Origin of the sequence: Paractinoplanes ovalisporus (assembly GCF_016834655.1) — a bacterium.
GTDB classification, from domain to species: Bacteria; Actinomycetota; Actinomycetes; order Mycobacteriales; family Micromonosporaceae; genus Actinoplanes; species Actinoplanes ovalisporus.
In genome coordinates this window covers 1-57013 of the sequence record NZ_JAENHP010000034.1, presented here as the reverse complement: position 1 = coordinate 57013, position 57013 = coordinate 1, and the positions used below count along the sequence as shown (strand labels likewise).

General features: G+C 70.6%; 50 protein-coding genes and 1 pseudogene. 25 read left to right on the top strand and 26 right to left on the bottom strand.

What is annotated here, in order from left to right; translation table 11 throughout:
* Nucleotides 1-262: 262 nt before the first annotated feature.
* The 4 genes from JIG36_RS48340 to JIG36_RS48325 all read right to left on the bottom strand — a co-directional run bounded on the left by JIG36_RS48340 (nt 263) and on the right by JIG36_RS48325 (nt 3302).
* Nucleotides 263-1015 carry an SAM-dependent chlorinase/fluorinase gene (locus JIG36_RS48340; protein WP_203383688.1) on the bottom strand — a complete coding sequence of 251 codons (753 nt, stop codon included), beginning with the start codon at nt 1013-1015 and terminating at the stop codon, nt 263-265.
* A gap of 18 nt (nt 1016-1033) precedes the next feature.
* Nucleotides 1034-1780 (bottom strand): SDR family oxidoreductase, encoded by a 747-nt coding sequence (locus JIG36_RS48335; protein WP_307873215.1) that lies wholly within the window; start codon nt 1778-1780, stop codon nt 1034-1036.
* Between the two features lie 267 nt (nt 1781-2047).
* Nucleotides 2048-2629 carry a hypothetical protein gene (locus JIG36_RS48330; protein ID WP_203383687.1) on the bottom strand — a complete coding sequence of 194 codons (582 nt, stop codon included), beginning with the start codon at nt 2627-2629 and terminating at the stop codon, nt 2048-2050.
* 211 nt (nt 2630-2840) lie between these two features.
* The gene (locus JIG36_RS48325) at nt 2841-3302 is read right to left on the bottom strand and encodes an SRPBCC family protein (protein WP_203383686.1); all 462 of its coding nucleotides are present in this window, start codon (nt 3300-3302) and stop codon (nt 2841-2843) included.
* Nucleotides 3303-3356: 54 nt separating this feature from the next.
* Between JIG36_RS48325 and JIG36_RS48320 the strand changes: the two genes are divergently transcribed.
* The 5 genes from JIG36_RS48320 to JIG36_RS48300 all read left to right on the top strand — a co-directional run bounded on the left by JIG36_RS48320 (nt 3357) and on the right by JIG36_RS48300 (nt 9298).
* Nucleotides 3357-4676, top strand: a complete 1320-nt coding sequence (locus JIG36_RS48320; RefSeq protein ID WP_203383685.1) for an ATP-dependent 6-phosphofructokinase — start codon at nt 3357-3359, stop codon at nt 4674-4676.
* A 24-nt stretch (nt 4677-4700) separates the two neighbouring features.
* Nucleotides 4701-6056 (top strand): M28 family metallopeptidase, encoded by a 1356-nt coding sequence (locus tag JIG36_RS48315; protein WP_203383684.1) that lies wholly within the window; start codon nt 4701-4703, stop codon nt 6054-6056.
* Nucleotides 6057-6114: 58 nt separating this feature from the next.
* Nucleotides 6115-7218: a DUF3616 domain-containing protein gene (locus JIG36_RS48310; protein ID WP_203383683.1), complete on the top strand. Its 1104-nt coding sequence runs from the start codon at nt 6115-6117 to the stop codon at nt 7216-7218.
* 10 nt (nt 7219-7228) lie between these two features.
* The gene (locus JIG36_RS48305) at nt 7229-8188 is read left to right on the top strand and encodes a GNAT family N-acetyltransferase (protein ID WP_203383682.1); all 960 of its coding nucleotides are present in this window, start codon (nt 7229-7231) and stop codon (nt 8186-8188) included.
* Nucleotides 8189-8323: 135 nt separating this feature from the next.
* Entirely contained in the window at nt 8324-9298 is a 975-nt protein-coding gene (locus JIG36_RS48300; protein ID WP_236049916.1) for a TIR domain-containing protein, read from the top strand.
* A gap of 98 nt (nt 9299-9396) precedes the next feature.
* Here JIG36_RS48300 and JIG36_RS48295 read toward each other — a convergent pair whose 3' ends face one another.
* Together JIG36_RS48295 and JIG36_RS48290 are read right to left on the bottom strand one after the other, a co-directional pair.
* Entirely contained in the window at nt 9397-11268 is a 1872-nt protein-coding gene (locus JIG36_RS48295) for an FtsX-like permease family protein (RefSeq protein WP_236049889.1), read from the bottom strand.
* Nucleotides 11269-11278: 10 nt separating this feature from the next.
* Nucleotides 11279-11998, bottom strand: coding sequence for an ABC transporter ATP-binding protein (locus JIG36_RS48290; RefSeq protein ID WP_203383679.1), 720 nt, complete (start codon nt 11996-11998; stop codon nt 11279-11281).
* Nucleotides 11999-12139: 141 nt separating this feature from the next.
* On the opposite strand from JIG36_RS48290, the gene JIG36_RS48285 reads away from it, so the two are divergent.
* Nucleotides 12140-12592, top strand: coding sequence for a hypothetical protein (locus JIG36_RS48285; RefSeq protein WP_203383678.1), 453 nt, complete (start codon nt 12140-12142; stop codon nt 12590-12592).
* Here JIG36_RS48285 and JIG36_RS48280 read toward each other — a convergent pair.
* The 5 genes from JIG36_RS48280 to JIG36_RS48260 form a co-directional block, all read right to left on the bottom strand.
* Nucleotides 12585-13598 carry an LLM class flavin-dependent oxidoreductase gene (locus tag JIG36_RS48280; RefSeq protein WP_307873214.1) on the bottom strand — a complete coding sequence of 338 codons (1014 nt, stop codon included), beginning with the start codon at nt 13596-13598 and terminating at the stop codon, nt 12585-12587. The genes JIG36_RS48285 and JIG36_RS48280 overlap by 8 nt on opposite strands.
* Nucleotides 13599-13799: 201 nt before the next feature.
* A complete protein-coding gene (locus JIG36_RS48275) occupies nt 13800-14405 on the bottom strand; it encodes a SanA/YdcF family protein (RefSeq protein ID WP_307873213.1) in 606 nt (201 codons plus the stop codon).
* Nucleotides 14406-14556: 151 nt separating this feature from the next.
* Nucleotides 14557-16803, bottom strand: a complete 2247-nt coding sequence (locus JIG36_RS48270; protein ID WP_203383677.1) for an exo-beta-d-1,3/1,6-glucosidase — start codon at nt 16801-16803, stop codon at nt 14557-14559.
* Between the two features lie 114 nt (nt 16804-16917).
* A complete protein-coding gene (locus JIG36_RS48265) occupies nt 16918-17151 on the bottom strand; it encodes a hypothetical protein (RefSeq protein ID WP_236049887.1) in 234 nt (77 codons plus the stop codon).
* Between the two features lie 13 nt (nt 17152-17164).
* Nucleotides 17165-17848: an SDR family NAD(P)-dependent oxidoreductase gene (locus JIG36_RS48260; protein ID WP_203383675.1), complete on the bottom strand. Its 684-nt coding sequence runs from the start codon at nt 17846-17848 to the stop codon at nt 17165-17167.
* Between the two features lie 85 nt (nt 17849-17933).
* On the opposite strand from JIG36_RS48260, the gene JIG36_RS48255 reads away from it, so the two are divergent.
* Nucleotides 17934-18749 carry a helix-turn-helix transcriptional regulator gene (locus tag JIG36_RS48255; RefSeq protein ID WP_203383674.1) on the top strand — a complete coding sequence of 272 codons (816 nt, stop codon included), beginning with the start codon at nt 17934-17936 and terminating at the stop codon, nt 18747-18749.
* Here the strand turns inward: JIG36_RS48255 and JIG36_RS48250 are convergent.
* Nucleotides 18677-19417: a Crp/Fnr family transcriptional regulator gene (locus JIG36_RS48250; protein WP_203383673.1), complete on the bottom strand. Its 741-nt coding sequence runs from the start codon at nt 19415-19417 to the stop codon at nt 18677-18679. The two genes, JIG36_RS48255 and JIG36_RS48250, sit on opposite strands and share 73 nt — an antisense overlap.
* 152 nt (nt 19418-19569) lie before the next feature.
* On the opposite strand from JIG36_RS48250, the gene argC reads away from it, so the two are divergent.
* The 8 genes and pseudogenes from argC (at nt 19570) to argH (ending at nt 26979) form a co-directional block, all read left to right on the top strand.
* Nucleotides 19570-20571, top strand: coding sequence for an N-acetyl-gamma-glutamyl-phosphate reductase (gene argC / locus JIG36_RS48245; RefSeq protein WP_203383672.1), 1002 nt, complete (start codon nt 19570-19572; stop codon nt 20569-20571).
* Nucleotides 20568-21740: a bifunctional glutamate N-acetyltransferase/amino-acid acetyltransferase ArgJ gene (gene argJ, locus JIG36_RS48240; RefSeq protein WP_203383671.1), complete on the top strand. Its 1173-nt coding sequence runs from the start codon at nt 20568-20570 to the stop codon at nt 21738-21740. Before argC ends, argJ begins: the two co-directional genes overlap by 4 nt.
* Nucleotides 21737-22657: an acetylglutamate kinase gene (gene argB / locus JIG36_RS48235; protein ID WP_203383670.1), complete on the top strand. Its 921-nt coding sequence runs from the start codon at nt 21737-21739 to the stop codon at nt 22655-22657. Before argJ ends, argB begins: the two co-directional genes overlap by 4 nt.
* Nucleotides 22654-23811: an acetylornithine transaminase gene (locus JIG36_RS48230; RefSeq protein WP_203383669.1), complete on the top strand. Its 1158-nt coding sequence runs from the start codon at nt 22654-22656 to the stop codon at nt 23809-23811. The genes argB and JIG36_RS48230 overlap by 4 nt, the downstream gene beginning before the upstream one ends.
* Nucleotides 23808-24746, top strand: a complete 939-nt coding sequence (argF, locus tag JIG36_RS48225) for an ornithine carbamoyltransferase (protein WP_203383668.1) — start codon at nt 23808-23810, stop codon at nt 24744-24746. The genes JIG36_RS48230 and argF overlap by 4 nt, the downstream gene beginning before the upstream one ends.
* A gap of 84 nt (nt 24747-24830) precedes the next feature.
* Nucleotides 24831-25334 (top strand): arginine repressor, encoded by a 504-nt coding sequence (locus tag JIG36_RS48220; RefSeq protein WP_203383667.1) that lies wholly within the window; start codon nt 24831-24833, stop codon nt 25332-25334.
* 26 nt (nt 25335-25360) lie between these two features.
* Nucleotides 25361-25486: pseudogene (locus JIG36_RS48215) on the top strand (argininosuccinate synthase); the annotation flags it as partial.
* Nucleotides 25487-25557: 71 nt separating this feature from the next.
* Nucleotides 25558-26979 carry an argininosuccinate lyase gene (argH, locus tag JIG36_RS48210; protein WP_203383666.1) on the top strand — a complete coding sequence of 474 codons (1422 nt, stop codon included), beginning with the start codon at nt 25558-25560 and terminating at the stop codon, nt 26977-26979.
* Between the two features lie 64 nt (nt 26980-27043).
* Here argH and JIG36_RS48205 read toward each other — a convergent pair whose 3' ends face one another.
* Together JIG36_RS48205 and JIG36_RS48200 are read right to left on the bottom strand one after the other, a co-directional pair.
* Nucleotides 27044-28432, bottom strand: coding sequence for a hypothetical protein (locus tag JIG36_RS48205; protein WP_203383665.1), 1389 nt, complete (start codon nt 28430-28432; stop codon nt 27044-27046).
* Nucleotides 28429-28938 carry a SigE family RNA polymerase sigma factor gene (locus tag JIG36_RS48200; RefSeq protein ID WP_203383664.1) on the bottom strand — a complete coding sequence of 170 codons (510 nt, stop codon included), beginning with the start codon at nt 28936-28938 and terminating at the stop codon, nt 28429-28431. Before JIG36_RS48200 ends, JIG36_RS48205 begins: the two co-directional genes overlap by 4 nt.
* Before the next feature lie 174 nt (nt 28939-29112).
* Here JIG36_RS48200 and JIG36_RS48195 point away from each other — a divergent pair, with 174 nt between their 5' ends.
* From JIG36_RS48195 to JIG36_RS48185, 3 genes are all read left to right on the top strand, one after another.
* A complete protein-coding gene (locus JIG36_RS48195; protein WP_203383663.1) occupies nt 29113-30432 on the top strand; it encodes an FUSC family protein in 1320 nt (439 codons plus the stop codon).
* 510 nt (nt 30433-30942) lie between these two features.
* Nucleotides 30943-31548: a response regulator transcription factor gene (locus JIG36_RS48190; protein WP_203383662.1), complete on the top strand. Its 606-nt coding sequence runs from the start codon at nt 30943-30945 to the stop codon at nt 31546-31548.
* 90 nt (nt 31549-31638) lie between these two features.
* Nucleotides 31639-32202 (top strand): VanZ family protein, encoded by a 564-nt coding sequence (locus JIG36_RS48185; protein WP_203383661.1) that lies wholly within the window; start codon nt 31639-31641, stop codon nt 32200-32202.
* A gap of 45 nt (nt 32203-32247) precedes the next feature.
* Here JIG36_RS48185 and JIG36_RS48180 read toward each other — a convergent pair whose 3' ends face one another.
* Complete coding sequence (locus JIG36_RS48180; protein ID WP_203383660.1) at nt 32248-33324, bottom strand: glycosyltransferase; 1077 nt, start codon at nt 33322-33324, stop codon at nt 32248-32250.
* A gap of 368 nt (nt 33325-33692) precedes the next feature.
* Here JIG36_RS48180 and JIG36_RS48175 point away from each other — a divergent pair, with 368 nt between their 5' ends.
* From JIG36_RS48175 to JIG36_RS48155, 5 genes are read left to right on the top strand one after another with little or no spacing between them, the layout of a single operon-like run.
* Entirely contained in the window at nt 33693-35585 is a 1893-nt protein-coding gene (locus JIG36_RS48175) for a nucleoside-diphosphate sugar epimerase/dehydratase (protein ID WP_203383659.1), read from the top strand.
* Between the two features lie 21 nt (nt 35586-35606).
* On the top strand, nt 35607-36863 hold the full coding sequence (locus tag JIG36_RS48170) for a nucleotide sugar dehydrogenase (RefSeq protein ID WP_203383658.1): 1257 nt from the start codon (nt 35607-35609) through the stop codon (nt 36861-36863).
* Nucleotides 36860-37513 (top strand): sugar transferase, encoded by a 654-nt coding sequence (locus JIG36_RS48165; protein ID WP_203383657.1) that lies wholly within the window; start codon nt 36860-36862, stop codon nt 37511-37513. The genes JIG36_RS48170 and JIG36_RS48165 overlap by 4 nt, the downstream gene beginning before the upstream one ends.
* The gene (locus JIG36_RS48160; RefSeq protein ID WP_307873212.1) at nt 37503-38564 is read left to right on the top strand and encodes a hypothetical protein; all 1062 of its coding nucleotides are present in this window, start codon (nt 37503-37505) and stop codon (nt 38562-38564) included. The genes JIG36_RS48165 and JIG36_RS48160 overlap by 11 nt, the downstream gene beginning before the upstream one ends.
* 5 nt (nt 38565-38569) lie before the next feature.
* On the top strand, nt 38570-39106 hold the full coding sequence (locus JIG36_RS48155) for a GNAT family N-acetyltransferase (protein ID WP_203383656.1): 537 nt from the start codon (nt 38570-38572) through the stop codon (nt 39104-39106).
* A 4-nt stretch (nt 39107-39110) separates the two neighbouring features.
* On the opposite strand, the gene JIG36_RS48150 is transcribed toward JIG36_RS48155, so the two are convergent.
* From JIG36_RS48150 to JIG36_RS48105, 10 genes are read right to left on the bottom strand one after another with little or no spacing between them, the layout of a single operon-like run.
* On the bottom strand, nt 39111-40115 hold the full coding sequence (locus JIG36_RS48150) for a GNAT family N-acetyltransferase (protein WP_203383655.1): 1005 nt from the start codon (nt 40113-40115) through the stop codon (nt 39111-39113).
* Between the two features lie 2 nt (nt 40116-40117).
* Nucleotides 40118-41314, bottom strand: coding sequence for an FAD-dependent monooxygenase (locus JIG36_RS48145; RefSeq protein WP_203383654.1), 1197 nt, complete (start codon nt 41312-41314; stop codon nt 40118-40120).
* Nucleotides 41315-41323: 9 nt separating this feature from the next.
* Nucleotides 41324-42337 carry a GNAT family N-acetyltransferase gene (locus JIG36_RS48140; RefSeq protein ID WP_203383653.1) on the bottom strand — a complete coding sequence of 338 codons (1014 nt, stop codon included), beginning with the start codon at nt 42335-42337 and terminating at the stop codon, nt 41324-41326.
* 34 nt (nt 42338-42371) lie between these two features.
* On the bottom strand, nt 42372-43487 hold the full coding sequence (locus JIG36_RS48135; RefSeq protein WP_203383652.1) for a hypothetical protein: 1116 nt from the start codon (nt 43485-43487) through the stop codon (nt 42372-42374).
* Complete coding sequence (locus JIG36_RS48130) at nt 43484-44698, bottom strand: O-antigen ligase family protein (protein WP_203383651.1); 1215 nt, start codon at nt 44696-44698, stop codon at nt 43484-43486. The genes JIG36_RS48135 and JIG36_RS48130 overlap by 4 nt, the downstream gene beginning before the upstream one ends.
* On the bottom strand, nt 44695-45957 hold the full coding sequence (locus JIG36_RS48125) for a lipopolysaccharide biosynthesis protein (RefSeq protein ID WP_203383650.1): 1263 nt from the start codon (nt 45955-45957) through the stop codon (nt 44695-44697). Before JIG36_RS48125 ends, JIG36_RS48130 begins: the two co-directional genes overlap by 4 nt.
* Nucleotides 45950-47626 (bottom strand): tyrosine-protein kinase domain-containing protein, encoded by a 1677-nt coding sequence (locus JIG36_RS48120; protein WP_203383649.1) that lies wholly within the window; start codon nt 47624-47626, stop codon nt 45950-45952. Before JIG36_RS48120 ends, JIG36_RS48125 begins: the two co-directional genes overlap by 8 nt.
* 34 nt (nt 47627-47660) lie before the next feature.
* The gene (locus tag JIG36_RS48115) at nt 47661-48914 is read right to left on the bottom strand and encodes a glycosyltransferase family 4 protein (RefSeq protein WP_203383648.1); all 1254 of its coding nucleotides are present in this window, start codon (nt 48912-48914) and stop codon (nt 47661-47663) included.
* Nucleotides 48915-48918: 4 nt separating this feature from the next.
* Nucleotides 48919-50061 (bottom strand): aminotransferase class I/II-fold pyridoxal phosphate-dependent enzyme, encoded by a 1143-nt coding sequence (locus JIG36_RS48110; protein ID WP_203383647.1) that lies wholly within the window; start codon nt 50059-50061, stop codon nt 48919-48921.
* Entirely contained in the window at nt 50054-50824 is a 771-nt protein-coding gene (locus JIG36_RS48105; protein WP_203383646.1) for a polysaccharide deacetylase family protein, read from the bottom strand. Before JIG36_RS48105 ends, JIG36_RS48110 begins: the two co-directional genes overlap by 8 nt.
* A gap of 189 nt (nt 50825-51013) precedes the next feature.
* Between JIG36_RS48105 and JIG36_RS48100 the strand changes: the two genes are divergently transcribed.
* A complete protein-coding gene (locus JIG36_RS48100) occupies nt 51014-52024 on the top strand; it encodes a GNAT family N-acetyltransferase (protein ID WP_203383645.1) in 1011 nt (336 codons plus the stop codon).
* 966 nt (nt 52025-52990) lie between these two features.
* On the opposite strand, the gene JIG36_RS48095 is transcribed toward JIG36_RS48100, so the two are convergent.
* Nucleotides 52991-55882, bottom strand: a complete 2892-nt coding sequence (locus JIG36_RS48095) for a DUF4365 domain-containing protein (protein WP_438870814.1) — start codon at nt 55880-55882, stop codon at nt 52991-52993.
* On the opposite strand from JIG36_RS48095, the gene JIG36_RS48090 reads away from it, so the two are divergent.
* Nucleotides 55862-56467, top strand: coding sequence for a dihydrofolate reductase family protein (locus tag JIG36_RS48090; protein ID WP_203383643.1), 606 nt, complete (start codon nt 55862-55864; stop codon nt 56465-56467). The two genes, JIG36_RS48095 and JIG36_RS48090, sit on opposite strands and share 21 nt — an antisense overlap.
* Nucleotides 56468-57013 lie beyond the last annotated feature (546 nt).

Sequence of the window (57013 nt, the reverse complement as noted above, 5' to 3'; positions counted from 1 at the left end):
ATGGGCGGCCTGATCTGCCGCTGTGAACGTCCGGGGTGGGGTCGTCGGCGGTCCGATCCGACGCTGCGGACGCCTGGTGCTGGGTGATGGGCGGCCTGATCTGCCGCTGTGAACGTCCGGCGCGGGGGCGACCGGTGACCCGATCGCCGCTGCGACCACCCGGCACCGGGCGACCTGCGGCACGTCGACGCCGAACATCCCGGACAGCGGCGGCCGGCACCACCCCGGCCGCAACCGGCGAGCGGCCTTCGTCAGGGGCGGGCTACGGGACGATCCGGACGGGGGTGCCGGATCGGGGGTGGCCGAAACGGGCAGCCGCGCTGCCGCCGCGCAGCAGCAGCTCGTAGAACGGCTCGCCCCAGCCCGAACTGCCGGGGGCGAACGACATGGCGCCGGCGGGGACGGTGAATACGCCGTCGGTCACGATCGCCTCGGTTGTGGTTGGGCCGACCTGGACGCGTACGCGGGAACCGGGTTTGGCCGGAGGCTCATGCCACGAGGTTTTTAGGTTGCCGTAGCCGTCGGTGTAGACGACCGCGTTCGCGGGCGGGGGCGGCATCGTCAGCTCGGCCCCCAGCAGATCGTCACCGCGGGCCAGCGCCGCCACGGCTGCGGGGAAGACGTCGCGGGAACGGAACTGAGAACCGGCGTCGGCGGCCTTCACGGCGCGGACGGGGATGCCTGCAGCGGCCAGGAAAGACAGGCTGGAGCCGGACGCTACGCCGACGACCCAGACGCCCGAGTCGAGGTGGGCCGCGGCCAGGGGCTCACCCGCGTTGTCGGCGCGGGGGCTGTCCTCGTCCTCGCGCGGGGCCACGTTCGCGAAGACGATGCGGTCGGCCGGGCCTTCGGTCAGGGCCAGCTGGGCCACGCAGAACCCGGCGCCGACCGTGTCGAACGCCGGCACCGGCACCGCGGTGACCTCGGCCTGCGGCATCAGCTGGGCGAACCGCTGCCGTACCTCGGCGAACGCAAGATCCCCGACGCCGTAGTCGGCCACCACCGTGATCAACATGACCGCAGATTAACCCGGTCAATCGAGGGTGTGGCCCCCGTTCACGGTGATCCGCTCGCCCGTGATGAAGCGGGACGCGTCCGACGCCACGAACGCGACCACGTCGGCGATCTCCTGCGGCGTGCCCAGGCGGCCCAGCGGCACGTCGGCCACGTAGTCGCGGCTGCTCTCCTCGGTGACCACGCCGTGCCGCTCGACCGGGATCCAGCCCGGCGCGACCACGTTGACCGTCACGTTGTCGGCGCCGAGCTCGCGGGCCCAGGTGCGGGCCAGGATCAGCTGGGCGCCCTTGGCCGCGTTGTAGGCCGAGAAGCCCGGCAGCGCCCGCTCCACCATCTCGGAGCCGATGTGGATGAAGCGCCCGCCGCCGAGCCGCCGCATATGGGGAAGTGCGGCCTGAAGCAGCAGGGTCGGGCTCTTCACGAAGAAGACGAGCTGGTCGAGGTGGTCCTGCCACGTCACGTCCTCGGCCTTCACCGAGGGCTGGGGGCCGGTGGCGTTCGCGACCACCACCCGTACGGGACCAAGCCTGTGCTCTGCCTCGGCCACCAGCCGGGTCACGTCGCCCTCGTCGGTCACGTCGGCCCGGAACGCCGCCGCCGTGCCCCCGGCCGCCTCGATGTCCGCCACCACCTGTTGGGCGCCGTCGGCGTCGGAGCGGTAGTTGACCGCCACCGGCCAGCCGTCCGCCGCCAGCCGTCGGCAGATGTGGGCCCCGAGGCCCCGCGACGCGCCGCTGACCAGCGCACTTCCCGAGATCGTCACGGCCCGACGGTAGCGGTCAGCGGGTCGCGGTCACCGCCTGGGTGCGGCCCCACGGCCCGCCGTACCAGAAACGCCGGCCCGGGTCGCTCACCGCGACGTCGGAAATTGCTTCGCGTACGTCGTAACGTGCCGGAAGTCGGCGATGACGAGCCGCCCGCCCGGCCGCAACACCAGGGCCGCCTCGGCGATCGCATCAGCCCGCCCGACGGCGTCCGGGAGCGGCTTCACAATCGTGGCGCTGTTCGACGCCGACAGTCGGCGTCCTGGTCAATCCGGCCGACCGGTCGCCAAGGCCTTTCTCCGCGCGGAGACCTGCATCGTGGAGATGGCTCCGGCCCGGACCGTTCTCAGGAGACGGATGTTGTAGTAGTAGATCTGAGAGTTGAGTTCGAGCAGCTGTTGCTCGAAGCTCGCCTTCTGCTCGTCGTCGTGGGTGCGGGTGCCGTTCCACAAACCCTCGACGATGCCGCCCAGCGCCACGAACTGCCGGCCGATGGTCAGGTCCAGCTCGCGCCGTTCCTCGTCGCCGAAGTATTGCTGGATCAACGCCAGATTGCGGTTGATGCCGTCGTTCCATTCGTAGAGGACCTGGCGGTAGTCCTCCAAGCGCTTCTCGGCCATGTCGGATCGCGTGCCGGTCGAGTTCCCGTCGGGCAGGCTCCAATAGAGAAGCCGAAGGCGGTACAGCCGCTTGTCGAGCTGTCTGCTCACCTCCTCGAAGATCTCGACGGTTCGTTTGTGCTCCGCGGCCAGGAATTGAACTACATGCTGGTGGTTCCAGACCCGGCGCTGAAACAGCGAGCCGAAGTACCCGCCGAGGACGGTGGTGAGCAGAAAACCCAGGAGCACCGGCCAGATCGTTGCTATCAGCCCTCACCTCAGATCGCGCGTCTGTCCGGCAGCCTAGAGGCGGCGGCGAGGACAATTCGAAGCCGGCGTTGCCCCGGAGGGGTGAGCCCGCGCCGGATCATGCACGGTGACCCACCGCGCACTCCTTGAACCCGGGGGCCGCCCGTTCTGCGGTTGGCGCGGTCGTGGACCCGTACGGAATGGGAAGCCGTCACGTCAGACGCATGCGTTGCCAATTTCGGAAGACGAAGCGGTGCACCGACTTCAGGCCCACCCAGAGGGCCGGCGCCAGCACAGGGGCAAAGCCGCGGCGCACTGAGACCGTGGTTGTGCGGGTTATGCGGGTGCCGGTGGGTTCGGGGGTCAGCTCGAAGACGTCGCCCAGGCTGTTGACGAAATGGTGGAAGCAGAGGTTGGTCTCTTCCATGTGGAACGCGAGCCGGGCCGGCGGTTCCCAGACCGTGATGCGCTGGCGCACTGTGCCCTGTTCGGAGACGCACTGACGGGCGGCGCCAACCTCGCCGGGGCCGTCGGGCAAGCGGCACTCGGTGGGGCGTGGGGTGCCGAGGCAGAAGACCGGGCAGCGCGGGGTCAGCTCGACGCGTGAGTCGCACAGCGCCGGCCACAGTTGCTCGGGGGTGTGCGGCACGCTCCACTCGGTGCGGACGATCATTGGCCGACTGTACGGCGGAACACGGGTGTAACGGGGGGCGCCTAGTCTCGCGCCATGGAGGCGGCGGATCTGCGGGTGCGGTCGCTCGGTGCTGGGCGGATCGGGTCGCCGCTGGGTGGGCTTGTCGGGCGGCGCGGCACCACTGAGCACTACGTCGACGAGAACGACCGCGTGCTCTTCGACGACACCCTGGACATGCTCGCCGCCCGGGAGGGGGAACCGCCCTCGTTCGAGCCGGGTGGGCCGCGCCGGCAGATCTTCTTCGACCCGGCCAAGACGCGCGTCGGGATCGTCACCTGCGGTGGGCTCTGCCCCGGGCTCAACGACGTGATCCGGGGGCTCGTGCTCGAGCTGACCTCCCATTACGGCGTACGGAAAATTGTCGGGTTCCGCAACGGCTATCGGGGCCTGGTCGCGCGGCACGGGCACGACGTGGTCGAGCTGACGCCGGCCGGGGTGGAATACATCAACGAGCAGGGCGGCACGATCCTCGGCACCTCGCGCGGCAACCAGGACCCGGCCGAGATCGTCGACTGCCTCGACCAGCTGGGCGTCAACGTGCTGTTCGTGATCGGCGGCGACGGGTCGATGCGCGGCGCCCAGCGGATCGCCCGGGAGATCGCCGAGCGGGACCGGCGGATCGCCGTGGTCGGGGTGCCGAAGACGATCGACAACGACATCCCGTTCATCGGGCACAGCTTCGGGTTCCAGACGGCGTTCGGCAAGGCCACCGAGTCGATCCGGGCCGCGCACACCGAGGCGACCGCGCAACCGGGCGGGATCGGGCTGGTGCAGCTGATGGGGCGGCACAGCGGGTTCATCGCCTGCTATGCCGCGCTGGCCACCAACGACGCCGACTACGTGCTGATCCCCGAGGTGCCGGCCGACGTCGACGGCTTCCTGCCGCACCTGCGGCGCCGGGTCCGCGAGCGGGGGCACGCGCTGGTCGTGGTGGCCGAGGGCGCCGGGCAGGACTACCTGGCCGCCGGCGGCACCGACGCCTCCGGCAACACCCGGCTCGGCGACTTCGGGATCTATCTGCGGCAGCGCATCCTCGACGACTTCGCGGCCGCCGGCGAGGAGGCCAACCTCAAGTACATCGACCCGAGCTATGTGATCCGCAGTGTGCCCGCCAACCCCTACGACAGCGTCTATTGCCTGCGCCTGGCCCAGGCGGCGGTGCACGCGGCGATGGCCGGGCGCACCGAGATGGTCGTCGGCATGTGGCGCAGCCGGTTCGTGCACGTGCCCATCCCGGTCGCGGTGTCGGCCCGCAACCAGGTCGACCCGGCCGGTGACCTGTGGATGTCGGTGCTGGAGGCCACGGGCCAGCCGCCGTCATTCCGCAACATATTGATGAACGTGGACATATGAACGCGTGAGGGCCAGAGTGGACGCATGGCCAACACGAGTCGGCGTGCGTTTCTGACCGTTTCCGCGGCGGCTGCGGCGGCGCCCCTGATGGCGGGCGAGGCGGTCGGCGCGCCGCCGGGGCCGGAGCTCCGGGCGATTCTGCGGGAGATCGACCCGCGGCGGATCGAGGCCATCGTGCGGAAGCTGGTCTCGTTCGGCACCCGGCACACGCTCTCCGGTCAGGACGACCCGGTGCGTGGCATCGGCGCTGCCCGCGACTGGATCCTCGCGGAGATGCGCGGATATGCCGCAATCTCCGGCGGCCGGATGACGGTCGAAGCGCAGGCGTTCGTGCAGCCCGTCTCGCCGCGCGTCCCGGTTCCCACCACCATCACCAACGTGATCGCGACACTCACGGGGAGCGTCACACCGGCCCGCACGTACGTCGTCACGGGTCACTACGACTCGCGGGTGACCGACGTGATGGACGCGGTGTCCGACGCGCCCGGGGCGGACGACGACGCCTCGGGTGTGGCCGTGATCATGGAGCTGGCGCGCGTGATGGCCCGGCGGCAGCCCGAAGCCACGATCGTCTTCGCGGCCGTGGCCGGCGAGGAGCAGGGCCTCTACGGCTCCGACCACATGGCGCAGGTCTACCGCGACGCCGGCGCCGACATCCAGGCCATGTTCAGCAACGACATCGTCGGCACCGGGGACGCCCACGACGGCACCCGCCCCGCCAACCGGACCGTGCGGCTGTTCGTCGAGGGGGTGCCCACTTCGGAGACGGCGGCCGAGGCGAACACCCGCAAGAGCGTCGGCGGCGAGAACGACGGCCCGTCGCGGCAGCTGGGCCGGTTCGTCAAGCAGGTCGAACCGGACGGCACGGACGTGCGGGTGATCTGGCGGCGCGACCGCTACCTGCGCGGCAGCGACCACATCTCGTTCCTGCTGCGGGGCTATCCGGCGGCCCGGTTCACCGAGCCGCGTGAGAACTTCGCCCACGAGCACCAGGACGTCCGGGTCGAGAACGGCGTGCAGTACGGCGACCTGATCGAGTTCTGCGACTTCGACTACATCGCGCGGGTGGCCCGGGTCAACGCGGCCGTGCTGTGGTCGCTGTCCGAGGCGCCGGGCACGCCGCGGGGCGTGGTCATCGACACCACGCAGCTCACCAATTCCACGACGCTGCGCTGGGAACTGGGCACCGAACCCGACCTGGCCGGCTACGAGGTCGTCTGGCGCGAGACCACGGCCCCGGACTGGGAGCATTCGCGCGCGGTCGGCAAGGTGACGACGGTGACGATCGACCTCTCCAAGGACAACGTGTTCTTCGGCGTACGGGCGGTGGACGCCGACGGTCATCGCAGTCCGGTCGCCGCTCCTCGCCCGTCCAGCTGATTTCGCCGTCCCGACAGTGGAGGCCCCTCGGTGGCCTCCCGGTGACACGATGTTGACCATGACGCTCGATCACACGGTCCGCCTGCGCTTCGGGGACAAGTCCCGGGCCATGGCGACCCACACCAACCTTTCCGCCGTACGCCTCGACGGGCCCGTGCTGTGGATCGCGGGTGACGAGACCGCGACCGTGGAGCGTCTGGTCGCCGACAACCCCTCGGCGCCCACCGAGTTCGGTGACGAGACCACGTACCGGCTGGGTGACTTCATCAGCCTGCCCGGCACCGACATCGAGGAGGAGGCCGACGTCGAGGGGCTGGCCCGCACCGGCCACTTCCTGTGGGCGATCGGCTCGCACAGCCTGCGCCGCAAACAGATCAAGGACCGGCACGAGGGTGAGAAGGCGCTCAAGCGGCTGGCGCGGATCGAGGGGCAGGAGAACCGGCAGATTCTCGTACGGCTCCCGATCGCCGACGTGGATGGGCTGCCCACGCCCGTACGGGAAATCGAAGTCGACGGCGAGAGGCACTACGCGGCGGCTCTGGGCGGCAAGGACGACCTGCGTCAGCTGCTGCGCAAGGACGACCACCTGGCGCCGTTCCTGCCGATCCCGGGCAAGGACAACGGGCTCGACATCGAGGGCATCGCGGTCAGTGGCGACCGGGTCTACCTGGGCCTGCGCGGGCCCGTGCTGCGGGGCTGGGCCTTCGTGCTGGAACTGCGCCCCTACATCGACCCGGACGAGCCCGACCGCCTGCGGCTGCACGAGTTCGACGACGGCTTCACCTATCGCAAACACGTGCTCGAGCTCGACGGTCTCGGCGTGCGCGACCTGTGCCCCGACGGCGACGACCTGCTGATCCTGGCCGGCCCGACGATGGACCTGGACGGGCCGGTGCGCGTCTACCGCTGGCACGGCGCGTGCCGCTCCGAGCAGCCGACGATCGTGCGGGGCGACCTGATCACCCGGGACCTCGAACTGACCTTCGGCGAGGGCGACGACCACGCCGAAGGCCTGAGCAACTACGGCGACGGCCGCCTGCTGGTGGTCTACGACAGCCCGGCTGCCGTGCGCCTCACCGAGGACGACGCCGTCATCGCCGACGTGGTGCGGCTGCCTCAAGATCGCGGAATTGAGGCGACAGCCCGGCCATCCGGGAACTAGTCTCCGCCGGATGCACATCACCTGGCGGCCCCTCGCCCGCGGCGACGCGAAGACCTCGGCCGATCTGCTCAACGCCATGGAGGCGGTCGACCAGATCGGGGAGTACTACGACGAGGAGGACACCCTCCAGGAGCTGGTCGACCCCTACACCGATCTGCAACGCGGCAGCCTGGCCGCCTTCGACGGTGACGTGATGGCCGGCTTCATGAAGACCAGGTATCAGCCGACCGGGGAGGACATCCAGCGGGTCGTCATGGACGGCGGGGTGGCCCCCGCCTATCGGCGCCAGGGCCTCGGCGCCACGCTGGTAAAAGCCGGAGTCACGGCGGCGAAGGAGCAGCACGCGCGGCACGGGTCGACGCTGAAGCTGGCCATCGACATCCACAAGCCCGAGAGCATGGCCGGCCTGCCGGAGCTCATGGAGTCTCAGGGTTTTGTGCCGGTCGGCTGTTACCAGCACATGCAGCACCCGCTCGGCGACCAGATCCGGGACGTCCCGGTCCCGGCCGGGCTCCGCGTCGAGCCGTGGTCGGAGCGGAACGACGAGGAGTTCCGCCTGATCCGCAACGAGGCGTTCGCGGACGACCGGCTCCGGTCGCCGATGACGGCGGACTCCTGGAAGAGCAAAATCATCAACCAGACGTTCCGGCCCACGGTCAGCTTCCTGCTCCGCGACGAGGCGAGCGGGGCTCCCGCCGGCATGCTGGTGACGATGTCGTGGGATGCCGACACGGCGGCCACCGGCATCCGCGACGCGCGTTTCATGCTCATCGCGACCCAGCCCGCCTACCGCAAGCGCGGCGTCGCCGGTGCCCTGATCGGGCAGGCGTTGCGAACCGCGGCCGACGAGGGCTACGACCGGGCCCTCGTGGAGGCGGACTCGGAGAACGCCTTCGGCGCGGTCCGGCTCTATGAGAAAGCCGGATTCACGCCGAAGCTTCGCTTCGTGAACTGGACCCTCGAGATCTGACCCCTTCCCTAGCAGTCACGGGCTGACCGACCCTACAGATCCGACTTTTCCCTTGCCGCCCATCTTGCAAAGGGTGGAGATCGCCCGGCGACGAGCCCGCGTGCCTACGTGAGCCGCACGCCTTCATCGGCCACCATGGTCGGGGTGACAAATCCGGCAGACGCAACCTTGGCGCCGCGTGTGTTCGTGTCCTACTCGTGGGATTCCCCCCAGCACAGCGCCTGGGTGCTGAAACTCGCAACTCGGCTACGCCATAACGGTGTGGATGTCATCCTCGACCGCTGGAACGCTCGTCTGGGTACGAACCTCCCGTTGTTCATGGAGGAAGGCATCAGGGACGCCGATCGCATCCTGGTCATCGTGACCGACACCTATACCCGGAAGGCGTACGAGGGCAGAGGTGGTGTCGCCTACGAACGTCGAATGCTTACGGCCGAACTTATGGACAGGCTGGATGAGGACCGTATCCTGCCCGTTCTGCGTGACAACCCGGACCGCCGGATTCCGATGTTCCTGGGCAACCCGGTCTACCTCGATTTCCGACGCGACGAGAACTATGAGGCGGAGTACATCAAGCTGCTGCACAACCTGCACGGTCAGGAGATCCTGCCGGTTCCGCCGATCGGACCGAACCCGCTCCAAGTCGTTTCACCCGACCGCATCGCTCGGACGCTGCGGCACGACCCCGCCCGTTACGTCAGCCCAGACGTCCACGGCACGGAGACGTTCGACTTTTCCAACAACGACGGCGAGTACGAACTCGGCTCCGGTGCCATGACGTTTACGCTCCGCGTCGGCGAAGCCGGTCGAGGCGTCGTACACGTATACAACAATCCGGCCGACATTGAGACGATCGCCTCGGCCTCCGGAGTCACGGATGTAACCGAGGTGAGCGACGCGAGCGCCTATGACGGCTCCTCACGGGTTCGAACGGTTCGCGAGGGCGACGCGGTGGTTTTGTGTAACAGCAACGGCTATTGGGCAGTCGTCTGCATCGACCAAGTCCACACCCGAGGCAGCAGCCCGGACGGACACCCCTCATTGACCTTCCGGTTCGCCATCCAGCCGGATCACACGGCCAACTTCTCCCAGCTCCGGCAGGCGAATTGACGGTCTCATACGGTGATGAGGAATAGCCGGTTCTCGTCCCCCGTTCAGTGCAACCCAGGAGCCGCCGGACCAAGTCAGCTTCGTCGCAGCCCGGGATCTCATTCCTGGGCGGCCAGCAAGGTCACGGGTGGGCGGCGGGTGGCCGACCATGACGTGATCAGGCTGGTCAGGCCGGTGACGGTCAGCGCCACCGCGGCCACCCCGGCGATCAGGGGCCATGACAGGTCGAGGGTCGCGGCGCCGGTCACGGCGCTCGTCGTGGCCAGGGCCGCGATCAGGGCGGCCGACGCCGCGACCACGCCCAGCAGCAGAGCCGCGCCGGTGACGGCGAACGTCTCGAGCAGGGCCACCCGCACGACCTGGCCGCGGGTCAGGCCGGTCACCCGCGCCTCGGCGAACTCGCGACGACGGGTCGCCGCGCCGATGACCGCCGAGTTGACGACGCCGAGGAGCGCGTAGAGCCCGCCCAGGCCCAGCACGATCAGCATGATCTTCTCGTTGGTGGAGTTGCGGGCGTCGGCGTCGGCCCGCAGCCAGTCGTCGAGGCTCGACACCGGGCCGGAGCGGGCCAGCGCGGCTCTCACGGCGGCGGGGTCGGCCCCCGGCTTGAGCGCGACGAACGACCGGGCCTGGGCTCCGGCCAGCTGAGCCTCGGGCACCAGACCCGGTGGCAGCAGCAGGTTGGCGCCGCCGCTCATCGTGGCCGGCACCGAAGCCACCACCGGCAGGTCGCCGAGGTCGCCCTCGGGCAGCCGCAGCCGGACGGTTCCGCTCTTCGGCACGTCACCGCCGGGACCGGCCGCCACCGCCCGCCCGCTCAGGCGCACGGGCGTGCCGTGGATCGCCGAGTACGCGGCCGGGTCGACCACCAGCGCGGACACCGCCTCGGTCTCCCGATCTTCGCCCTGCCCGGTCGTGACCTCGCCGGGCAGCGAGAGCTCGGTCGAGACCGTGGCCACGCCCGGCACGTCCGCGATCGGGCCGCGGCCCTCGACCACGAAGTCGGCGTGGGTCGACCGGGCGACCTCGTCGATCCCGCTGGTCGTGAACGACGACCCGGCGCCGGTGTTGCCGACCACGAGCGCGACCAGCACGATCAGCGGCGCCGCGACCGAGGCCGACCGGCGGCGCGCGTCGCGCAGGTTGGCCCGGGCCAGCGAGCCCAGCACCCCGCCCCCGAACGGCATCAGCCGGGCGAACAGCGGCACCAGCAGCGGCGCGAACGCCACCACGGCCACCGAGGCCGGCATCGCCACGTTCAGCGCCATGGCCTGACCGCCCGCCGGGCCGCCGTGCGGCGCCACGATGACCAGGGCCAGCGCGCCGCCGAAGAACAGCAGCCCGGCGATCCAGCGCCCGGCGGTCATCACTCGGGCCGCCGCCCCGGTCTCGCGCAGCGCTTCCAGCGGCCGCACCCGGGCCGCCCGCCGCGCCGCGACCAGCACGCCGGAGATCGCGAGCAGCAGACCGGTGCCCAGTGAGACACCGAGGATCCACATGCGCCACTGGCCGGTGAACCCGTCGGGCACGAACTCGAAGCGCCGCATCAGCCACGCCTGGAGCTTCATCACTTCGAGCCCGGCCGGGACGCCGAGACCGGCCCCGGCGACGCCCAGCAGCAGCGCCTCGCCCAGCAGCAGGCGCCGGACCTGACCGCGGCTGCCACCGACCAGGCGCAGCAGGGCGAGGTCGCGACGGCGCTGGTCGACGGTGAACGCGAACGTCGAGCTGATGATGAACCCGGCCAGGAAGACCGCCCCGCCGAGCACCACGCCCAGCATCGACACCGCGGCGGTGGTGCCGTCGGAGAACTCCATGCGCTCGGCCGCGCTCAGGCCGGGCGGCGGGTCGAAGGTGGCCGCCGTGATCAGCAGCAGCAGTGAGGACTGCACGAGGGCCACCCCGAGGGCGACCGAGAGCAGCGCGCCCACGAAGAGGGTCCAGCGATCGGCCAGGCCGGCCCGGCTCATCCGCAACATCTCAGCGCTCCCAACTGGCGAGCCGGTCGGCGACCTGACGGGCGTCAGCGCCGGCGACGCGGTCGACCACCCGGCCGTCGCGCAGGAAGACCACGGCGTCGGCGCGGGCGGCGGCGCCCGGGTCGTGCGTGACCATGACGATGCTCTGGCCGGCGTCGGCCATCGCGCGCATCAGGTCGAGGACGGTGCGGGCGGCGGTGGAGTCGAGCGCGCCGGTCGGCTCGTCGGCGAAGAGCACCTCGGGCCGGGTCACCATGGCCCGGGCGATCGCCACCCGCTGCTGCTGGCCGCCGGAGAGCTCACGCGGCCGGTGCCGGGCCCGGTCGGCCAGCCCGACCGCGTCGAGGGTGGCGCGCACGACCCGGCGGGACGGCCGCCGGCCGGCCAGCCGCAGGGGCAGCGCCACGTTCTGCTCGGCGCTCAGCGCGCCGATGAGGTTGAAGTTCTGGAACACGAACCCGATGCGGCTGCGGCGCAGCGCGGTCAGGTCGGCGTCGCCGGCCGCGGTGATGTCGGTGTCGCCGAGCAGCACCCGGCCGGTGTCGACCCGTTCCAGCCCGGCCGCGCAGTGCAGCAGTGTGGACTTGCCGGAACCGGACGGTCCCATCACCGCCGTCCAGCCGCCCCGGGGAAAGGTCAGGGTCACGTCGTCAACGGCGTGAACAGCGGCCGGTCCGCGGCCGAACACCCTGCTCACGCCGGTCATCGTCAGCGTCGTCATACCCTGAAACGCTAGGCAGAACGAGGGGCGAAGTCGCTACGGCCACCCACCGGATCCGAGTAGTGCTAGGCCTACCACCCGCCCCGGTTTGAGCACCGCTACTCAGGTCCGCACCCACCGCCGGTTCATAGGTTGTGGGACATGTCGAAGCGACGGAAATGGGCCTGGACAGCGGGAATTCTGGCGGCGGCGGTGGCCGCGGCGGCCGTCACCACGGCGGTGGTGAGCGACCCGCTGAAGCTGCCGGGCAGCCACAAGGTCGAGGTGTACGCGCAGGACGACGCGATCTCCGGCGAGGCCCCCGAGGAGCCCGGATTCCTGGGCCGCACCCTGGGCATGTGCGACGCCGACACCTACTACGCGCAGGACGGCGACCGGAAGCTGTGCATCGTGCTCAGCGGTCCGCTGGGCGAGGTCGAGGCGTCCCGCAAGGACGGCCGGGTCACGGTCGAGCCCGCCGAGGTGGCCAAGCTCAAGGCGATGACCGGGCCCGGAACCACCACCCTGGTGCTGATGGGCAGCGGCCCGGCGGCCCTGATCCCGGTGGCCGGCCTGGCCGAGGGGCAGGCGGTCAACGTACGGGCGCTCAGTTAGACGTTCCGTCCGAGCGCCGGACCGAGGTGGTTGGCCATGTCGGTGAGGATCTGCACGTAGTCGGCGTGCTCGAGGCTGAACGGCAGCGCGAACGCCACCTCGTCGACCTCACGGAACGCGGCGTGGGCCTGGAGCTGCTCGGCGATCTCGGCCGAGGAGCCGACGTAGTCACGCGAGAAGAGCAGACGGGCCGGGCCCTGCGGTTGGCTGGTTCGGGGGGTGCGCTTCTCGACGTACGCGGAATAGCGGGCCTTCTGCTCCGAGGTCGCGGAGTCGGTGGGATCACGACCAGGCCCTGGGACACCCGGGCCTGGTCGCCCGCCGGGTGATGCTCGCGGAACGTGCGGATGTGCGACAGCTGGATCTCGGCGAAGTCTTCCGACTCCTCGGCCTTGACCACGCTGCTGGTCAGGAAGTTCATGCCGTGCTCGCCGGCCCACTGCGCCGACCGGAGGCTGGCCCCGCCGTACCACATGCGCTCGCCGAGCCCGGCCGCGTGCGGCTCGACCCGGTTGGAGAAGACTTCGACCACACCCTGGGCGCCGCTGAAGTCGGTGGCCTGCTCGCCGCGCACGAACCCGAGCAGCCGCTCGACCCGGCGATAGCTGAAGTCCTCGATGTCGGCGGTGTCGGGGTAGAGCGCCTCCTGGACGGTGTCCCAGTTCATCGGCGGTCCGACGCTGACCCCGGGGTTGAGCCGCCCGCCGGAGAGAATGTCGACGGTCGCCAGATCTTCGGCCAGCCGCAACGGATTCTCCCACCCGAGCGGAATGACGGCGGTGCCGAGTTCGATCCGTTCCGTACGCTGCGAGGCCGCGGCCAGCACGGCAATGGGCGACGAGATGCCGTACTGCAGATGCCGGTGCCGCACCCACGCACTGTCGAAGCCCAGATCCTCGCCCAGCTTGATGATGTCGAGCGTCGACTCGTGCCCGGGCCTCGGGTCGTCCCCGTCGAACAGCCCGATCGTCAGAAAGCCCATCTTGCGCAGCGGTCGCGACGTCACGGGCCCAGCTTTCCATAGATCACCCACCTGCCGGAGGTGACTTGGGTCGCGGCCGCGTCAGATCATTTCGTACGGGTCCACGACCGCGACAACCGCAGAAACGGCGGCCCCCGGGTTCAAGGAGTGCGCGTTTGGTCACCGTGCATGATCCGGCGCGGGCTCACAGCCTGTCCCGGTCGCGGAGGTCGTCGAAGGACGCGATCAGCGCGTCAGCGCCTCCTGCACCGTTGTCTCCTGGCGGCCCAGGAACACCGGGTCGCGGCGGGTGATCACGTCGGCTACGGCCTTGACGACGGCGCCCCGCTCGCGGACCACCGAGTTGCGCCACGGCTCCTTGTAGATCTTCACCGACTCGTCGCCGACGCCGGTGGCGTTGATGCCCAGCGTGCGGCACAGGGCCACCGCGCGGTCGAGGTGGTAGGTCTGGGTGACGACGATGGCCTCGCGCACGCCGAAGATCTGCTTGGCGCGGACGCAGGAGTCGTACGTGTCGAAGCCCGCGTAGTCGAGGGCGATCTGTGCCGCCGGGACGCCGCGGGCGACCAGGTAGACCTCGGAGTTGCCGGGCTCGTCGTACTCCCAGCGGGAATGGTCGCCCGAGATCAGGATGGCCCGCACCTTGCCCGCGTCGAGCAGGCGCTTGGCGATGTCGAGCCGGGCGGCCAGGAACGGCGAGGGCGAGCCGTCGTCGTAGACCTGCGCGCCCAGCACGATCGCGACCGGCGCGGCGGGCACGTCGGCCTCGCTGTACACGTGCCCGTGGGCCGTGCCCCGCGTCCACAACTCCCCGCCTGCCGACGTGAGCACGCCGAGGGCGACAACGAGTGCTCCCGCTGTCAGCCCCCGGCGAACCCATCGCCGCTGAAACAGCCGCCTGGTGATCCCCACGCGCAGAACGATGCCAGCCGGTGTCAACGTGCGGCGCGGGAGGAGACAGAAGGCGGGGAACCGGAAAGGGTCAGACGATCGTGAACCCCGCCCGCAGCAGGTCGCGCTCGCGGGAGCTCGGGCCGACCAGCAGCTCGAACTCGCCCGGCTCGACGACCCGGCGGCCGTCCGCGGTCACCAGTGAGCAGTCCGCCGCCGGCAGCTCGAGGTCGACCGTGACGCTCTCGCCCGGCGGCACCGAGACCTGCTTGTACGCCTTCAGCTCGCGGCCGGCCCACGTCACCGAGGTGACCAGGTCGCTGATGTAGACCTGCACCGTCTCGAGCGCCGGGCGCGAACCGCTGTTGGTCAGCGTGACCGTGGCCCGCACGGTGTCCGACGCCGCGACCTGCGGCGTGGTGACGGTCAGTTCCCCGTACGAAATCGTGGTGTAGGAAAGCCCCTCACCGAACGCGAAGAGCGGGTCCTGCGTCAGGTCGGCGTAGCGGCTGCCGTGCTGGCCGCGGATGGTGTTGTAGTAGACCGGCTGCTGCCCGACGTGCCGCGCCACCGACAAGGGCAGGCGGCCGCTCGGGTCGATGAGGCCCAGCACCAGTTCGGCGATGGCCCGGCCGCCGCGCATGCCCGGGTTGAAGGCCTGGATGATCGCGGCCGCGTTCAGCGCCGACGGGGGCAGGACGGTCGGCTTCGAGTTGACCAGCACCACGATCATCGGGGTCTTGGTGGCGGCGATCGCGTCGAGCAGGGCGATCTGGCCGCCCTGCAGCTCCAGCGTCGCGGTCGACTTGTGCTCGCCGGTCAGGTTCACCGTGTCGCCGATGACCACCACCGCGAAGTCGGCGCGGACCGCCTTGTCGCGGGCCACGTCGATCATGTGGTGGTCGACCGGGGCGCCCTGCGAGATCGGCGGGCGGGGCTGGCCGTCGGGGTAGGTGTCACCCTCGGGGTCGGACACCAGCCGCTCGATCTCGGCGCCGCGGGCGTGTTCGATCACCCAGCCCTCGGGGGCGACCGCCTTGAAGCCGTCGAGCACGGTCTCGGTCAGCTCGCGCGGGTGGCCGTCGGGCAGCCAGTCGACCTGGCCCGAGTCGCCCGCCCAGTCACCGAGCTGGGCCGAGACGTCGTCGGCGTTGGGGCCGACCACCGCGATGCGGCGGAACTTGTGGGCGGGGTCGATCGGCAGCACGCCGTCGTTCTTGAGCAGCACGAGCGAGCGCCGGGCCACCTCGAGGTTGAGCTCCGCGTGCTCCGCCGCCCCGATCACGGTGTCGATCAGCGTGGGCGAGGGTGCGCGCGGGTCTTCGAACAGGCCCAGTTCGAACTTGAGGCGCAGGATCCGGCGTACGGCGTCGTCGATCTCCTCCTCGGCCAGCAGGCCGCGCTCGACCGCCTCCTGGGCGCCCTCGAAGAAGCCCGGGGTGACCATGACCAGGTCGTTGCCGGCCTTGACGGCCACCGCGGCCGCCTCCGCGTAGTCGGCGCAGACCTTCTGCTCCCAGACCATGCGGCCGACGTTGTCCCAGTCGGTCACCAGCGTGCCGGTGAAGCCCCACTCCTGCTTGAGCACGTCGTTGAGCAGCCACTTGTTGGCCGTGATGGGCACGCCGTCCATCGACTGGTAGCCGAGCATGAAGACCCGGCAGCCCTCCTTGGCGACCCGCTCGAACGGCGGGAGGAACCAGGAGCGCAGCTTGCGCGGGCTGATGTCGGCCTCGCTGGCGTCGCGGCCGCCCTGGGTCTCGGAGTAGCCGGCGAAGTGCTTGGCCGTGGCCAGGATCGCGGTCGGGTCGTCGAGGCCGCCACCCTGGTAGCCGCGGATCATCGCCGAGCCCAGCTCGCCGATGAGGAACGGGTCTTCGCCGAACGTCTCGTCGACCCGGCCCCAGCGCAGGTCACGCGTGATGCACAGGACGGGGGAGAAGGTCCAGTGGATGCCGGTGGCGGCCACCTCGACGGCGGTCACCCGGGCGACCCGCTCGAGCAGGTCGGCGTCCCAGCTGGCGGCCATGCCGAGCTGGGTCGGGAAGATCGTGGCGCCCGGCCAGAACGAGTGGCCGTGGATGCAGTCCTCCGCGGTGAGCAGCGGGATCTGCAGCCGCGTCTTGGCGACCAGATCGATCGCCTCGAGCATCTTGGCCGGCGAGGTGTGCAGGATCGAGCCCGCCAGCTTCTCGCTCACGATCTCCTTCACGTCGCCCCGGGCATCGAGCTGGAGCATCTGCCCGACCTTCTCGGGCAGGGTCATCCTGCTCAGCAGGTCGTCGACCCGCTGGTCGACGGGCAGTGAAGGATCCCGGTACGGGACGTCAGCAGGCACGAGCGCCTCCGGTCGTCATGACCGCGGTGGCACGGTCTGCGAAACACGAACAACCGGGAGTCTTCCAGCCCGGAACCGGTTACGGGAGACCGGTACGGTTCCGGAACTTTTCACTTAGTTGTCAGAATCGCTCTCATCGATGCTCGGGACCTCGATGCCGGCCGCCTCCAGAGCGTCCAGCCGGGCCTCCTGGGCCTCCTTCTCGCGCTCGGCGAGGGCGGCGTATTCCACCAGCACGGACGGGTCGTCGGTGTCTTCGAGGCGGTCGAAGAAGCGCTGGGTGGTGCGGACCGCCTCGGCGTACGCCAGGGCGGTCTCTCGGAGGGCAATGATCGTCTTGTCAGCCATGCGTGAAGTCATATCACCACGGCAGGCTCCCGGCGCGGTCGAAGAAGCCGCCGGTCGGGCCGTCGGGGCCGATCTGGGCCAGCCGGACGACGGCCTCGGCGCCCTCCTGCACCGTCTGGGTGCCCTGGTGCCGGTTGAAGTCGGTGGCGGTGAACCCCGGGTCGATGCAGTTGACCCGGAAGCGCGGCAGACCCTTCGCATACTGCACCGTGGCCATGTTCACGCCGGCCTTGGCCGCGCCGTAGGCCAGCGGAATGATCTGCGAGGCGATCGACTCCGGGTCGGTCGCCAGGTGGAGCGACCCGAGGCCGCTGCTCACGTTGACGATGACCGGGCGGTCCGACTTCTCCAGCAGCGGCAGGAACGCGTGCGTGACCCGGATCACGCCGAACAGGTTGGTCTCGAACATCGGCCGGACCAGATCCGGGGTCACCGCCTCGACCGGGTCCAGCGGCCCGGGCACGCCCGCGTTGTTGACGAGCACGTCGAGCGCGCCGACGGTGGCGACGGCGGCCGCCACCGAGGCGTCGTCGGTCACGTCCAGCTGCACAAAACGCCCGCCCAGCTCCCGGGCGGCGGCCTCGCCCCGCTCACGGTCGCGGGCGGCCATCCAGACGTCGTGGCCCGCGGCCAGCAACTGCTTGGCCGTCTCGAAGCCGATTCCCTTGTTGGCGCCGGTGATCAATGTCGTGGTCATGGATCGACTGTGCGGCGGCCCGCGGTGGCGCAGAAGGCACTGCCAGTACCAGGTAAAAGCGGGCGGGGCGGGTCAGAGTGGGGAGATGACAACCGAGTTCGCGCGGGCCGTCCGGCGCTTCCGGGAAAGGCTCACCCCGGCCGAGGCCGGCCTGATGGCGGGCGGCCGCCGCCGCTCGCCCGGCCTGCGCCGCGAGGAGCTGGGGCGCCTGGCCGGCATCTCGGTCGACTATGTCAACCGCCTCGAACAGGGCCGGGCCACCGCGCCGTCGCCGCAGGTGGTGGAGGCCCTGTGCCGGGCCTTGCGGCTCGACGCGGCCGAACGCGAGAACCTGTTCGAGCTGGCCGGCCTGCGGGCGCCCGGCCGCGGCACGGTCCCGGGTCACCTCACGCCCGGGGTGCAACGCCTGCTCGACCGCCTCTCGGGGACGCCGGTGGCCGTCTTCGACGCCGCCTGGAACCTGCTCGTCGCCAACGACCTGTGGCTGGCCCTGGCCGGCGGGCCGCCCGACCGCAACGTCGCCCGGGTGCACTTCCTGGGCGACGTCGCGGTGCGGGTGCACCACACGGCCGAAGACCTCGCCGCCTTCGAGGCGGCCACGGTCGCCGACCTGCGCGCCGCCGCCGCGAGATACCCGGCCGACGCCGGCCTGCGCGACCTGATCGCCGAGCTGCGCGCGGCCAGCCCCACGTTCGCCGCCCTGTGGGACTGCGCCCCCGCCGGCACCCACGCGTCGAGCCGCAAGACGGTCGTGCACCCGCAGGTGGGCGCGATGGAGCTCGACTGCGACGTGCTCACCGTGCCCGGCAGCGACGTGCGGATCGTCGCCTACACGGCCGCTCCCGACTCCGAGGCCGCCTCGCGCCTCGCCCTCCTGGAGGTGCTCGGCGTCTCGGCCTGAGCGCGGAGCGCGGCGAGATCCCAGACGGTGATCCGCCCGTAGCGGGTGGAGACCACCCGTGCGTCGCGCAGCTCGCGCAGAGCCTGGTGGATCGACGCGTCGGCGACCCCGCAGAGCGACGCCAGTTCCGGCTGGGTCAGCCGGACCCCGACCTCGACGGCGCTCTCCCCGAGCCGGCGGCCGTGCACCTCGGCCAGCTCGGTCAGGACGCGGGCGAGACGCGTCCGAACCGGGTAGGCCGAGAAGTCGACGCAGCGCCGGTTCGACCGGTGCAGCCGGTCGCAGGCCACGGCGGCCAGGGCTACCGCGGCGTCGGCGTGGGCGGTCAGGAACGGCGCGAACTCGCGGTTGGCGATGACCCGGACGACGCCCGGGCCGGCCATGGTGACGGTGGCGCAGCGCGGTGACCCGCTCAGCGCCGACATCTCGCCGATCAGGTCGCCCTCGACCCGGATGGACAGGAGCACGGTGGGTCCGCCGGTCACCTTGGCCACCCCGTGCCGGACGATCACCACGTACGACTCGCGGGCGCCCTCCCGCATCAGGACGTGACCCGCCGGCGCCGGCTGCTCGACGCCCAGCGCGAGAAGTGCGGCCGCGGTCGGCCCGTTGAGCCGGGCCAGCAGCGTTCCGGGGGCGGTCAGAGAGGATGCGTCGAAGTTCCCCATGCTTCGAGGACACCGGATCCGCGCCGGAGCGACCAGATGAAAGTGCGGTTTTGTGACGCGGCGGACGCGGAGAGGCAACTCGCGGAGGAAGGGTGTTGTCGGCGGCGAGTGCGGGTTGATACGGTCTTCTGCATAGTCATGCGGAGGTTGGTATGGGAATTCGTGTCGCGGTTGCGGGGGCCAGTGGTTATGCGGGGGGTGAGCTGCTGCGTCTGCTCGCGGGGCATCCCGAGTTCGACCTCGTGGCCGCCACGGCGCATTCGCAGGCCGGGGCGCACGTCACCGCCGTACACCCGCAACTGGCCGGTCTCGACCTCACGCTGAGCGCGACCGACGCGGCGAGCCTGAGCGACGCCGACCTGGTGTTTCTCGCCCTGCCGCACGGGCAGTCGGCGGCCGTGGCGGCCCAGCTCCCCGAGTCGGTGAAGATCGTCGACCTGGGGGCCGACTTCCGCCTGCGCGACGCGGCGCTCTGGGAGCGGTATTACGGGGGTGCCCACGCCGGCACGTGGACCTACGGTCTGCCCGAGCTTCCCGGCCGGCGCGAGCTGATCAAGGCGTCCGACCGGGTCGCGAACACGGGTTGTTATGCGGCCACCATCACCCTCGCGCTGGCGCCTCTGATCGCGGCCGGGCTTGCTGACCCGGCCGACGTGGTCGTGGTGGCCAGCTCCGGCACGTCCGGCGCCGGCCGCAGCGCGAAGGTGAACCTGCTGGCCAGCGAGGTCATGGGTGACCTCTCGCCCTACAAGGTGGGCGCCCACCAGCATGTCCCCGAGATCAAGCAGGCCACCGGGGCGACGTCGCTGTCGATGACCCCGGTGCTGGCGCCGATGCCGCGCGGCATCCTGGCCACCGTCACGGCCCGTCGCCTGACCGGCGGTGACCCGCGCGAGGTTCTGGCCGCCGCCTATGCGGACGAGCCCTTCGTCCATGTCCTCCCGGAGGGCTCCTGGCCGCACACGGCCGCGACCTCGGGGTCCAACTCGTGCCATCTGCAGGCCACGGTCGACGTCGACTCCGGCCGCCTCATCGTCGTCAGCGCGCTCGACAACCTCGGCAAGGGCGCGGCCGGCCAGGCCGTGCAGTGCGCAAATCTCATGTCCGGCCTGCCCGAGACGATGGGCCTGTCCGTGTTCGGAGTCGCACCGTGACCGTTACCCACCCCAAGGGCTTCCGGGCCTCCGGCGTCGCCGCCGGTCTCAAGCCCACCGGCAACCTCGACGTCGCCCTGGTCGTCAACGACGGCCCCGACTTCACCGCCGCGGGCGTCTTCACCGGCAACCGGGTCAAGGCCGCGCCCGTGCTCTGGAGCCAGCAGGTGCTCAAGGGCGGCATCGTGCGGGCCGTCGTGCTCAACTCCGGCGGCGCCAACGCGTGCACCGGCAGCCAGGGCTTCCGCGACACCCACGCCACCGCCGAGCACACCGCAGCCGTGCTCCGCGGCGGCCCCAAGCCCCAGCTGATCGGGGCCGGTGACGTCGCGGTCTGCTCGACCGGCCTGATCGGCGAGCTGCTGCCGATGGACAAGCTGCTGCCCGGCGTCAGCAATGCGGCGAAGGCGCTGGACAACGACGGTGGCGCCAGGGCCGCTGAGGCGATCATGACGACCGACACCGTCGCCAAGAACGCTGTCGTCCAAGGCGAGGGCTGGTCGGTCGGCGGCATGGCCAAGGGCGCCGGCATGCTCGCCCCGGCCCTGGCCACCATGCTCGTCGTGATCACCACCGACGCCAGCGCCGACAACGAGGTGCTCGACGCGGCCCTGCGCGAGGCGACCCGGCTGACCTTCGACCGGATCGACGCCGACGGCTGCATGTCGACCAACGACACCGTGCTGCTGCTGGCCAGCGGCGCCTCCGACGTGCAGCCCACGCCCGAAGAGCTGACCGCGGCGGTCACCGAGGTCTGCCACGACCTGGCCCAGCAGCTGATCGCCGACGCCGAGGGCGCCACCAAACACGTCGCGATCGAGGTCAAGGGCGCGGCCAGCGAGGCCGACGCGGTCGAGGTGGGCCGCACGGTGGCCGGCAACAACCTGGTCAAGACGGCGCTGTTCGGCAACGACCCGAACTGGGGGCGCATCCTGGCCGCGGTCGGGACCACCCAGGCGCGCTTCGAGCCCGACCGGGTCGACGTGGCGATCAACGACGTGTGGATCTGCAAGGGCGGGGCGGCCGCGGAAGACCGGTCCAAGGTCGATCTCTCCGGGCGCGACGTGACGATCACGATCAACCTGCGCGAGGGCGAGATGGAAGCGACGATCTGGACCACCGACCTGTCGCACGCCTACGTGCACGAAAACTCGGCGTACTCCTCGTGAGCACGGAGAAGCTGAGCACGGAGAAAGCGGAAGTTCTCGTCGAAGCCCTCCCGTGGCTGGAGAAGTTCCACGGCGCCACCATCGTGATCAAGTACGGCGGCAACGCCATGATCAATCCCGAGCTGCAGCAGGCCTTTGCGGCCGACATGGCGTTCCTGCGCTACGCGGGAATCAAGCCGGTCGTCGTGCACGGCGGCGGTCCCCAGATCAGCCGGATGCTCGACCGCTTCGGCATCGAGAGCGAGTTCCGCGGCGGCCTGCGGGTCACCACCCCCGAGGCGATGGAGGTCGTCCGGATGGTGCTGACCGGCCAGGTCGGCCGTGAGCTGGTCGGGCTGATCAACCGCCACGGCCCGCTCGCCGTCGGGCTCTCCGGTGAAGACGCCCACCTGTTCACCGCCGTACGGCGCGGGGCCCTGATCGACGGCGAAGAGGTCGACATCGGCCTGGTCGGCGACGTCGACCGCGTCGACACCTCGGCCGTGACCGACCTCATCGCGGCCGGCCGCATCCCGGTCATCGCCAGCGTCGCGCCCGACGCCGAGGGCGTGGTGCACAACGTGAACGCCGACACCGCCGCCGCCGCGCTGGCCGAGGCGCTGGGCGCTCAGAAGCTGGTCGTGCTCACCGACGTGCCCGGCCTCTACACCGACTGGCCCGACACGTCGTCGCTGGTCAGCGAGATCGACGCCGACGCCCTGGCCATGCTGCTGCCCCGGCTCGAGTCGGGCATGGTCCCCAAGATGGAGGCCTGCCTGCGAGCCGTCCGCGGTGGCGTCCCGGCGGCGCACGTCATCGACGGCCGCGTCGCCCACTCGACTCTGCTCGAAGTTTTCACCCCGGAAGGAATAGGAACGATGGTGGTCACCCCCCGTCCAACCACCCCGCCGCCACCCAAGAACGGACTAAAGGCATGAGTCCCTCGCTCATCGAGCGCTGGTCCCACGCGGGCATGAACAACTACGGCGCCCCGCAGGCCGCCTTCGTACGCGGCGAGGGCGCGGTGATCACCGACGAGAACGGCAAGCAGTTCGTCGACTTCCTCGGCGGCATCGCGGTGAACGCGCTCGGCCACGCCCACCCGGCCGTGGTCGCCGCCGTCACCCAGCAGGTGCAGCAGCTGGGGCACGTGTCCAACTTCTACGTCGCCGAGCCGCCGGTCGCGCTGGCCGAGCTGCTGCTCGCGCTGGCCGGGCGGTCCGGGCGGGTCGTCTTCACCAACTCGGGCGCCGAGGCCAACGAGGCCGCCTTCAAGATCTCCCGCCTGACCGGCCGCACGCACGTGGTCGCGACCCACGGCGGGTTCCACGGCCGGACCATGGGCGCCTTGGCGTTGACCGGCCAACCGGCCAAATCGGACCCGTTCCGGCCGCTGCCGGGCGAGGTTACACATACGACATTTGGCGATCTGTCCGAATTGCGAGCGGCGGTGACCGCGGAGACGGCCATGGTCATCTTGGAGCCCATCCAGGGTGAGAACGGTGTCGTGGTCCCGCCCGCGGGCTATCTGGCGGGCGCGCGGGAAATTTGCGACAAAGCGGGCGCGCTGCTGGTGCTCGACGAGGTGCAGACGGGCATCGGCCGTACGGGACACTGGTTCCACCACCAGAGCGAAGGCGTCGAGCCCGACCTCATCACCCTGGCCAAGGGCCTCGGCGGCGGCCTGCCGATCGGCGCGTGCGTCGCGTTCGGCCGGGCCGCCGAGCTGTTCACCCCCGGCTCGCACGGCACCACGTTCGGCGGCAACCCGATCTCGTGCGCGGCCGGCCTCGCCGTGATCCGCACGATCGCCGGCGAGGGCCTGCTCGACCACGTCAAGCGGGTCGGCGAGCAGCTGCGCCACGGCATCGAAGGTCTCAACCACCCGCTGATCAAGAACGTACGCGGCGCCGGTCTGCTGCTCGGGATCGTGCTCACCGAGCCCGAGGCCGCCCGCGTCGCCGCCGCCCTGAAGGAGGCCGGGTTCCTCGTGAACGCCCCCCAGCCCGACGTCATCCGGCTCGCCCCGCCGCTGATCATCAGCACCGGGCAGGCCGACGCCCTCATCGAGGCCCTGGCGGGTGCGCTGTGACCACCCGGCATTTCCTGCGCGACGACGACCTGACCCCCGAGGAGCAGAACGCCGTCCTCGACCTGGCCGCCGAGATGAAGGCCGACCGGTTCCGCCACCGGCCGCTGGAGGGCCCGCGTTCGGTCGCGGTCTTCTTCGACAAGGTCAGCCTGCGGACCCGGCTCTCGTTCGAGGCCGGCATCGCCGAGCTGGGCGGTCAGCCGATGATCGTGGACACCCACGCCACCCACTTCGGGCGGGGCGAGACGCTCAGCGACGCCGGCCGGGTGGTGTCCCGTTACGTCTCGGCCATGGTCTTCCGCACCACCGGCGACGAACGGCTCACCGAGCTGGCGTCCGACGTGAACGTCCCGGTGATCAACGCGCTGACCGACGGGTTCCACCCCTGCCAGCTGCTGGCCGACCTGCTGACCATCCGCGAGCGCCTCGGAACGGCCAAGGGCCGCAAGCTCGCGTACGTGGGAGACGCGGCCAACAACATGGCCCACTCCTACCTCCTCGCGGGGGCGACGGCGGGCATGCACGTACGTGTGGCCGCTCCTTCCGGTTTTGATCCGTCCGCGGTCGTGGTGTCGCGCGCGGCCGAGATCGCGGCCTGGACCGGCGGTTCGGTCGAGGTGCTGCGTGACCCGTTCGAGGCGGCCGACGGCGTCGACGTGATCGCCACCGACACGTGGACCTCGATGGGCCAGGAGGACGACGGGCGCGACCGGCTCACCCCGTTCTGGCCCTACCAGGTCAACGCCAAGCTGCTCGGCGCGGCCGCCGAGGGCGCGATAGTGCTGCACTGCCTGCCCGCGCACCGCGGTGAAGAGATCACCGACGACGTCATGGACGGATCGCAGAGTGCCGTCTTCGACCAGGCCGAAAACAGGCTGCACGCCCAGAAGGCGCTGCTGGCCTGGCTCCTGGCGGTGAACGAGGACGCGTCATGACCGCCCCGGCGAAGCGACACGGCCGGAACGAGGACGCGTCATGACCGCCGCGGCGAGGCGGCTCGGCCGGAACGGGGAAGCGTCATGACCGGGCCGGTGACCCGGGCCGGGCGGCACGCGCGGATTGTCGACCTGATCCGCGACCAGGAGATCCGCTCCCAGACCGAGCTGGCTGAGAAGCTGGCCGGCTGGGACGTGGTGGTCACCCAGGCCACCCTCTCGCGTGACCTGGAGGAGCTGGGTGCGGTCAAGGTCAGCGGCTCCTACCTCATCCCCGAGGACGGCAAGCGGCCCCTGCGCGAGACCACCGAGCAGGGCCCGGCGCGACTGCTGCGGCTGCTGCGCGAACTGCTCACCGGCGTCGACTCCAGCGGCAACATCGCCGTGCTGCGCACCCCGCCCGGCGCCGCGCACTTCCTGGCCAGCGCCCTCGACCGGGCCGGGCTGACCGACGTGGTCGGCACCATCGCCGGCGACGACACGATCTTCGTCGTGGCCCGCGAGGTCACCGGGGGCAAGGCGCTGGCGGCCAAGCTCGCCGAGTGGGCCGGCCACCACAGCGACGCGTCCGAGGGGAGCCACCCGTGACCGAGCGCGTCGTGGTGGACGCCCGCGACTTCGGGCTGGCCACCTACGACACCGGCGACACGTTCGACCAGCGGCTGGCCAAGGGATTCGTGCAGCTGTGGGGCCTGCCGTCACGCATGGCGTCGGCCCGCGACCAGCGGCTGGCAGACTGAGCAGCCGGACGGGCAGCCGTCCAGGAAAGAACGACCGGGCCGCCCCCGCGCGGGCCCGCCGAAGGGAAGCAATGACCGAAAAGACTTCGCTGTGGGGTGGCCGGTTCGCCGGTGGTCCCGCCGACGCCCTGGCCCGCCTGTCGGTGAGTGTCCAGTTCGACTGGCGCCTCGCCCCGTACGACATCGCCGGTTCGCGGGCCCACGCCCGGGTGCTGGCGGCGGCCGGGCTGCTCGACCCCGACGAGCTGGGCCAGATGCTGGCCGCCCTCGACGACCTCGAGGCGGCCTGCGCGTCCGGCGAGTTCCGGCCGACCATAGACGACGAGGACGTGCACACCGCCCTCGAGCGCGGCCTGCTGGAACGTCTCGGCGCGCTCGGCGGCAAGCTGCGGGCCGGCCGCTCCCGCAACGACCAGGTCGCCACCGACCTGCGGCTCTACATGCGTGACCACGCCCGCGGGGTGGCGGTGGCGCTGGTCGAGCTGGCCGACGCGCTGACCGAGCAGGCGGCCCGCAACGTGGACACGCCCGCGCCCGGTCTCACCCACGTGCAGCACGCCCAGCCGGTCTCGTTCGGCCACTGGCTGCTCGCGCACGTGCAGCCGCTGCTGCGTGACCTCGACCGGATGAAGGACTGGGACACCCGTACGGCGGTCTCGCCCCTCGGAAGCGGCGCGCTGGCCGGCTCGTCACTGCCGCTCGACCCGGCCGCCGTCGCCAAGGAACTGGGCTTCAAGGCGCCCGCGCCCAACTCGATGGACGCCGTGGCCGACCGCGACTTCGTGGCCGAGTTCCTGTTCATCACGTCGCTCATCGGGGTGCACCTGTCCCGCCTGGGCGAGGAGGTCGTGCTCTGGACGTCGACCGAGTTCGGCTGGGTCGAGCTCGACGACGCGTTCGCGACCGGGTCGTCGATCATGCCGCAGAAGAAGAACGCGGACATCGCCGAACTGGCCCGCGGCAAGAGCGGTCGCCTGATCGGCGGGCTGGTCGCGGTGCTGACCATGCTCAAGGGCCTGCCGCTGACCTACGACCGCGACATGCAGGAGGACAAGGAGCCGGTCTTCGACGCGATCGAGACGCTCGAGCTGCTGCTGCCCGCGCTGGCCGGCATGGTGTCGACCATGACCGTGCGGGTCGACCGTCTCGCCGCGGCCGCGCCGGTCGGTTTCTCGCTGGCCACCGAGGTCGCCGACTGGCTGGTCCGCAAGGGCGTCCCGTTCCGCGACGCCCACGAGATCACCGGCAAGCTGGTCGCGCTCTGCTCGGTGCGCGAGTGCGAGCTGGAAGACCTGACCGACGACGACCTGAAGACGGTCAGCGAGCACCTCGACCCGTCGGTGCGGCAGGTGCTCACGGTCGAGTCGGCCCTCGCCTCCCGCACCACCCCCGGCTCCACCGGCCCCGGCCCGGTCGCCGACCAGCTGGCCCAGGTGCAGCACCACCTCGACACGTGGCGCCAGTGGGCGGTCGAGAAGGTCGTCCCGCGCTAACCGGCACAGACGCGACGAAGGAGCGGCCCGCGTGGTGGGCCGCTCCTTCGCTGTTTTCCGGCCGTCAGCCGACGACCCGGGTCTTCGGGGTGTCGCCGGGGATGCCGCCGGAGTCGTATTCGAACGGCGGTACGGGCGTGGTCCCCATTTCCGAGCCATTTTCCCCGTACGCCGTGACGTGCGCTTCCTCGGCCGGAGGCACCGACGCGGTGGCGGCTCCGGTCGCGTCCAGCGTGAGTTGCACCGGCGCGGCCGTGCCCTGCTGCATCGTCAGCCTGGTGGCGCCGGCCGGTCCCGTGACGATGACCGTGTCGGTGCGGTCGTCGCCGTCCTCGGCGCGCATCCGCCAGGCGATGGGCCGCTCGTCCGCGCCCTCGGCCGGCAGCAGCAGGCGCAGGTCCTGCCGGTAGGCGCCGGCCGCTCCGTGGAACGCGTACGCCAGCACGCCACCTCCCTGGGGGTGCACGGTCAGCAGCGCGGCCGGCTGCCCGTTGACCGTGCCCGTCCAGCGGACGGTGAGCGCCGTCCCGTCGGCGCCGATCCGGGCGTCCTGCAGAGCGGCGTTGGCCCAGCGGGTCAGGGTCTCCAGGTCGAACGGGCGGCCGTTGCGGGCCTTGGCCACGGTGGCCTCGGGGAACTCGTCCAAGCGCTGCTCCGAGTTGCTCGACCAGCCGCCCCCGGCGCCACCCTCGTAGAGGATGTCGGCCCCGTCGGTGACCGTGATCTTGGTTTCGGGCGGCGACTTCACCGCGGGCAGCACCAGCTCGGCCAGCCCGGTTCCGGCCGGCTGCACGTCGGCCGGGTTGTGCTCGACCCGTCCGTCGGGGGTGTAGCGGAAGCCTTCGCTGACCGCGACCGTGGACCCCTGGGGCGCGACCACCACCAGCACGCCCGGGCCGTCGGCGCTGCGCTGCGAATACGTCATCACGGTCTCGCCGCCGTCGCTCCGCCCGCCCTCGGTCATCCGGCTCGCCGGCGACCCGGCCTCACCGTCGTACCAGATCAGCGCCCGATCTTCGAGGAAACCGAAGCGCAGCGGGACCAGCGCGAGCACGAGCCGGCGGTCGCCGACGTCCGCCGCGTACACGAACTGGATCTGGTTGCGGTCGGCGATGCGCCAGGTCTCGCCCGGGTCCTCGACGTCCTTGAACTGCCGGCGCATGTCTTCGAGGAACGCCTTGTCGCCGGCGAGCGAACCGCGGACCGGTCCCTGGTTCAGCACGGCGTTGAAACCGGCGACCGTGATGCCGGGCGCCCAGCCGGGCAGCGGCACCACCCCGGCCTGGACGCCCACGGCCGCGGCGACCACGACGGCCGCGCCGCCGATGCGGGCCCGGCGCTGGTTGCGGTGCCGGCGTTCGCGGCGCTCGAATCCGGTCCACGGGTCGCCGGTGTCACCCAGCATGTCCGCTTCGGCGGCCAGCGCGTCCTTCAGGAGGCTTTCGGTGTTCATGCGCGGGTCCTCTCCAGGGCGGGGGTGATCTGCTCGCGCAGGCGTTCGAGCCCGCGCGAGGCCTGGCTCTTGACGGTGCCGACCGAGCAGCCGAGCGTCTCGGCGATCTCGGTCTCGCCGAGGTCGCCGAAGTAGCGCAGCACCAGCACCGCCCGCATGCGCGGGGGCAGCGTGCGCAGCGCGGCGACGACCTGCTGCCGGTGCTCGACTGATCCGTACGGGTCGGTGATGGGCCCGTCGTTGGTCAGCAGCGGAACCTCGCTGACCCGCCGGCGGCGGCGCCACGACGTCGCGGTGTTCACCATCGCCCGGCGTACGTAGGCGACCGGCGCCTCCATCCGCGAGACGCGCGCCCACTTGCGGTGGGTCTTCTCCAGGGCGGCCTGGACCAGATCCTCGGCGTAGCCACGATCGCCGGTCAGCAGGTAGGCGAGCCGCACGAGCGGTCCCCACTGCTGCTCGACGAAGGCGCGGAAGCCGTCGTCCGCCGGTGTGTGTGATGACATGTTGTGCTCAACGCCGCCCGTCACCCAAAAGGTTGATTCAGCCTAGGCGTGCTCTGCCGTCACTCCGAGGCGCGCGACGGCCATCACATTCCTCTCATATCACCATCAGACGGGCTGGGCCCGGCTAACTTCGAAGGGAGTCGTAACTGTGGGTGAAGAGAGAAAGACAGAACGTTGTTCGAGTGGCTCGTCGTCGCCGGCGGCCTCGCGCTCTGCGCGGTGGTCGCAACGCTGCTGCGCCTCAAGGTCCGCCCCGCGGTCCACTCCGGTTACCACGCCATGCACGCGCGGGTCCGTCCGCATCTTCCGGAACGTCTGCGCCGCCTGACCCGCTGGTGTCTCGACCGGATCGACGGCGCCGCCGCCCGGACCGTGCTGGTGTCCGGCACCGCCGCCGGTCTGGCCTGGTTCGCGGCCAATCTGCTGCACCTGTCCGGCCCGGTGATCGCGGCGATCTCGGCGACCCTGTCGGTGCAGATCAGCTCGCACGCCTCGGTCCGCGAGGGCACGCAACGCCTGATCGCCACCGTCGCCGCGATCGGCGGGGCGGTCGGCGTCTGGCACTTCTTCGGCCTGCACTGGTGGTCGATCGCGGTGATCGCCGGCGGCGGCCTGGCCGCGGGCCGGTTGCTGCGGCTGGGCGACGGCGCGGTCGCGGTGCCGGCGACGTCGCTGGGCATCCTGGTCGCCGGCAGCACACTGACCGAGGCGTTCGTGTGGCAGCGGGTGGCAGCCACCGCCCTCGGCATCGTCGTCGGCGCGATCCTCTCACCGCTGGTCGGCGGGGAGACGCCGATCGAACGGGCCCGCGACCGGCTCGCCCACCTCTCGGCCGAGATCGCGCTGCTGCTCGGCGACCTGGGCGCCGGCGCCCGCGGCGGATACTCCCGCGACGAGGCGGCCGCGTGGCTGGCCCGTTCCCGCGAGCTGGACGAGGACCTGGCCGGCGCGGTCACCGCGGTCGACGACCTGAGCAAGCAGGCCCGCTGGTCGCTGACCACCCCGGTCGCCCGGGTCGTCCCGCTGCAGCAGACGCTGCGGGCCCTGGAACACGGGGTGCACCAGGTGAACTCGGTGGCCCGCTCGATGTTCGACGCGATCGCGACCCCGATGACCGCCGGCGTTCCCGAGCAGATCGGGCACGTGCTCACCACCGCCGCCGAGGCCTTCGCCGCGCACGCCGACCTGGTGTCGGACCCCGACACCGACTCCACCAAGGACGCCGGTCACCTCGACGACCTGCTGGCCAACCTGCGCGAGGCGCCCCGGCGCACGCTACGGACCGTACGCAGCGAGCTCGCCGACACCGGCGTGCTGGTCCTCACCGGCTCGATCATGAACGACGTCGACCGGATGGCCGGCTCACTGGCCCGCTCGGCCCCGGCCCTGACCGTCGGCGAACCCACCCCGGAGCCGGGCATCCCGGCCGTTTCCGAGGTGCTGCCCGCCGTGCGCCGCCTCTGGGAGAAGCGCCGCGACAACACCGCCGCCTGAGTTCCGTCCTCGGCGAGAGTGCTTGCCCGCCGCCTCTGAGAGAAGCCCCGCGAGGCATTAGGTCGTTGGCGGGAGTTGCTTGTCCGCCGTCTCTAAGGGAAGCGGCATGAGGCTTTCCGACCTTGGCGAGAGTGCTTGCCCGCCGCCCCTGCGGGAAGCCCCGCGAGGGCTTCCGTCCTTCATAGACGGTCACGAGATCGTTTCCTGGGCATTTCGGGCGGATTTCCGACTGTCCGATCAGGAGATCCGGTGCACTTGGGTCGTTTGATCGGCTAGGCCGGTCGCCCCACTGTGACGGAGACGTTACGGTGAGAAGGCGCCGGAGTGCGTGGGGCCGGTGGCACAAGTGTGCCGTGAGCTGGGTGCGAAGAAGTTTCTCAAAGGTCCGGGCCATCCGTTGACTCGACCGCGACGAATAGACAAGCAGGAGTACACAGGAACGAGCTTTGGGTGCCTGCCGGACACGAGGGTCCGGGCACGGGTGCTGGCGTCCATCGGCGAGGTGATGTGGTGATCCGGGTTGCGGTGGCCAGAGACGAGGGATATTTCGGCGTCCCCGTCCGTGCCCTGCTCGAGTCGAACCCCGACATGCATTTCATCGGCACGCTCCCGTTCGGCAACGATCTGCCGCAGGTGGCGTCCGAGATGTGGCCCTCCGTGATCGTCATCGACACGGAATACATGGTGAGTCAGGTGCTGCCCGTGGCCAACGCGGTGCGCACGGCCAACCCCTCCTGCGCGTTGCTGCTGCTCTGCGACCCCAACAAGCGGGGCATGCTGCCGCCGCGACATCGGTCCGGTCCGCTCAACTTTCTGCCCAAAGATGCTTCGGCGTCGCTTCTGGCCGATTCCGTACGGCGTCTGGCCGGCGGCGAGCGAGTGGTGTCACCGCGGCTGCAGACGGCTTCCCTGCTGACCGACAAGGGACTGACCACGCGCGAGCTCGAGGTGCTGGGGCTGGCCGCCGAGGGGGAGCCGGTCAAGGAGATCGCCCGCAAGTTGTTCCTCTCCGGCGGAACCGTGCGCAACTACCTGTCGGCCATCATCGCCAAAACGGGCGCCCGCAACCGCCTCGACGCGATCCGGATCGCCCGCAAGGACGGCTGGCTCCGCTGACACGAAAGCCGACCGCGAAACGGGCGGCGGAAAAGGCGGCAGGAGCTGACGTCCAGGGGAACCGGAGCCGCGGTGGGTACCGTTGTTCCGGTGCCTTCCGGTCAGCTCGAGGTTCCCGCGCTCCCGATCCTGATCCCGCTCGGGACGACGATCATGGTCGTGACGGTGGTCGTGCTGCTCCGCCTGCGCGCGCTGGCCCCGGGTCGCCTGATCGCGATGTGGGCCGCCGGCTGGTACGCGGTGGCCGTTCTCGGCGCGACCATGCTCCCGCTCGACATCGCCTGGGGTCCCGAGGCCGGAAGCCCCGAGCTCTACCGGTTCCTGCTGGTCCCGTTCGTCACCATGCGGGTCGACGACTTCCTCCTCAACGTCATCATGCTGGTGCCGCTGGCCGCGGCGCTGCGGGTGGTGGCCGGGGTGCGCGACCGCCGCCGGGTCGTGCTGACCGGCTTCCTGATCAGCCTCACCATCGAGACGACCCAGGGCCTGCTGCTGTTCTTCCTGCACGGCAACCGGTGGGCCGACACCAACGACCTGATCGCCAACACCCTCGGCGCCTGGCTGGGCTGGGTGATCATCCAGGCTCCGGCCGCCGCCCGCGCCCTCGACCGCTGGTCCGTCGCCCGCCGGCCCGAGCCACTGCCGCACCCGTAAGAGCGCCGGCCGAAAAGCCAAAGCACAGAGCACAAAGCACAAAACTCACCCAGCACCCGAGCCGCTGACCCGCTCGTAGAGCTCACCGACCGAAGCCGCCATCCGCCCCGCGTCGTACCGTTCGCCCGCCGACCGAGGCTCGAGCCGCCCACCGGACCGTTCCGAGAGGCAGAGCACCTCGGCCCGCAACGCCCGCGGCAGCGACTCCGGATCGTGCGGGGTGAGCCGCCGCGCCCCCTCGACGGTCCGGTCCTGCAACGGTTCGCAGGCCGCATAGAGCGCCGGCAACCCGGCCGCGATCGCCTCCAGCACGACCAGGCCGAACGTCTCGCGCCCGGGTGAGGCGAACACGTCCATGGCGCAGAGCATCTCGCGCGCGTGCCGCACCGGCCCGGCGAAACGCACCCGGTCGGAGACGCCCTCGATCGCCGCCAGCCGTTCCAGGGCAACGCGGGCCGGGCCGTCGCCGACCAGCAGCAGCACCGCGTCCGGCACCTCGCCGACGGCCCGGATCAGCACGTCGAACCGCTTGCGCGGTTCGAGCCGGCCCAGCCCGCCGATCACCGGCGTGCCCGGCGGGATGCGCAGCCGGGCCCGGGCCGCCGCGCGCAGCCCGGGGTCGAAGCGGAACTCGGCCGGGTCGAGTGCCTTGGGGATCACCGTCAGCCGGTCGTCGGGCATGCCCCAGCGGCGCAGGCGGTCGGCGATCGCCGCCGACACCGCGACGGTGAACCGGCCCCGGGTTCCGGTGCGGTAGGCCAGCGCCGTCCGCCGGCCCTCGTCGAGGTGGTACTCGGTGGCGACCAGGTGGGCGATCCCGGCCAGCCAGGCCGCGAGCCGGCCCTGCACGGTCGCCCGGAACAGGTGGGTGTGCACCACGTCGAAACCGCCGCGCAGGGCCAGGCGGCGCAGCCGGACGATCGTTCCCGGGTCGAGGTCGCGGGTGGCGACCAACTCGTGCACGGCCGTGCCGTCGGCCCGCATCGCCGACAGCGCCGGCCCGGGTGGCGACAGCGTGACCACCTCGCTCCGGTGCGGAAGATGACCGATCAGCAACCGCAGTTGGTGCTCGGCGCCGTCGCCGGCCCGGGCGCTGATGACGTGCAGCACCCGAACGGCCATTTTCCCCTCCCGCTCTTCACATTGTCGGCAATGCGATTGCGCGCCCCCCGAAATGGACGTTCGCAGAGGTTGGAGCATGAATGACAGTCGCAAATGTCATGCGAAACTAGAGAGACATTCATGTTCACGAAATGGCGCTATCCTCGTGATCTGCCTGGCCAGGGCGGGTGTCATGTGAGACGTGAGCCATCCTCACATCGTGCATGACAATTGCCACTGTATTCATCCAGCCCCTCCTGGCACGCTCAGAACTCAGCGAACAACGCAGGCGACGAATCATCAATTCCGCTCCCATGAATCCTTTCCTGGGGCGCATTTTCCTTGCCTGCCGAAGAAAACTTTCCGGGCGTCCGCGCAAGGAGGATTTCATGCAGGTACGCAGTGCGGCGCCGCATGTGGACACGGACGACGCGGGGGGTCGATGGCCCGGCTCGTACCGGACCGGGGCGATCCTGCGCGGCCGGGCGGCCCGGGCCGGCGTCGACGCGCTGGCCCTCGGCCTCGCGCTGCTCATCGCCACCGTGCTGCGGCACGACGGCAACCTGACCGAGTCGCACCCGCTCCGGGTGCTGGCGCTCGCGGCGGTAGCGGCCGTCGTGCACACCGCGGTCGGGTTGCGTTTCGGGCTCTACACGGGCCGGTGGGCGTACGGGTGCTTCGAAGAGATCGCGGCGCTCGCCAAGACCGCGGCCGTCACCACCCCGGTGCTCTTCATCCTGGACACGCTGCTCGGCCGGCTCGTGCCGCGGTCGGCCATCATCGCCTCCGGGCTCATCGCGCTGGTCCTCGCCGCGGGCGTGCGCTACGCCGTACGCCTCGCGCGGGACCAGCGTCTGCGGCCCTCACCCGAGCACGGCAGCCGGGTCGTTGTGATGGGCGCGGGCGAGGGCGCCGAACAGGTCGTGCGGGCCATGCTGCGCAACCCCGACAGCCCGTACGTGCCGGTCGCCCTTCTCGACGACGACCCGGCCAAACGCACCCTGCGCGTGATGGGCGTGCCGGTGGCCGGCACCCGGCACGCGATGGCCCAGGTGGTGAGCCGTTACGAGGCCGACGTCGTGCTGATCGCCATCCCGAGCGCCGGCGCCGACCTCGTCCGCGAGCTGACCGATCTGGCCCGGCCCACGAACGTCGAGATCAAGGTCGTGCCGCCGGTGGTCGAGCTGTTCGGCCGCACGGTCAGCGTCGACGACATCCGCCCGGTCAGCCACGCCGACCTGCTCGGCCGTCGCGAGATCGGGCTCGACCTGCAGGCGATTGCCGGCTACCTCACCGGCAAACGCGTGCTCGTCACCGGCGCCGGCGGCTCGATCGGCTCCGAGCTGTGCCGCCAGCTCGTCCGTTTCGACCCGGCCAGCCTGGTCATGCTCGACCGCGACGAGTCCGGCCTGCACGCCGTGCAGCTCTCGATGGACGGCCGCGGCCTGCTCGACGACCGCAACCTGGTCGTGGCCGACATCCGCGACCAGGAGCGGCTCGACGAGGTGTTCGCCGAGCACCGCCCGCAGGTGGTCTTCCACGCGGCCGCCCTCAAACACCTGCCGCTGCTCGAGATGCACCCCTCCGAGGCCCTCAAGACCAACATCATCGGGACCTACCAGATCCTGCGGACCGCGCTGCGCCACGGCGTCGAGCGGCTGGTGAACATCTCGACCGACAAGGCCGCCGACCCGGGCAGCGTGCTCGGCTATTCCAAGCGCATCACCGAACGGCTCACCGCCGCCGCCGACGAGTCCGGCCCCGGCACCTACTGCAGCGTCCGGTTCGGCAACGTGCTGGGCAGCCGCGGCTCGGTGCTCACCGCGTTCGCGGCCCAGGTCGAGTCGGGCGGCCCGATCACCGTCACCCACCCCGAGGTGTCCCGGTTCTTCATGACCGTCCAGGAGGCCGTCCGCCTGGTCGTGCAGGCGGGCGCCCTCGACAGCGCGGGCGAGGTGCTGGTGCTCGACATGGGTGAACCGGTCCGCATCGCCGACGTCGCGCGCCGCCTGGCCGACGCCGCCGAACGGCACATCTCGATCGTCTACACCGGACTGCGGCCCGGCGAGAAGATGCACGAGAGCCTGTTCGGCGCGCACGAGCCCGACCGCCGCCCGAACCATCCGCTCATCTCGCAGGTGCCGGTGCCGCCGCTCGACGGGGCCGCGCTCTCCCTGCTCGACCCGACCGCCGCCCGGCCCGAGCTGATCGCGGTCATGCGCTGGCTCGCCGACAGCCCAGCCCTCTCTGTAGCGCGGCCGCACTACCTCAAAGCCAGCTGATCACAAGCCAGGAGGAGCCCCATGCGGGTCGTCATCGTCGGTCAGGGATACGTCGGGCTGCCACTCGCCGTCCGCGCGGCCCGGGTCGGTCACCACGTCGTCGGCTTCGACGTCGACGACGAGCGGATCAAACGGCTCGCCGCCGGCGAGTCCTACGTGGACGACGTCTCCTCGGCCGAGCTGCGCGAGCTGCTCGACGCCGGCAACTTCCAGCCGTCGGCCGACCCGCGCTCGTGCGCCGGCTTCGACATCGCGGTCATCGCCGTGCCCACCCCGCTGCGCGAGGGCACCCCCGACCTCAAATACATCGAGGAGTCGGCCCGCACCCTGGCCCGCTATCTGCGTCCCGGCGCCACCGTGGCTCTCGAGTCGACCACCTATCCGGGCACCACCACCGACCTCGTCGCCCCGCTGCTCGAGGAGGGCTCCGGCCTGATCGCGGGCGACGACTTCTATCTGGGTTACAGCCCCGAGCGCATCGACCCCGGCAACCGCGAGTGGACGCTGGAGACGACACCCAAGGTGGTCTCCGGCATCAACCCGGCCTCGCTGGAACGCATCGACGCCTTCTACCGCGAGATCGTCGCCAAGACCGTTCCGGTCGGCGACTGCAAGACGGCCGAACTGGCCAAGCTGCTGGAGAACACGTTCCGGCACGTCAACATCGCGCTCGTCAACGAACTGGCCGTCTTCGCCCACGACCTCGGCATCGACGTCTGGGAGGCGATCGACGCCGCGTCCTCCAAGCCGTTCGGCTATCTGCGCTTTGTTCCCGGGCCGGGGGTCGGCGGCCACTGCCTGCCGATCGACCCGTCCTATCTGTCGTGGCGGGTGCAGCGGACCCTCGGGCAGAGCTTCCGCTTCGTCGAGCTGGCCAACGACATCAACAACCACATGCCCGATTACGTCGTACGCCGTCTGGTCGCGGCCCTGAACGAGCGGCGCAAGGCGGTCAACGGCTCGACCATCCTGCTGCTCGGCCTCGCCTACAAGAAGAACAGCGGCGACGCCCGGGAGTCGCCGGCCCGGCGGGTGGCCTCGCTGCTGCTCGACATGGGCGCCGACGTACGGGCCGCCGATCCCCACGTGGTCGAGGACGCGCAGGTCGACCGGCGCGTCGTCCGGGTCGCCCCGACCGCCGACCAGCTGGCCGCGGCCGACGCGGTCGTGCTGCTGGCCGACCACGACGTGTTCGACCTCGACCACGTCGTCGAGCACGCCGCGTACGTGCTGGACACCCGCCACCGCCTCACCGGAGAAAACGTGGAGACGCTGTGAAGCTCGTCTGGGCACTTCTCAACCAGTTGACCGCCGCCGTCGCCCTGATCCTGCTGTCCCCGGTGCTGCTCGGCGTCGCCTTGTGGATCCGCGTCACCGACGGCCCCGGCATCCTGTTCGTGCAGGACCGCGCGGGTCTGCGCGGCAAGCCGTTCCGCATGCTCAAGTTCCGCTCGATGGTGCACAATGCGGTGGCCAGGAGCGCCGAGCTCGGCATCGACGACCCGTTCGGCCTCGTCGAGAACGATCCGCGCATCACCCGCTGCGGCCGTTTCCTGCGCCGCACCAGCCTCGACGAGCTGCCCCAGCTGCTCAACGTGCTGGCCGGGCAGATGCTGCTGGTCGGCCCCCGCCCCGACGTGCTGCCGCAGGTCGCCAACTATTCGCCGCTGGACGCCCGCCGCCTCGAGGTGAAGCCCGGCATCACCGGCTGGGCCCAGGTCAACGGCCGCGACGACATCGACTGGCCGCAACGGTTCATCCTCGACCGCTGGTACGTCGACCACTGGTCACCGCTGCTCGACCTGCGCATCATCGGCCGCACGTTCACCGACCTGCGCCGCGGCGAGCCGCCGGTGCACATCGACACGCTGAACATCGCCCGCGCCGAGGAGAAGGTCGAGGCGGAGGGTATCCAGCGTGCTGCCTGAGTCCCGCGAGATCGGCTCCGAGTTCCACTGGGACCCGGGGCTGCTCGGCGGTGTCGAGCACAACCTCCCGGGCCGGCTCTTCGCCACCGGCTGCGGCGCGATGACCGCCCTGCTGCGGCGGCTGAACCGGCCCGGCCGCCTGCACGTCCCGTCGTTCTTCTGCATGGGCGTGGCCGAGGCGTTGAGCGCCCTCATGCCGGTGGCCTGGTATCACCACCGGCCCGACGGTCACGGCCCGCGCCTGGCGACGCTGGAGGCCCGGCCCGGCGACATCGTGCTGGCCCAGAACCTGTTCGGCCGCGAGACCGGCGAGGTCTGGCGCGACTGGATCACGGCTCATCCGGACATCACGGTGATCGAGGACCACTCGCACGACCCCTTCGGCCCGTGGGCGACCACAAGCATTTCCCCGTACGCCGTAGCGTCGCTCCGCAAGACCCTGCCCGTCCCCGACGGCGGCCTGCTGTGGTCGCCCCAGGGCCTCGACGTGCCGGTCCCGTTCGGCCCGCCCGCCGAGGGCAGCCATCTGAAACTGGCCGCGATGGTGCTGAAGGCGGCCTGGCTCAACGGCAGCCCCGTGCCCAAGGACGCGTTCCGCGCGCAGCAGCAGCAGGGCGAACACATCCTGCTGGGCAGCGAGGCCCCACCGAGCGCCTTCACCGCGGCCGTCCTGCCCGCCCTCGACATCGATGCCATCCGTACGGCGAGCACCCGCAACGCCCGCGCCCTGGAGGTGTTGCTGGATGCGGCCGACCACCCCCGCGCCACCCTGCTCGCCCCGCCCGGCGCCTGGGCCCGCGGCGCCGCCCCCTTCCGGGTCCAGCTGCTCTGCACCGACGAGCCGGCCCGCAACGACCTGCTGCGCCACCTGGCCGGCCACGGCGTCTATGCCCCCGTCCACTGGCGGCAGGGCTCGTTCCGCAGCGACGACGACGAAGCCGCCGCCCTGGCCGCCCGGGTCCTGACCGTCCCGGTCGACCACCGCTGCGAGCCCGTCGACGTGCACCGCGTCGCGGCCGTCCTGACCGCCGGCAGGGTTGTGGTTTCCTGACCGGCATGACCGAACCTCTCACCGGCGTTCCCTGGCCGCCGGATCCGATCCACACCGGACGGCTCGTGCTGCGCGAGTCCGAGGCCCGTGACCGGCCGGCCTTCGTCGAGCTGCAGACGTCACCCGAGGTCACCCGGTTCCTGGGCGGCCCCCAGACGGCTGACGTGCCGGAGATTCCCGAACGGTGGCCGGGCAGCCTGGTGGTCGAGCTCGACGGCGCGATGATCGGCCACGTCCTGGTCCGGCGCTGGGCGGCCGACCGTCGCCCGGCGGTGGCGGACAAGGCCGACCTCGGTTACCTGTTCCTGGCTCGGGCGTGGGGCTCCGGCTACGCCGCCGAGGCCTGCGGCGCGGCCCTCGACTGGTTCGACCGGGCTTGCCCCGGCGAGCCGGTTGTGCTCATCACCCAGAGCGCCAACCTGGCCTCGATGAGCCTGGCCGCCAAGCTCGGCTTCACCGAGACGGAGCGGTTCGAGGCGTGGGGCGCCGAGCAGTGGGTGGGCGAACGGAAGGTGCCCCCGGCGAGCGGGGGCACCTCGTGAACGCTCAGCGGTAGGGCGGGAACCGGCCGGTCAGCGACTCGGGTGTGGGCGGGCCGGCCAGCTTCTCGAAGTTGCTCGGGTCGGTGATGACGCGCCACGTGTGGAACCGGTGGCGTCCGGCCGCGAACTGGGACTTGTAGCGGAACAGGGAGTCGGCCGAGCCGCCGACGCCCCCGCCCAGGTGGTAGATCCGGTTGCCCCGCTCCCGGCCCCACGTGCGTACGGCGTGGTAGAGCAGTTTGTCGGCGTAGTGGATCGGGGCGTCCGCCGTCGACTGCAGGTGGGTGTGCATCATGCCGTCGTACTCGAAGAACAGGTTGCCCCCGAGGACCCGGCCGTCGAGGGCGGCGACGGCGAGGTGGACGTGGTCGGCGAGGGCGTCGCGCAGGTTGTGGAAATGCTCGGTGCCGAAGAAGTAGAAATCGGTCGCCCCGACGCGACGCATCGTGGCGTGGTACGTGTCGATCCAGGTGTCGTAGAGGGTCCAGTCGTCGAAGACGATCTCGACCCCGGCCCGGGTCGCCTTGTTGATCTGGTTGCGGTGGCTGCGGTGCGTCTGCGACCAGAGCTCGTCCAGGCTGAGCGTGAGGTCGATCGAGACGGTCTCGCCGTGGTTCAGCAGCGTGCCGGCCGGGGCCAGCGCCTCGTGCGGGCCGGCGAGCAGCGGATGGAGCCGCGCGAACGCGGTGACCACCCCCTCGGTGCACAGCAGTTCTCGCATCATGCCGGCCGCACGCGACCAGAAGGCAGCATCCTCGCTGCCGACGGGGCCCGGGTATCCGTACGGGGAGGTCGCGTCCTGCAGGTCGGTGTCGGGTACCGGCCGCAGCAGCAGGGGCAGCAGAAAGACACGATCCGCCTCGTCGTACCGGAAGGCCACCGGAGTACCACCGGTCAGGCCGGCGTCGAGCCGCACGTACTCGGGGATGTGGTAGATGTCGTGCCGGACCCGGTCGAGTGCCTCCGTCCAGGCCGGGTCCCGGGGTGACAGCAGTGCGGCATCGGCCATAGTCAACCTCCTGTGAGTAGGGGAACCCGCGGCTCGGCATCGGGGCGGCGCCGGGCCCGGCTCCATCGTCGTGCGCTCAGGGCCGAGCGCAGCATCGCTCTCGGCACCGACCGCTGGGTGCTCAGGTGCAACAAGTAACGCCACAATGGATACTCGCCGCGGCGGTCGGACAGCGCGTACGAGAAACGCGTCGACGGGAGATCCGCATATTCGGGCATCCGCTCGAACCACTCGCTGCTGGCCAGCGCGGCCCGCTGCAACGGGGCGAGGGCGGCCCGGCGGCGGTGCTCGTAACGTTCCAGCGCCTGCGGCAGATCGCCGGGCAGCGCGAGCGCGTCGGCCAGCGCCATCGCGTCCTGCATGGCCAGTTTGGTGCCCGAGCCGATCGCGAAGTGCGTGGTGTGCGCGGCGTCGCCCATCAGCACCACGTTGCCGTTGTCCCAGCGCTGGTTGGTCACCCGGCGGAAGTTCATCCAGCCGTTGCCGCGGTCGATGAGCCGCTGCCCGCCGAGGTGCCCGGCGAAGACGGTCTCGAGCCGGGCGCAGCCGGCCGCCGCGTCGAGCCGGTCGAGTTCCAGCGCCGACCACACCTCGGGGGTGCACTCGACGATGAACGTGCTCGTGTTCTCGTCGAACGGGTAGGCGTGGTACCAGATCCAGCCGGCGTGGGTCTTCTCGAAGCCGAACGTGAACGTGTCGAAGACGTGCGGGGTGCCGAGCCAGATGTACTTGTTGCGGCCCAGCGACACCTCGGTGCCGAAATGCACGGCAGCGGAGGAGCGGAGCTGGCTGCCCGCGCCGTCGCAGGCCACAACGAGGTCCGCATCAGGCGTGTCGGACAAATCGGACCGGTAAGAGACCCGCACTCCGAGCTCGACGGCCCGCTCCGACAACAGCGACAGCAGCTTGTGCCGCCCAAGACTGAACCCATACCCCGCGAGATGCGTGACGGCCTTGCCGGTGGCGCGCACCTCGTACTCGTCCCACTTGCAGGCCGCGTCCCAGATCCGTTGCGCGCTCACCCGGTCGTACGCGAAAAGCTCGTCCAACAGGTCGTCCCAGAAGACCACACCCCACCCGTAGGTGACGCCCGGCGGGTTGCGTTCCAGCACGGTGACCTCGTGCGCGGGGTCGGCGAGCTTGGCCAGCACCGCGAAATACAGTCCGGCGGGTCCGCCGCCGACACAGGTGATGCGCATCGCGTGCTCCTAACGGTAGGGCGGGAACGAGCCGGACTCGTCGGTCTCACGGCCGAGAGCGAAGACCATTTCCTCGTACGCGGGCCGGTCGGTCACCACCCGCCAGGTGTGGAACGGATGCTCCCGGGGCGAGAACCCGGCCTTGTACGAGAACAGCGAGTCCCGCGCCCCACCCTTGCCCCCGCCCAGGTGGAAGACCGTGTTGCCGCGGGCCTTGCACCATCGCCGCACCTCGTCGTAGAGCATCTCGTCGGCGTACCGCTTGGGCGCCCGCCGCGTGGACGACACGTATCCGGTGGCGATGCCGTGGTGCTCGAAGAACGTGTTGCCCCCGACCACTTCGCCGTCCTCCAGCGCCACCGCCAGGTGCATGCGGTCGCCCATCGCGTCGTGCATCGCGGCCAGGTGCTCGCGGGTGAAGAAGTAGTAGTCGGTCGCGCCGACCCGCCGCATGTTGTCGTGGTAGACCTCGACCCACTCCCCGAGCCGGTCCCAGTCGTCGAAGACGACCTCGGTGCCGGCCCGCCGCGCGCGGTTGATGTGGTTGCGGTGGTCGCTGCGGGTCTGCTTCCACATCTCCTCGAGGCTGACCGTGAGGTCCATCGAGACGGTCTCGCCGTGGTGCACGAGCGTGCCGAAGCGGGCGAGCACCGGCAGTGGCGCCGGCAGCAGCGGGTGCATGCGGACGAACGCGGTCACGACGCCCTCGCCACGCAGGGTCTCGAGCATCGCCACACAGGCCCGCTCCCAGAAGTCGCGGTCGCCGGGCATGGCGTCGCTGACGGGGCCGGGATACCCGTACGGCGAAAGCGCGTCCCGCAGCCCGGTGCCGGGAATCTCCCGCAGGATCAGGGGGAGCAGGAGCTGCCGGCTGCCGTCGGAGTACCAGAAGGCGGCCGGGGTGCCGGAACACAGCGCCGCGTCCAGGGTGACGTATCCGGGCAGGTGGTACGTGTCGTGCCGGGTGCGGTGCAGGGCCTCCTTCCATTCGCGTGCCGCCGGTCCCACGAGCGCTGCTGTCATGTGTCTTGTCTCCTTCTCCGGACGCGGAAACGGCCTACGGGCGCAGGATCCGCGCGTTGAGGGCCATGTTGGCGGCGAACTGGTCGTTGACGACGCGGTGGCTCTCCAGCCGCTGCTGGACCCCCGGGTCGAAGCGGCCGAGCTTGACGAAGCCGTCCGAGAACCACCCGTTGTCGGTGCCGGTGCCGTCCACATAGGCGCGATAGGTCGTGCCGCCGGGCCAGACGACCCGGGTCAGCAGTCGGGCGAAGGCCGCCATGTCGGCCTTGGTCCAGGTGGTGCCGCGGTCGCGCGCCTCCACCACGTACGCCATGACGCCGTTGCCGTGGCTGACGTCCTGACCCGGGCGCTGGCCCGAACCCCAGACGTCGCTCCAGAAATAGGCGGTCGACTCGACCGGGTTGCGGCGCATCTGCTGCTTGAGCCCGCCGCCGTAGCCGGGCACGTGCCGGTCGACGTCGGCCACGACCGTGCGGTAGCGCTGCCGCCGGGTCGCGTCGCCGGTGACCTGCGCCAGGTTCAGGGCGATCAGCCCCCAGTGCGCGGTCATGTGCGTACGTTCGCGGTAGAGGGTCTCGTCGGGCCCGCGCGAGTACCACTTCTCGAACACGTGCTTCTCGGTGAACGACAGCAGCCGGTTGTAGCGCGTCCGGTAGTCCGCGAGGTCCTTCTCCTTCATGGCGACGAGCAGGGCGCTCCCGTACCGCCAGAAGTAGCTCTCATACAGCGGAACCTCGGTGTTCCCCTCCTGGGCCGAGGTCCACCCGAGATAGCCGCCGCGCACCGCCTTGGCCGTGCCGACCACGTTCTCGGTGAACTGCAGGGCCCGGTCGAGATAGCGGCGCTCCCCGGTGGCCCGGAACATCGCCACCAGCGAGTCCAGCGTGTACGAGACGTTGTAGTGGTCCCAGCTGTCACCGGACCGGGTCATCGGCAGGCCCACCTCGGCCTGGTAGTTCCAGCCGCGCAGGAACACGCCGGCCCAGTAGCTGACCGGCTTGAGCACGGCCGCCTCGACCACCGGGCGGTCCGGCTCGGCAGGCAGCGGGCTCAACGTTCCGGTGACGTCCTTCTCCTTCGCGCCACAGGCGGCGAGAACACCGCCGGCCGTGGCGAGCAACAGGGCCCGGCGCCCGATACGCGCGTTCACGCGGGCACCTCCTCGAGAGTCTTGGCCGGGACCGGCACGACCGCGGCCGCCGCCGCCATCGCGGCGAACAGCCAGGCCAGCCGGGAGTCGTAGTAGTCGCCGGAGAACAGGCTGCTCAGTCCGACGAAGACGGCGGCCGCGACGGCCAGCCCGGTCAGCTGGGGCCGGTGGCCGCCGCCGTGCACGGTGGTCGTCCACAACAGCACCGCCGCGGTGAGCAGGCCGATGCCGATCAGGCCGCCCTCGGCCGCGACGCCGAGCACGTAGTTGTGCGGGTACTCGACGAACTGGTTGACGCCGACGAGCCCGTAGAAGCCGTCCAGCCCGGCGCCGGCGATCGGATGGTCGACCGCGAGCTGCCAGGCCGCCGCCCAGATGTCGGTGCGGTCGGACAGGTAGCGCTCCTGCACGGTCTGCTCCACGAACCGTTCCTGGAACAGGTTGGTGAACGCGGGCGGCGCGAAGGCCCAGATGGTGGCGACCGCGGCCGCGACGAAGACGAGCGCGCCGGCGATGGCGCCCGGATGCAACCGGCGCCGGATCTTGAACAGGGCGACCGCACCCACCGCGGCCGCCGCGAGCAGGCCCGCCCGCGAGCCGGAGAGCACAGCGGCCAGCCCGAACAGCGGGGTCGCGAGCAGCGGCCACAGCCGGCGGCGGAACAGGGCCAGGGCGATCGCGCTGATGACGCCCAGGATCTCGATGCGGACGAAGACGTTGGGACCACCGCCGAACGCCGAGTACCGGCCCTGCTCGCCCGGCCCGTTGACGAACAGCGCGGCGAGCGCGAACACGATGGCGGCGATGTAGAACAACAGGAACGCCGTCTTCACGACCGTCTCGGGGTCGCCCACGGCGTACAGGTAGAACGCGACAACCAGCGCCCCCATCAGCACCAGGTCGACCGTCTGCGGCCCGACCCGCGAAGCCGCCGGCGCCCACAGGCCCGAGGCGATCTGGAACAGGAAGAACAACGCGGTGGCGACCAGCCAGCCCTCACGTCGTTCCGCGGCCGTTTCCAGGAACGGCCGCCGGGCGATGTCGACGATCAGGACGGCCAGGGCGACCAGCAGGCCGATCACCCGCAGGTCGACCCAGGCCAGGTCGGTGTATCCGGCGCGGTCGAGCGTGAACCGCCCGCCGATCGCGACCAGGATCAGCACCAGACCGGGCGCCAGGAAGACCCGCGGAGTGCGCAGCCAGGGGCTCATTCGCGGTCACCCGTCACCTGGTTGGTGACCAGCGCGAACAGCAGGCACGAGCCATAGCCGACCAGCGAGCCGTAGGCCGCGCCGAGGATGCCGAACGGCGGGATCAGCAGCAGGTAGGCGGCGAAGCTGACCACGAAACCGGTGATCTCGGCGGCCGACACCAGGCTGCCCCGGCCCTTGGCGATGAGCAGGCCCAGCGTCACGCGCGAGACCGCGTAGAGCCCGGCCGCGGCCACCAGCGGCACCACGACCGACTTGGCCTGGGCGTACTCGTGGCCGAAGACCGGGACGATGAGCAGATAGAGCGCGCCGGCCGCGATCGGGGCGACGACCAGGCAGTAGGCGGCGACTGCGAGCAGGATCGGGCGGGTCGGCAGGCGGCCGTTGTTGTGGTCCTTGCGCCACTTGCCGAGCTTGGCGTCGGCGTAGGCGCGCACCGGCCACGCCAGCAGCTCGGTCATCGTGGCCACGGCGGTGTAGATGCCGAGGGCCGAGGTCGAGGCCAGGGCGGGCAGGGCCAGGCGGTCCGACCTCAGCATGGCCATGTTCGAGATCGCGGCGGGGAACAGCGAAAGGCCTTCCCGGCGTACGGCGCGGTTGTGATCGCTCAGCGCGGCACCCGGGCTCCGCAGCCAGAGGACGATGTAGACGACCGTCGGCAGCAGCCCCGCGATCAGGTAGGCCACGATCCAGACGGCCGGGGTGGTCGTGTTCGCCAGATAGAGCACGACCAGCAGGGCCAGCAGCAGGATCGCCTCGACGACCCGGCACACCAGGAAGTCGCCCACCCGGCCGGCCGCGATCGCGATCGAGCGCGTGGCCAGACCGGCCACCTCGACCAGCGTGTAGGCCGCGATCAGCCCGATCACGAGCAGCCCGGGGTTGTAGTGGGCGGGCGCGATGACCTCGTACGCCCCGGCCAGCAGCAGTCCCACCGCGCAGGGGACGATCAGGAGCTTCCCGTACGCCCTGACGGCCGCGCCCGGGGCGGCCTCGTGATAGTTGGCGACGAAGCTGCGTTCGGTGCCCAGCAGCATGAACTGCGTCGCGAGGTAGACCACCTGCAGCATCAGCGCCACTTCGCCGCGGTGGGCCGGCGCGAGGGCCCGCACCATGAGGATGTTGGCGACGAAGGCCACGCCCCCGGTGAGCAGCTGGGAGGCGAAGAGCTGCACGTACGGCTCCCGCAGCTGCTGGGAGACCCAGCCCGCCGGTCCGGGCCGCCGGGGTGGCGCCTCGCGCAGCGCGACCTCACTCATCCCGGTCTCCCGGCTCGTCGTCCTCGGCCACGGTGGCCTTGCCCCGGACGACGGCCTTGCCGTGGCCGTTGAGCGAGACGGCGGCGCTGTCGACGGCCGGGACCTTCGGCGGCGGGATGATCCGTTGCGTCGCGGTCCCGTCGTCCTCCTCGGGCTGGGGTTTCGGCGGCACGATCCGCTGCGTGGTCGTGCTGTCCTCGGGCTTCCGCTGGGCGATCACGCTGTGGCTCAGGTCGGCCGTCACCCGGGCCCGGCCACTGACCGGGTTGGGCGGGGGCAGCGGATCCTCCGGCTCGTCCTCGCCGCCGAGCAGCGTGGTGACCAGTCCGGGGCTGTCCATCGGAGCCGGGAACGCCGGTCGCTCGTGGGGCGGGGCCGGGGAGTCGGGCAGCCGTCGCGGCAGGGCGTTGAGCACCGCCCCGACCAGCCGGGCGCCGATCCGTTCCAGCAGGTCGGTCGAGCGCTGCACGTCGGCCGTGCGGGTGCGGTTGGCCCGCACCACCAGCAGCGCGCCGTCGGTCACCTTGCCCAGCACGGCGGCGTCGGCCACCCCGTGCAGCGGGGGCGCGTCCACCAGCACGACGTCGAAGCGCGAGGTCAGATCCCGTACGGTCGTGGCCAGCCGGGGCGAGGCGAGCACCTGCCCCGGGTCGTGCCGCTTCTCGCCCGGCGGCAGCACGGTGAGCCGCCCCTGCAGGGGATCGCGCAGCACGTCGTTCACCTGGGCCCGCCCGGCCAGCACGTCGGCCAGGCCCGGCCCGCCCTCCATCGACAGATAGCGGCCGACGCCGGGGGAGCGCAGGTTGGCGTCGACCAGCAGCACCCGTGCGCCGGTCTCGGCCAGCGCGATGGCCAGGCCGCAGGCGACCGCGGTGGTGCCCTCCTTGGGGTTGGCCGCGGTGATCAGCAACGAGGTGCCGTGGCCGCGGGTGCGTTCGGCGGTCAGGTCGGCCGGCAACAGGCTGCGCAACCGCCGGAACGCCTCGGCCAGCGCCGAATCGGCCTGCCCGGACCGGGCCCAGCGGCCGGTCAGTGAGATGACGCCGACCGTGCCGATGCCCAGGCGGCGCAGGTCGTCCTCCTCGGCGACGGTCTTGCGGGCCGCCTCGCGGACCGCGACCCCGACCCCACCCACGAGGAGTCCGAGCACAGCCGAGAAACCGACGTTGCGGGCCAGGTTGCCGGGTTCCTGGGTGGTCACCGCCTCCTGGGCCACGGTGATCTGCGGCGGTGGCCCGCCGTCGGCGGCGGCGCTCGGCGGGTCGAGCTTCTTGGCCAGCGCGACCAGGGCCGCGGTGGCGGTCGTGACCATCGAGCGGCTGCGGTCGGCCGACGAGTCCTTGGCCGTCACCACGAGCAGGTCGGTGCCGGCCCGCACCTCGGCCGACAGGCTCTTCTGCACCTGGTCGGCGGTCAGCGGCGGGCCCAGCTTGGCCACGACGTTCTGCGCCACCCGGGGGCCGGTGAGCAGGGCGATGTACGAGTTGAGGCGGCTGGCCCTGGCGTCCGGGTCGCCCGAGCCGGTGGTGACGAACAGGACCATCGACGACCGGTAGGCCGGTTCCTGGGAGAGCGACAGCCCGGCCGCGATGCCCGCGGCCAGCAGCACCGGCACGATGATCCAGGCCCATCGACGCCGGCACGCCCGTACGTACTCGCGCAGTTCCACGCTGCGTACCCCTTAGCTTGTCGCTCGTGTTTCTCTATTTCTCTGCCGTCCCGGCCTTCGCGCGGGTCAGGTTCTCCGTCCCGGCCTTCGCGCGGGTCAGGACGGCGGCGAACTGGTCGAAGAGCATGTCGCGGGAGAACCGGTCGACGGCCAGCTTGTGCGCGGCGATGCGGGCCTGCTCCAGCCACGCTTCGTCGCGGCAGTAGCGGGCGAACAGCTCGCCCGCCGCGTCGGTGTCGGTGGGGTCGAGAACCAGCCCGGCGCCGGTCTCCTCAAGCAACTCGGCCTGCCAGCCGCCGTAGTTGACGGCGATCGGGCGGCCCGCGGCCAGCGCGTCGAAGAACTTGTTGGCCGAGTTCTCCCACAGCGCGCGGATCGGGCGGACGAAACTGGTCGACATCGTGGCCGCGCCGAGGATCACCGGCAGCTCGGACTTCGGGACCTTCTCCCACATCCGTACGGTGTCGTCGAGCAGCCCGAGCTCGGCCGCGAGCCGCTTCGTGGGCTCCCACTCCTTGCCGTGCCCCACGATCAGCACCCGGATCCCGGGGTCGATCTCGCGCATCCGCCGGGCCGCGCGCACCAGGTATTCCACGCCGTTCACCGCGCCCAGCGCTCCGGTGTAGACGATCAGCGGCCGGTCGCCCAGCCACTCGTGCTTCGCCCGGAACTGTTGTACGGCTTCGGGTTCGACTTCGAACAGGGCCATGTCGGCGGCGTTGGGGATCACGGTCGTACGCGTGCCCGGTCGTCGCTTCCTGACTCCGGCCTCCATGCCCGGCGACAGGGCCACCACCTCGGACGCATTGCGGTAGGCGAAGTTCGCCAGAGCACCGGCGGCCGTACGCAGCACCGGGTTGCGCAGCGCGCCCATCTCGATCGGCACCTCGGGCCACAGGTCGCGCACCTCGAAGACGAACGGCACCCGGCGCAGTTTGGCCGCGAGCACGCCCGGGACGGCGACGGTGAGCGGGGTGCTGGTGGCGAAGACGAGGTCGGCCCGCAGCGACGCCGCCTTGGTGGTGGCGACCGCCATGAACTGGAAGAACGCGCGGATCCGGCGGGCGTACGACATCGAGTTGTTGTAGGGGATCGAGAACCAGTGCACCCGTACGCCGTCGTCCTCGGTCTGCCGCCAGCCGAGCTTGCCGTGCGTGCCCGTGATGTCGGTGGTGATGACGTCGACCGTGTGTCCCTGCGCGACGAGCCGGCGGGCCTGCTCGTACGAGCGGATGCCGCCCGCCATGCCGGGATTGCAGTAGTACTGGTGGATGTAGACGATGTGCATCCGCTCACCCCTCGTGCTCGGCGGCCACCGCGCGGACGGCGGCCACCACGCGTTCCCGGTCGTGCTCGGTGAGCGCGGAACCACTCGGCAGGCACAGCCCCCGGTCGAACAGATCGGCGCAGACCTTGCCGCCGCGCATCACGCAGTCGCGGAAGACCGGTTGCAGGTGCATCGGCTTCCAGGTGGGCCGCGCCTCGATGTCGTGGGCGGCGAGACGTTCCAGCACCCGGTCGCGGCTCGCGCCGAACCGGTCGGGGTCGATCAGCAGACAGGTGAGCCACCAGTTGGACGTGCCGTAGGCGGCGATCGGCATGAAGGTCACGCCGGGTAGGTCGCCCAGCGCCGACCGGTAGTAGCGGCCGGTCTCGCGGCGGTTGGCGATCATCGACTCGAGCCGCTGGAGCTGACCCCGGCCGACCGCGGCGAGCAGGTTGCTGAGCCGGTAGTTGTAGCCGACCGACCGGTGCTCGTAGTGCGGCAGCGGCTCACGGGCCTGGGTCGACAGGTGCCGGGCCTTGCGGGCGACCCCGTCGTCGTCGGTGACGATCATGCCGCCCCCGCCGGTGGTGATGATCTTGTTGCCGTTGAACGACAGCACACCGGCCAGGCCGAACGATCCGGCCGGCCGGTCGCGGTAGGACGCGCCCAGGGCCTCGGCCGCGTCCTCGATCAGCGCCACGCCGTAGCGGTCGCAGGCATCCACCAGCGGCTCGTAGTCGGCGCACTGGCCGTACATGTCGACCGCGATCACCGCGCGCGGCGGGCGGCCCTTGGCGCAGCGCCGCTTCAGCTCCTCGGTGACCAGCGCCGGGTCGACGTTCCAGCTTTCGGTGGTGCTGTCGAGGAAGACCGGACGCGCGCCCAGATACATGACCGCGTTGGCGGTCGCGGCGAAGGTGAACGACGGCACCAGCACGGTGTCGCCGGTGCGCACGCCCGCGGCGACCAGGGCCAGGTGCAGGGCGGCGGTGCCGCTGCTGAGGGCGACCGCGTGGCGCACGCCGACGATCTCGGCCACTTGCGCCTCGAACGCGTCGAGGTCGGGGCCGACCGGCGCGACCCAGTTCGAGTCGAACGCCTCGAGCAACAGCTTGCGTTCCAGCTCGCCGACGTCGGGCGGGGACAACCAGATTCTGGTCTCAGTCATGGACTCGTGTCCTCACAGCCCAGATCGGCCAGGCCGGGTGCAGGCCCTGGCGGTGGATCATCATGGGGGAGTCGCCCGGCCGCATCGCGGGCCGGAGCGTGCTGGCGAAACTCGTGTAGCCGGCCTCCTGGGCCGCCGTCACGTCGCGCTTGCCGAAATCGACGGCCGGATGCCCGTACGGGGCCGCGAAGTCCCTGATCGCGATGCCGAGCTCGTCCTCCAGCTCGCGCTTGGAGTCGACGAGCTCGCGGCGTGCCTCGGCCTCGCCCTGGTCGGCCAGCCGCTGATGGGTGACCGTGTGCGAACCGAAGTCGAAGCCGGCCGACGCGATCTCGCGGCAGTCGTCCCAGGTGAGGTTGCCGGGCTGCCCGACCAGGCCGGTGGTCACGAAGAACATCGCCGGGACGCCCAGTTCGCGCAGCACCGGGACGACGACGTCGCGCCAGCTGGCGTGCGCGTCGTCGAAGGAGAGACAGAAGACCGGGCCGTGCAGGGTTTCGTTCCCGCGCAGGATCGTGAGCGCTTCACTCCAGCTCACCATCGGGCCGCGCCGGCGGAACGCCAGCAGGTGACGGCGCAGGTCGCCGGCGTACTCCGGGAGCACGTCGTGATAGAAGGGGAAGTAGAGCCCGCCGGTCTCGGGCAGCCGCCGGAACGCCCCGGCCGGGGCCAGAATGCGGCCCTGCACACGGGGCCGGGCCCGGAGCCGGCTGCGCAGCCCGAGCTCGTTGAGGCGTCGTTTGATCAAGGTCGGGGACTGCATCGGCACCCTCCGGCTGGCTCGTCCGTATCGACCCTCGCAAAAGGCGCCCGGGCGGCGTCAGTAGCAATTGTCATAAGGTACGTGAGGATGTTTCACATCATTTATGACGTGCTCGCTCTGTTCTTCCGTCCCGTTTGCGGAATAGCCTCGGGACGGCGCACGCCGCGCCATTTCGGCGGAGGGTGACGCATGCTGCGACTGCACCGGGTGACGCCGGCCGACGACATCTGGACCGAGCGCGCGACCTACGACGACCGCTTGATCTTCCACACCGAGCCGTGGCTGCGGTTCGTCGCCGAGACCCAGCGGGCCGAGCCCGTGCTGGCCCGCGTGACCGACGGCGACACCACCGTCGGCCACTTCACCGGCCTGGTCACCAAGCGCTTCGGCCTGCGCATACTCGGCAGCCCGATGGCCGGCTGGACAACGTCCTACGTGGGCTTCAACCTGGCCCCCGGCGTGCCGCGGAGGGCCGCGCTGGAGGCGCTGATGCCGTTCGCCTTCACCGACCTGGGCTGCGCCCACCTGGAGATCCGCGACCGCGGCCTGGTCCCGGCCGACCTCGAAGGCCTGGGCCTGCGATGGGCCGACGCCCCCACCGCGGTGATCAGTCTGGAACCGTCCGAGGAGTCACTGTTCGCCACGATGGCGAGCGCGTGCCGGCGCAATATCCGGAAGGCGGAGCGAAGCGGAGTGCTCGTCGAGGAAGTTGTCGATGATCCGACTTTCGCCGACGATTTCTACGACCAGTTACGCGACGTTTTCGCAAAACAGAATCTCGTGCCCACCTATTCGATCGAGCGCGTCCGTTCCCTGATCCGGCACATGGCCCCGGCCGGTCAGCTGCTGTTGTTGCGGGCCCGCGACAGTTCGGGCCGTTGCATAGCCACCGCGGTGCTGCCCTGGTATCACCGCACGATGTACTTCTGGGGCGGCGCCAGTTGGCGTGAGCACCAGCACCTGCGTCCCAATGAGACGCTGATCTGGTACGCGCTGAGGTGGGCCCGCGCCCGTGGGGTGACCGAGTTCGACTTCGTCGGCGGGAATTCCTACAAGTCGAAGTACGGGACCGTTGAGGTCCCTGTGCCGTGGGCCCGCCGCTCTCGGTCTCCGCTGGTCGCCAACCTCCGGGATGCCGCACAGCAGGGTTTCGCCCTGAAGCAGCGTGCCGTGGCCCGGCTGACCGGGGCCCGCGCCTGAACTCTGTTTGGGTCCTAGAGATTGCTTGCGCTTGGACGGTTGGGGGCCGGGGTGACCCCTCACGGCGGTAACCCATCTATTGCCATGAGGGGTCACCCCGGCCCCCAACCTTGCATGGGATCAAGTGACGGCCAGGACTTCGGTCGCCGGCCGGTCCGTGCCGAAAAGGCTGAGGGACCCCCGTCGCCCTGGGTGGTCTGGCTCCGCGCCGGTCATTCCAGGGGATATTGCTTGCGCAGGCCGACGTAGGTGGGTGGCTGGTGTGACGGACCTCGCCGGTCGCGCACCGCTTCGCGGTAACCACGGGAAAGCTCAAACCGAAAGACCAACCCCCAGAACGGCCGAGCTCAGACGACGCCCGCCCGCGCGCCGGCACCCAGCCCGAGGGCGGCCGGATTCTCAACAGACCCCACCTAGGTTTGGGTGATCTCCTCGCGACGGCAGCCCCAGCTCATCGTGAGGAAGGGCAGGGTGCAACCGGGGTTTGGTTGCGCCCTGCCCTTCCTTGCGATTCGCTCCCGGCCGCCGTCGCGAGGAGACCACCCAAACCCCGCACCCCGTCCTTGTTCTTCACCGATCTCCGAGCGATGGCCGGGGTCTGGGGCAGCGCCCCAGGGTCTTCGCCCTTCCCACAACCCAAACCAGCAGTTCAGGTTGTGGGAACGAATGGCGGGCATCTTTATGGAGCCAGCTTGGGGTGGTGCTGCCGTGGGGGATGGCGGGCATCTAAGGGAGCCATGTTGAGGTCGTGCTGCCCAGGGAACGCGAACCGCCCAGGACTGCCATTCTGGGTCCGCGCGGCCGAAGGCAACGACGAACACCATCGAAACTCTGGCTACCGAGCCCCGCCGCATCCCGTCCAGCCCGAATCCCCCCGGCCGTCGCCCGGTCAAGGCTGCGGTGTCTCAGGCCGGGGCTGGGGGCGGTTTGCGAACGCGGTTCTTACCCTGCTGGAGATGTGTACGGCTAGGAGCTGCAATTCATCGAGTGTGAGCAGTTGCGGTAGTTTCGCCGCGGCCTCGGCCAGTGCTCGGACCACAAGTACGCCGGGATCTGCGACGAGCTTCGGTAGAAGTGCTCGTGCGACGCGATCGTTGAGGGCGGCTCGGCTATGAAGCCTGCGGCGGTTGCTCGCACCTGCGGCTCGGGGTCGCCTGCCAGAACAATCAGAGTGCCCAGACTGAGTTGGTCGTCTCCACCGCCGGCCAGAAGCGCGGCAATGCGGCGGCTGTGCGTGTCGGCCTGAAGCAGGTAGGCCAGATGTCGTTGCCATTGGCCGCCGGCCCGGCGTTCCAGCGTGGCTTGGAGCCATCGTGCGGGCGGACGCGGGTCGCTGTTGTCCACCAGGCTCGGAGCCGGCTCGGGGCCGTCCGCGATGGCCGCCGCGAGCGGGGTCAGCCGGGCCGCTACGTCCTCGGGCAGGTCTGCCACGCGTTGAGCCAGCACGCTCAGCGCTCCGACCAAGTGCCCGCCACACCGGGTCACCTCGAGCAACTGAAGGATGGGGTCCCAGTTGGCATGCTGTGGGTGGTGCACGTTGAGCACGGTCAGGGCATGGCCGAGGTCAACGCCGCCCAGCGGATACTCGCCTCGTACGGCGTCACGAAGCTGTGCCTCCAGCCGCGCCGTCAATGCGGTGATCAGGGAACTGACCAGGTCCGTGTCGAATGCAGTGACGTCGCTGAGGGCCGCGACCGCACCCAGTGACCCACTCCGCGCCTCGTTCGTCAGGTGATCACGGGCGCTCGGCAGGGAAGTCGCAGCCGCGCCAAATAATGAGTACGCGAGTTGCCGGTCGTCGGATCCGGCCCGGTCGACCGCTTTCCGAGCGCGGTCCGGTGTCCATACGGCAGGAGAGAGTCGTCGCAGCAGGCCGGCGATCCGACCCGCCAGGTATTGGTCAGTCAGCCCGGGCAATTCGAGGATGAAGTCGGCGAGCTGGTGATGGATGTTCTCGCCGACGGCGCCGACCAGCGCGGTAAGCAACTCGACCAGGAGCGGCCGCACCATGAAGGTGGGGCGGGTGCGGCTTGCGTACGGCTCGGGATCGTGGAAGGTGCGCAAGGTCCATTCGACCAGGCGTTCCGCACGGTCGCGAGGAAGCAGATCGCCCGACTCAATCAGCATGCTCAGGTCGGCCCGAGCTGGTGTACGCGTCGAATTGGTCGGGTCGGTCAGGAGCGCAGCAGCCTGTGCGGCCGCCGCGTGACCGTCGTTGACCACTCTTCGTACTGCGAGAGCCAGTCCTTTGTAGTCGCCGCACAGGCGCATCGTGGTCAGCGCCACGGCGACTGACTCCGGGTCTGCTCCGTGCTCGCGGTCTGTCAACAGGTACTCGGCCAGGTCCCGGGTGGTGCCGCGCCACGCCGTCTGATCCCCGACCATGCCTGCAAGCAGGGATGCCGAGCGCAGGTACTGCCAGGCCTCGTCGACCATGGTGATTGTCACCCCGGTGTCGCGGGTCCACGCCCGGAACGATCTCTCGGCCTGCGCTGACAGCCCCCAGCCGGCGACCTGATGTCGCCACCAGGATCCGGTGGTGTCGGATGCCGACATTGTGCTGCCGAATTCGACCGCATCCCAGTCTGAGACGGCCAAAAGGGTGTTCGGGGCGGCCCCGCCTATCGCGGCCGCGGTGACATCGTCGGGTGCCAACTGGCCGAGGCCGATCAGGTCGAGCGCCACGTCGCGTGCCTGCTGTCGGTGACCAAGTTCGCTGAGCGTTCTCGCGTATTGCAGCTGGACCCAGGCATGGTCAATGAGGTCCATCTCGTCTCGCGCGAGCAGAGCGGTCAGCAGCGCCAGTGCTTCGTCTGCGCGCCCGTCCTCCAGCAAGCCGGCGGCATGAGCAACGGTTCCAGCGGCTTGCTGGTACGGCGGCAGGTCAGAACTCGTCAGCCCCGACAGCACGTCGGGGACACCGGTCTTGATGTATCGCAGCAGCGCCGCTGCGAAGCGCCAATCCCAGGCGGCATCGGGCGGCAGAGCGGTCAGGTTGGGGATGTAAGACTCAGCCTCTTCTTCGGGCCGGGCGACGTCGCGCAGCCTGACCTGCATGAGCATGGCCGTCACCTGCGCGGCTGTAAGTTTCACGTCCGTGCCGCGGTTCGGGTGGGGTGCGACCAATCGCGGCACAATGAGAGCGTGGCGCAATTGGTGGGACGGCGAGAGAATCGCGCCTGCCCATGCCGATCCTTCCCAGCTGGCTCTGACAGTGGTGCCTGCTGCCGCAGTGAGTAGTCGGCCGGCGTTAGCGGCGTCGACAACATTCGCGCGAGGGACGAACACCTTGGCGCCCTTGCGGGTGTACTTCACGGTCTGTTTCGTGATCGGCGCCCAATAGGAGACGCGTTCGTCGAGGTTGCGGAGGACGATGAAATGGGGGAGCCGGTGGCTCAGCCACGCGTCAAAGTGAGCGCGGTCGTTCTCGCGGAACCACCAGCCGGTCCCGACGCCCGTGTCGTCGCGTCCTTCTTTGGCGAAGAAGCTTTCACCGGACTTGACTTGTGCTCCGACAACGATGCCGAGGTCAACGAGTCGGCCGTCCATCTGGGATTCACCCGGACGGGCTTCCCGGTGATCACGCGTTCGCCGCCGGGCGGTGTCGGCGCATGCGGCGACCAGTGGTGCTGGTCCATGCAGGAAGTGGAGCGTTCGCCCTGATCCCGTTGTCCCTGTATGGCATATGAGGGGCGTGGGTCCCGTCTGATTGAGCCGGCGGGCCGAAACGCGGAGCGGGCGGCCGTCCTGTCGTTCCAAGTTCGGCTCTTGCTTTTCCTTTGGGCCTGCTATCGTCCGCAGGACTGCTTGCAGAACGCAATCACTTGGAGGTTCGCGGTGTCGGACACCACCTGCCACATGTCGATCTCGCTGGATGGGTTTGTTGCCGGGCCCGACCAGAGTCGTGACAACCCGCTGGGTTTGCGGGGCCGTGAACTGCACGGCTGGCACATCGGGGACCCGCGCGCCACCGAGGCCAACAAGGTCGCTGCGGGGTGGCTCATGCGCCCGAGGGGGGCGTATGTGATGGGCCGCAACATGTTCGGGCCCATCCGCGGGGAATGGGACGAGGAGTGGGCCGGGTGGTGGGGTGCCGAGCCGCCGTATCACGCGCCGGTGTTCGTCCTGACCCACCACGCCCATGAGCCGATCGAGATGGAGGGTGGGACTACGTTCCACTTTGTTACTGGGGGGTTTGACGCGGCCTATGCGGCGGCGTTGGAGGCGGCGGACGGTAAGGGGGTGGACATCGCTGGTGGGGCTTCGACGGTGCGGCAGGCGTTGATCGCCGGCGTCATCGATGAGTTGACCCTCGACATTGCGCCCGTACTGTTGGGTTCCGGGGAGCGCATCTTCGACGGTGTGGACAAGTTCGATTACGAGCCGGTCGAGGTGCTGCATTCGCCGTTGACGACTCATATCCGCTACCGAAGGGCGTCCTGACCTTCCCGTTAGGCGACTTAGGCGAGGGGTGACCTCGGGCTGTCCGGGCCCGTTTTATCGTTTCCTTGGGCGGTGCGACCCTAGGCTGGCTGTGCTGGCCTGTTTGGCCGTTCCCTCGGCGGCGCGACCCTAGGCTGGCTGTGCTGGCCTGTTTGGCCGTTCCCTCGACGGCGCTACCCCAGGCTGGCTGTCCTAGCCTGTTTCACCGTTTCTCTGGGCGGCGCTACCCCAGGCTGGCTGTCCCAGCCGGGTCGCCGTTTCTTCGCAGCGCGGCCCTAGGCTGGCTGGTCCCAGGCTGTAGGCCGTTTCCCTGGGCTGCGCTGCCCCTGGCTGGCTGCCCTCTGGCTGTCGGGCATCAACACCCTGGGGCTCCGCCCCAGACCCCGGCCATCGCTCGGAGATCGGTGAAAAGCAAGGGCGGGGCGTGGGGGTTTGGGTGGTCTCCTCGCGGCGGCGGCCTCAAGCGAATCGCAAGGAAGGGCAGGGCGCAACCAAACCCCGGTTGCACCCTGCCCTTCCTCACGATGAGCCAAGGCTGCCGTCGCG

Excerpts from the sequence above, each read along its gene's own strand:
- JIG36_RS48220 (WP_203383667.1), top strand. The coding sequence starts at position 24,831 with ATGACCGGGCCGGTGACCCGGGCCGGGCGGCACGCGCGGATTGTCGAC.
- JIG36_RS48290 (WP_203383679.1), bottom strand. The coding sequence starts at position 11,998 with ATGACGACGCTGACGATGACCGGCGTGAGCAGGGTGTTCGGCCGCGGA.
- JIG36_RS48305 (WP_203383682.1), top strand. The coding sequence starts at position 7,229 with ATGCACATCACCTGGCGGCCCCTCGCCCGCGGCGACGCGAAGACCTCG.
- JIG36_RS48180 (WP_203383660.1), bottom strand. The coding sequence starts at position 33,324 with ATGGCCGTTCGGGTGCTGCACGTCATCAGCGCCCGGGCCGGCGACGGC.
- JIG36_RS48315 (WP_203383684.1), top strand. The coding sequence starts at position 4,701 with ATGGCCAACACGAGTCGGCGTGCGTTTCTGACCGTTTCCGCGGCGGCT.
- JIG36_RS48285 (WP_203383678.1), top strand. The coding sequence starts at position 12,140 with ATGTCGAAGCGACGGAAATGGGCCTGGACAGCGGGAATTCTGGCGGCG.
- JIG36_RS48200 (WP_203383664.1), bottom strand. The coding sequence starts at position 28,938 with ATGTCATCACACACACCGGCGGACGACGGCTTCCGCGCCTTCGTCGAG.
- JIG36_RS48310 (WP_203383683.1), top strand. The coding sequence starts at position 6,115 with ATGACGCTCGATCACACGGTCCGCCTGCGCTTCGGGGACAAGTCCCGG.
- JIG36_RS48325 (WP_203383686.1), bottom strand. The coding sequence starts at position 3,302 with ATGATCGTCCGCACCGAGTGGAGCGTGCCGCACACCCCCGAGCAACTG.
- JIG36_RS48145 (WP_203383654.1), bottom strand. The coding sequence starts at position 41,314 with ATGCGCATCACCTGTGTCGGCGGCGGACCCGCCGGACTGTATTTCGCG.
- JIG36_RS48110 (WP_203383647.1), bottom strand. The coding sequence starts at position 50,061 with ATGACTGAGACCAGAATCTGGTTGTCCCCGCCCGACGTCGGCGAGCTG.
- argC (WP_203383672.1), top strand. The coding sequence starts at position 19,570 with ATGGGAATTCGTGTCGCGGTTGCGGGGGCCAGTGGTTATGCGGGGGGT.
- JIG36_RS48140 (WP_203383653.1), bottom strand. The coding sequence starts at position 42,337 with ATGACAGCAGCGCTCGTGGGACCGGCGGCACGCGAATGGAAGGAGGCC.
- JIG36_RS48150 (WP_203383655.1), bottom strand. The coding sequence starts at position 40,115 with ATGGCCGATGCCGCACTGCTGTCACCCCGGGACCCGGCCTGGACGGAG.
- JIG36_RS48260 (WP_203383675.1), bottom strand. The coding sequence starts at position 17,848 with ATGACCACGACATTGATCACCGGCGCCAACAAGGGAATCGGCTTCGAG.
- JIG36_RS48295 (WP_236049889.1), bottom strand. The coding sequence starts at position 11,268 with ATGAGCCGGGCCGGCCTGGCCGATCGCTGGACCCTCTTCGTGGGCGCG.
- JIG36_RS48340 (WP_203383688.1), bottom strand. The coding sequence starts at position 1,015 with ATGTTGATCACGGTGGTGGCCGACTACGGCGTCGGGGATCTTGCGTTC.
- JIG36_RS48320 (WP_203383685.1), top strand. The coding sequence starts at position 3,357 with ATGGAGGCGGCGGATCTGCGGGTGCGGTCGCTCGGTGCTGGGCGGATC.
- JIG36_RS48300 (WP_236049916.1), top strand. The coding sequence starts at position 8,324 with ATGGTCGGGGTGACAAATCCGGCAGACGCAACCTTGGCGCCGCGTGTG.
- JIG36_RS48255 (WP_203383674.1), top strand. The coding sequence starts at position 17,934 with ATGACAACCGAGTTCGCGCGGGCCGTCCGGCGCTTCCGGGAAAGGCTC.
- JIG36_RS48250 (WP_203383673.1), bottom strand. The coding sequence starts at position 19,417 with ATGGGGAACTTCGACGCATCCTCTCTGACCGCCCCCGGAACGCTGCTG.
- JIG36_RS48105 (WP_203383646.1), bottom strand. The coding sequence starts at position 50,824 with ATGCAGTCCCCGACCTTGATCAAACGACGCCTCAACGAGCTCGGGCTG.
- argH (WP_203383666.1), top strand. The coding sequence starts at position 25,558 with ATGACCGAAAAGACTTCGCTGTGGGGTGGCCGGTTCGCCGGTGGTCCC.
- JIG36_RS48230 (WP_203383669.1), top strand. The coding sequence starts at position 22,654 with ATGAGTCCCTCGCTCATCGAGCGCTGGTCCCACGCGGGCATGAACAAC.
- JIG36_RS48205 (WP_203383665.1), bottom strand. The coding sequence starts at position 28,432 with ATGAACACCGAAAGCCTCCTGAAGGACGCGCTGGCCGCCGAAGCGGAC.
- JIG36_RS48115 (WP_203383648.1), bottom strand. The coding sequence starts at position 48,914 with ATGCACATCGTCTACATCCACCAGTACTACTGCAATCCCGGCATGGCG.
- JIG36_RS48125 (WP_203383650.1), bottom strand. The coding sequence starts at position 45,957 with ATGAGTGAGGTCGCGCTGCGCGAGGCGCCACCCCGGCGGCCCGGACCG.
- JIG36_RS48265 (WP_236049887.1), bottom strand. The coding sequence starts at position 17,151 with ATGGCTGACAAGACGATCATTGCCCTCCGAGAGACCGCCCTGGCGTAC.
- JIG36_RS48170 (WP_203383658.1), top strand. The coding sequence starts at position 35,607 with ATGCGGGTCGTCATCGTCGGTCAGGGATACGTCGGGCTGCCACTCGCC.
- JIG36_RS48175 (WP_203383659.1), top strand. The coding sequence starts at position 33,693 with ATGCAGGTACGCAGTGCGGCGCCGCATGTGGACACGGACGACGCGGGG.
- JIG36_RS48130 (WP_203383651.1), bottom strand. The coding sequence starts at position 44,698 with ATGAGCCCCTGGCTGCGCACTCCGCGGGTCTTCCTGGCGCCCGGTCTG.
- JIG36_RS48100 (WP_203383645.1), top strand. The coding sequence starts at position 51,014 with ATGCTGCGACTGCACCGGGTGACGCCGGCCGACGACATCTGGACCGAG.
- JIG36_RS48155 (WP_203383656.1), top strand. The coding sequence starts at position 38,570 with ATGACCGAACCTCTCACCGGCGTTCCCTGGCCGCCGGATCCGATCCAC.